Origin of the sequence: Deinococcus indicus, assembly GCF_002198095.1 — a bacterium.
Taxonomy (GTDB): domain Bacteria; phylum Deinococcota; class Deinococci; order Deinococcales; family Deinococcaceae; genus Deinococcus; species Deinococcus caeni.
In genome coordinates, this window is sequence record NZ_NHMK01000024.1 from 1 (window position 1) to 56,275 (window position 56,275).

Consider the following 56,275-nt stretch of genomic DNA (forward strand, 5'->3'; position numbering starts at 1 on the left):
TCAGAACGCCTGGGTGGGGACGTTCCGTAGCGCGGACACCGTGTTGTTCCGCGCGAACCTGCGGCATACGAACGTGGAAGTCCGGGAAGGCCTGGGGCACAACTTCGCCGGCGTGCTGATCAGTGACCGCTTCTCCTCGTACGACAGCCGCTTCCTGCAGGACGTCCGGCAGCAGAAGTGCCTGGCGCACCTGATCCGCAACGCGGATGAGGTCGCCGCTGTTCTCCAGCGGCAACCCGGGCGGGGAGAGCTGTACGGGCAACGGGTTGCGCAGGTGTTCCGGGACGGCATCCGACTGCACCGGGAGGTGACGACCGGGGTCTGTACGCGAGAGGAGTATGCGCAGCAGGGTGAGGAACTCACCCTGCGTCTGGACGCCCTGCTGAACCGGGCACCACTGAAGTCGAAGGCAAACGAGCGACTCCGACTGGGAATCCTGAAGCAGAGCGTGCTGGACCGGTTGTGGCGGTTCCTGAAGGACCCGGACATTCCACCGACGAACAACGCAGCGGAACGGAGCCTGCGGACGGTGGTGATGGCGAGGAAGGTCTCGCAGTGCAGCAAGAACGCGGTGGGTGCGCAGACGTACATGCGGATCAAGTCCACCGTGGAGACCGCGCGGTTGCGCGGTCAGGACCCCATCGCGGTCCTGACCAGCCTGATGCGCTGACTGGGCGCTTGACCTTTCGGCCGACCGCTAATCACAGACGGGCTTTCAACTGGAGGGAACACACATGACGCTCCACGTGATCGTGGAGCGCCTGCTGTGCCTGTTGACGCTGACCTACACGTGGTGTGTGCTGGTCGGGATCACATTGGACTGCCCGAAGAAGGCGCATGGTCGCCGGGCGTGGAGCGTGGTGAAGATGGGCTTGCGGGAACTGGTCCGGTCATTCAGCCGGGAGTCATCACGCCTGTGTGACTTGATCCACCTGTTGATGCCGTCCCAGAAGAATTCCCCGGAAAGTGTCGGGTACTGAGAGCAAGAATACGGTGGGTGCGCAGACGTACATGCGGATCAAGTCCATAGACGCCTGCCCATCACGGCTTGGAATTGGATCCTGTAAAGCGAGGCATGGTGACCTCCCCATGCGCACTAATGCCTTCACGTTGAAATACCTTCTGAAAGGTCATCGCCAGAATTTTCAGATCCGTAGCAAGCGAGTGATTGTCTACATACCATAGATCATGGTCGAATTTCTCCTCCCAAGACAGGGCATTACGTCCGTTTACTTGTGCCCATCCAGTAATACCCGGACGGACTTCATGTCGGCGATATTGCCGCTCGTTGTAGAGCGGGAGGTACGACATCAGCAGCGGTCTAGGCCCAACGAGACTCATGTCTCCTATAAGGACATTCCACAGTTCAGGTAGTTCGTCGAGACTTGTGGAACGCAGGAACCTACCGAATGCGGTTAGACGTACGGCATCTGGCCGCAACTCACCATCCGCGTCTCTTTCATCAGTCATGGTCCGGAACTTGTACATGGTAAATGGTTGTCCTGCCAGCCCGGGACGCACCTGCTTGAATAGCACTGGACTCCCCAGCTTGAAGCGCACCAGCAGAGCCAGCAGCAGCAGAGGACCACCCAGGACGACCAGACCCGCACCGGCCAGCACGGCATCCATCCAACGTTTGCCGCGGTGACGCTCACTCAGCTCCCGCCAATGCAGCAGTTCAGCGTAATAGTCGGCCCAGCGTTGCTGCACGCTTGTGGGGTCGAAGTTCTCGGTGACCCAGCGACGTCCCGCCTCACCGCGCCGCCGGGTGTCCGCAGGGCCAAGCAGCGCGCTCGTCAGGGCGTCCGCAAGCGCGTCCGCATCACCTACAGGTACACGCCAACCAGTCACCCCGTCCTGAACGGCGTCTCTGGCGCCCGTCGCGTCTGTGGTCACCAGTGGGAGACCGAAGGCGCTGGCTTCTAATGCCACAGTTGGAAAACCTTCTCGGTAGGTGGGCAGAGCGAGGAGGCTCATCAACGGATAGTAGGGATACACATCGGGCACAAAACCCGTCCGTAGAACCCCCGGTGTCTGCTCGATCAGGTCACGCACCTCAGGTGAAACTGGATCTCCCGGTTCATAGTCGCCGATCAGCAACAGACGGGCGGATGGCAGCTGCTCCTGCACCCGCCTGAAGGCCTCCATCAACTCCGCCATTCCCTTGTCCCGTGTGAAGCGGCCCACAAAACCGATGACCGGTGTATCCTCCCGCAGGCCCAGCGTTGTCCGGTGTGACGCGGTGACTGCCGGGTCGGTCACGCCAGGCTGCCGCACACCATTCGGGCTACCACTGCCCAGAACCACCGTCTTGTGTGCAGGAGCAAGGCCCAGCTCACTCACCCGTTCCTGCAGGCTGGGACTCACGCACACCACCCGGTGGGCGCAGGCCATCGCGAGACGCTCGGCAGAATGCAGCAGCCGTCCTTTCGGTCCTTTCACTGTTTCCAGGCGCAGCCCATGCAGCGTGTAGATCCGTACCGGCACGCGCGCTGCCACCGCAGCCAGACCACCGATCAGGCCCGCTTTCGGCGTTCCCACATTCGTGATGCTGGGCCGGAAGCCCCGGATGGTCCGGTACATCGACAGCAGGGCTCTGAGATCCGCTCTCACATTGATTTCCCGCTCCATGCTGTTGGGGAATACCGAGACTTGCTCCTGAACAGCAAACTGTTCTAGCTGATCAGCTTGGGCTGGAGCAGCGGTGACACCGGCACGCCACCCCTGCTGGCTTAACAGTCCTGTCTGCCCCCGCAGAAAAATAAGACTGACAGATGAGGTCACGGCGAATAGAATGGCCTTCTCATAGGTACGCATAGGTCAGTTGGCTCCTTTCGACTTGTGCGACCGTGCTCGCCAGATTTCTTCCCAGGTTAGTGAATCTGTAATCCCCTGTTGAAGGGAGAGATGTGGACTCCATCCCAGTACCAGTCGCGCGCGCGACGTATCAGCAAATGCCCCTGCTGAATCTCCTGGACGACGACGGCCCACTACGACATCAATCGGCGCCCCACTCACTTCGAGAAAGGTCTGTGCGAACTCTCTGACAGTGACGCCGGCACCAGACCCCACATTCATGACTTCGAATCTGGATTCACGCAGTCCTGCCATAAATATAAGAGCTGCAATATGCGCCTGTGCCAGATCCCAGACGTGGATGAAATCCCGCATAGGAGTTCCATCCCTGGTTGGGTAATCATCCCCAAATATGCTGAATAGTCCACCTCCACGCGTAGATAGCTTGGTCAGCCTTCCTAGCAGATGAGAGGGATCATCACGGTAAGCACCAGAACGCATCTTTGGGTCAGCGCCAATAGGATTGAAGTAGCGTAGGGCCATTCCAACCGCTCCATGTTCTTGACAGGTATCTGCCAATACCCTTTCAAACATGAGTTTTGATGCCGCATAGGCACTCAGGGGATCGACAGGGGAATTTTCTTGAAGGCCCTCTCCTGAGCCCCCGGCTTTGTAGACTGCAGCCGTCGAGCTGAATAGAAATCGATTTACTCCAGCGGCCATTGCTGAATTGAGCAGGATCTGTGCTTTAAAAAGATTTTCTGAATAATACAGAGACGGGAGGCGCATGGATTCTTCGACATCAATAAGGGCAGCAAAATGCATGACAGCTTCTAGGTCGGGATGGTCATAAAATATTTTGTCCAAGATTTGAGAGTCTCCAATGTCGCCTTTATAAAATATTAAACCCTCAATAAATTCTATGGGACCTATAGACAAAGAATCAAGTACAACTGGAGCGTGCCCAGCGTCGAGCAAAGCTGATACCACGGTTCTCCCAATATAGCCTGCACCACCCGTAACGAGTATTTTCATGACTCGATTCGTTCTCTGGGGTACGAAATGGCCTTCTGAAGGTCTATCTGGCCTTTTCGATGCTGAATATTTGTCAATCGCTGTGATCTGGCGGCAACAATTGTTTTTTCAAGACCCAGTCGATGGGCTATTCTTCTGACCCACAGTTTTACAATGACTTTTTGTTGCTGACGTCTCAACAGGGATTGATATTCTGGCCCGACAGTCATACTCATATTCTGAAGCATCTTTCTGTAACCTTTTATTGTTTTCTCAACTTTGCTCGACTGGTCGCCCTCCTCGCGATAAAATAATAGTGGATCTGAAATATGGCCAAATTTGGAATGATCAACAGTCCTTAGCCACAATTCTATATCTTCGCACCGATCCGCATTAATATTATATGGGTTCGACCTGAACCATAGGGTGCGGCCTAGGACGGTGGGATGCATAAATCCTCCTTGACTCAAGATGCTGGCAAATGTTTGGCTGGCAAAAGTGTTTCCTGATCTTAAGCCAGTAATCGAATTATTTCCATCAATAATATATGCAGCCGATCCTACTACATCACACTCTGGATTATCATTCATGTATTGCATCTGGTAACTTATTCTCTCTATGTCCATTATGTCGTCAGCATCCATTCGAGCGTAGAAATCTCCTCTGGCAATATGGATAGACTCATTAAGTCTATGGCTAATTCCTTTATTGAATCCGTCTTTAAAGATTTTAATTCTCGGATCATCAAAAGATTGACATATGTCTAAGCTCCTATCTTCTGAGCCGTCATCCATGATCAGCAATTCCCAATTAGTATATCTTTGGGATAATATTGATTTTATAGCGTCTGCAATGTGCTTCTCTCCGTTGAAAACTGGTATTGCTATAGTTACCCTAGGTTTTTCTTTCATTCCTACCCCTTATAATTCTAGATTTTAGGCTGCTTGAATAGAGATATGATATTTTAAAATCTAGAACAATACATTGATTAATATGACTGAAATGAAGATATATGAGCTGAAAAATATTTTATTGAACATTATTTTATAGGCATACATGCTTATATCCCTGATAAACAAGGCGGCTAATATTGGAATTAAGATCCAAGAACTTATGAGAAGTCGATCAGAAAAAGAGATAAAGTTTATCATTAAACCAAAACCATTCATAATTAGGTATGAATTATAAATCCAACGTGTATCCTCGCTCATTTTTTTAAAGGAAATCACTGCAGAAAGTAGAATTGGGATCATGCTGAATAGGGTAAAATCAATTCTGAATCCTTTCGCATAATTAAAGCTTCCTGACACATAATCTATGTAATCCTCCTTGATAAATCCAGAAAAAAACCCAGAGTAATATCCACTGAAGTAGCTTATTGAGGCCATACAGAGCCAAGCATACAACATATTGTATTTTCTTATTTTAATAAATAAGGGTATTATAAGACCTCCGGCAATACTATGGAAAAGAGTTGGAGGATATGCTAATATAAGTCTATAAAAGTATCCCTTTGTTCTATAAGCAATTGATATGCCTAAAAGAGCAATGGAGACAGAGATACCATGTCTGAGAATGTTGGTGTTAATGGATAGATAAAATGGAGATGTTAGAAGCATGAATATGTATAAGTAGAAAAAAATAGATCTTTTGAGAAATACTATTCCTACTATATAAAAACAAACCGCCTGGATCAATGATATAATTGTCAAAAAAAAGCTTGGGTTGTCTGTAATTAGTGCGGACAGTCTAATTAGAGCAATGAATCCAGTGTCGACGGTGGATAAGAGACTGTAATCACCCTTTACAAAATCTGAGAACATTCTAACATAATTCAGTGTATCTGAGCCTATTGTAAATGGCCTTTTTCCCCAATAAATTGCATAAGTCAGCATGGGGATGATACCTAGTGAGATCAAAATCCCATTTAGGTCTATGAAATTCTTCTTCTTAAAATTTAAAAAGCTTATTATTTGTGGCATTTTGACTATTGATCTCCTATATTGAATCTTCAATAGAAATTGTTTCATGATGTCCGCAACTGTTGCGGTAAAAAATTTTTAAATATTCAAAAAATATTTTCTCATTTTATCTATATTAACGGGGTCAGAGTAATAATCGTCAAATATGCGGCTATGGATTTCTCTCATTTTTTCCATATCCATATCTATGCTTGTCATCTTGTGATGTTCGACTATGCGCTCAGCTATCTCGGAAATTTTTAATTCCGGATGAAGCGGTATTCCAAAATCACCTAAATTGATATTGGCTTTGAAAGCATCTATAACATCACTATATATTGGAATTAGGCCAGATGATATGTAGTTGGCCATTTTCGTCGGAGTCGCTACGTGATTCACATCTATATCATCCCTGATCAGAAATGCATATTTAAAGCTTAGCATTATGGTGTGCAACTCAGACGGACTTACGTAGCTGACAGATGCATTGTGTATCGACCTACGCTCTATTTTGCTATTGGTCTCATTTATGTCCTTCGTCATTATCGATATTCTGGCCGAAGGTAAAATATCTTGTACGGCTTTAAAAATATCCAGAGTCAAATCTAACTTTTGCCACGCATATGAGCTTCCTACGTATATAAAGCTGGGAGTTTTGTATCTTTCGCTATTAGAATACCAATCGATAAATGCATTATAGCAGGGCACGGTTACATAATTAATATCTGCCATCTTATATTTTTTTTCATAGTGTAAAGCCATTGCCTCGGATACAAAAATCCTTTTGACTGCCCTATTTAAAATATATTTTTCTAAATATTCAAGGATTCTGACAATTATACCTGAGCGAATTGGATTTTTATCATCCTTATGTAAAATCATATATTCCTCTGGCCCGATTCCTTGAAACCAATGGATGACACGAGCTCTTTTCAGAAATATAGCTTTGAAAGCATCTGATGGCAAAATCGTCACAACTATGTCGTGCTTTCTAATTTGCCTTATATCTGAAATATCTTCGTAAAAAAAACCATTTTTTTTCAACGCACTGCGTATAATTTCTATATAGTGGAAAGTAACCTCATTTATTGCTCCTTGAGATAGAAAAATTTTGACTGTTTTCATTGCTGCTCCTGTTGAGATGCTGTGGTCTCTGGTTGAAAATTTTGGCTTCGTAAAAATGGATTTAGATCCAATTTTATTAAGTAGATCATCATCATTGCACAGATTAGTAATTCGACTGAACCGGTGATTATAACCATTCCTAGTGGGCCAAATCTTGGTATTATAAAAATCATGAGAGCAAGGCTTATAATTGCACCTGTCGCGATAATAGTATTATATTGTTTGTCGAAACCAAGTGGAACCATCCATTGCATGCTCAGAGTGTTGCCTAATACAAAGATTGGTGTTATCATTAGCAGATAACGCATTATTTCTATCGTGCTAGAAAATTCACTACCTAGGAAAATTTCTACAAGAAATGGCGCGAAGATCCAGCCTATAGTCATAGTTAAAAAGGATATTAGCATAAGTAGTGCCAGACTAAACAAAAACTCTCTTCTCGCTTTTAGTATATTATCTTTCCCATAGCGCGAAACTCTGGTAAAAAAGACTTGATTAAATGGCATTATAAAGAATCTTGATCCAGAGGCTAGCTTTTCTGCTCCGGAATAAACTGCTACTGTAGTGGTGCTCGAAAACGCACTAAGGATAAGAGAACTTGTATTGCCTATTGAGCTTGACAAGATTCTATAAATAGCCATATCTTTTTCATCTATCATCATCTTAATTGATTCGCTGAAATCTATCTTTATTTTGCCTATTTCTGATAAAATTTTAATGTTACCGAATAAAGCACTTGTAAAAGAGGCGGCAATGCTCAGCAGTAGGGCAATGTGGAGGTCACTCGATTCTTTTACTAAAACAAGAGTCAAAATTACTGAAAGGCTTTTAATAATAACATCGAAGGTTGCAAATTTTGCAAGATTGCCTTTTCCCTGAAAGTACCATATTGGATACCATCCTAAAGATAAAGCACCAATAGAAATGATAGTAATTTCGTAGAGACTAAATTTTTGCCACTGTAGAATAGCTAGAATAGCAGCCAAAAATACAACAAGTATTGAAAGTAATACTTTGGCTCCCACTATTTTTGAAACTATTTGTGTTTGAACGGCTCGATTATCGAAGTGCTTCGATATAAGTCGCGTCCCCGAAAAGTTAAATCCATATTCAATTACTAGGGATGCAATAATGATCAATGATTGTATGACTATATAGGACCCGTATGCTTTGGCGCCTAGAGATTTTCCTAAAATAGGTAGCATAATGAGAGGAATAATTATGTTTGCTATTTGTGTTCCGTGTAGTGAGATCAATTCAACTAAAAATTTGCCACCATTTAATTTCGAGAAGAGATTGCGCATTTTAGGACTCCGCATCAACTGGACATCTGAGGATGTAAGGTGTGAAATAGGTCAATAAATTAATAATAAATAGTAATTATGATTGCTGCCGTGGTGCATAGGAATAGCCATTGTAACCTTGCTGACTGGCCGCTACTTTATTGATGACGACACCCAGCATATTGAGATTATTCTGCCTAGCGCGGCTGATGGCGGCAGCTGCTGCTGGTAGTGGCGTCTTGTTCGCTTCGACGACCATGACAACGCCGTCGACGTATTTGCCGATGACAAGACCGTCCGCAAGTGCGAGCAGCGGTGCCGTATCAATCAGAACCACGTCGTAATGGTCCTTCCAGAGTGTCAGGGCAGCACTCAGGTTCGCGCGGTTCAGCAGTTGCAGTGAGCCCGTAATACCGGGGCCGGCTGGAAGCACGTCTACATTGTCCTCAGCACGGAGAACCTGCACGTTCTGAGGGTCCATCAGGGCGTCCTGGGTGTTGCGCCCACCACCTTCACCGATCAGCTGCACCCAGTTGGTAGCCTGGTCGTACTTCTTCCAGACTTCTCCCTGCGTGCCGCGGCGCAGGTCAAGGTCAACGATCAGGACGCGCTGGTCACTGCTGGCGAATCCATCGGCCAGTGTTGCCGTGAGGCTGCTTTTTCCCTCTTCGGGGGCGGTGCTGGTGATCATGATGACCGGGTGCCTGATGTGACTGACAGTGCCCAGCAGGTTGACGCGGAGAAAGCCGACGGATTCGTACAGGCCGGCGCTGCGGCCTGCACGGACGATGCCTGAGAGCAGGACGTCCCGTTTGCGAATCCTGGGGACAGAGGCCAGAACTGGAAGTCCAAGATTCAGAACGTCATCTTCTGAGCGGACTGTCCGGTCCAGAAGGGTCCGGAGTACCGAGTACAGGACGCCCAGCAGCAGCGCGAGGGCGGTGGTGATCAGGGCGTTCCTGAGAGGCCTTGGTGATACGGGTGCGCCTGGTTGAACGGCAGACGTGAGTGGACTGAGAACCCCGGTAATGGAATCCTGAAGAAGACTGATCTGGATGAGGTTGCTCTGGATACTGGCCTGCCGATTGCTCAGCACTTGACGTTCCTGCCCCGAGGAGCCTTGCAGCTGTTGCTCAACCTGGGTCAGCTGAGCCTCGAACCCGGCCTGTGCCCGACGGAGTCCTTCGCGTGCTCGACTTCTGTCCCAGTCAAGCAGTGCCTGACTGATGAGATCGGCCAGTACTTGGGCTGCCTGTGGCGTACGGGCGCGGGCCTTAAAGGTATAGGTGCCGTTGCCACCACTGTAGGCTTGCACGTTGGACGCCAGCGTGATTGTGCGCATGCTCTGTAGGCGCAGGTCTTCTTGAAGGGTAGCCACGAGGCGGGAACGTTCGGGTTCCTGCACGGCGCTTGAGGCCTGGAGCTGTTTGACCACCTCTCCGAGGACGAGTGGGCTGACCATGACCTGCTCAATCACGCCGTCTGGCAGTGGAGCTGCGCGGCCCAAGCCATTCAGGAGGTTCCCTGTTTCCTGCGATTGAGTGTTGGTGGAAAGCACGCTGGCGCTCGCCTCGAAAATGCTGGGTTGTGAGCGCGACCATAAGTAGGCTCCGGTGCCGAGCAAGAGGCTGCTCAGCACAATGACAGGCAGTCGGCGTTTTACGCCCTGCCACACCAAGCCCAAGTCAATCTCATCCTCTTCAGGGTTTTCGCGTTTCTGCGGCGCTTTGTAGCGCGATTCGTCGTAGGTATCAGGCATCACGTGTAGTCACTATAAAGGGATGTGGATGAGCAGTAGTGGCCTGCTTTTCCTGGGTGGAGCAGTCAGGTGATTCAAAATGTTGGTGGACTCGGTTTAGCTGCGAATAATGGGCCTGCGCGACCTGGGCCTGAGGCGACGATTATTTCCGGCAAGCATAACAATCAGAAACGCCCCTGCTTTCGCAGAGGCGTTTGCTGTGTGGTGACCCCAACGGGATTCGAACCCGTATCGCTACCTTGAAAGGGTAGTGTCCTAACCGTTAGACGATGGGGCCACACCACTTCAGTTGTCGTTGGCTTGCGCCTTCGCTTCCTGCCTTTCAAGGGGCGCCGTTTCCGGCACGCACAGAAAGATACAGGGTTGGCGTGAATTCGTCAAGGGGTGTGTGCGGTGCATGCGAAAGGCGGGGCGGACCTCGCTGGTCACGCCCCGCCCGGAGTGTGGTTTTTACATGTGCAGCGCGCGTTTATCGGTGGCCAGGGCGGCTTCCTTGACGACTTCGCTGAGGGTGGGGTGGGCGTGGACGGTACGGGCGAGGTCCTCGCTGCTGCCGCCGAACTCCATGATCGCGACGACCTCGCCGATCAGTTCGCTGACACCGCCGCCGATCATGTGCACGCCCAGCAGCTTGTCGGTCTGTGCGTCGGCGATGATCTTCACGAAGCCGCGCGTGTCGCCGTGACCGAGGGCGCGGCCGTTCGCGCTGAACGGGAACTGCCCGGTCTTGATGTTCAGGCCCCTGTCTTTTGCCTGTTTCTCGGTCAGGCCGGCCCAGGCGATCTCGGGGCTGGTGTAGATCACCCAGGGGATCACGTCGTAGTTCACGTGCCCGGCCTGCCCGGCCAGCATCTCGGCGAGGGCCACGCCCTCCTCCTCGGCCTTGTGGGCCAGCATGGCGCCGCCGATCACGTCGCCGATGGCGTACACATTCTGGAGGTTGGTGCGGTAGTGGTGGTCCACCTTCACGAAGCCGCGCTCGTCCAGCGCCAGACCCACCGCGTCGGCCCCGAGGCCCTGGGTGTGCGGCACGCGGCCGATGGACACGATCAGCTTGTCGAAGCGCGCCGTGACTTCCTTGTCCTGCTCGGTGTAGGTGACGCTCACGCCGCTGTCGTCCTGCTCGACGGCGGTGATGTTCACGCCGAAATGGAAGTCCAGACCCTGCTTCTTGAAGAGCTTCAGGCCCTCCTTGGCGATCGCGTCGTCGGCGGCCATCAGGAAGCCGGGCATGGCTTCCAGCACCGTCACGTCGGCCCCCAGGCGGCGCCAGACGCTGCCGAGTTCCAGGCCGATGACGCCCGCGCCGATCACGCCGAGTTTCTCCGGGACGGCCGTGAACTCCAGCGCGCCGCTGTTCTCCACGATGTGCCCACCGAAGGGTGCCAGGGGCAGCGCGCGCGGGCTGCTGCCGGTCGCGACGATCACGCGCGCGGCGCGGACCTCGGTGCCGGCGGCGTCCACGATCCAGCCGTCACCGTCCGCACGGACCAGTCGGCCCAGCCCGAAGAACGACGTGATCTTGTTCTTCTTGAACAGGTACGCCACGCCGCCCGTCAGTTTGTCCACCACGCCGTTCTTGCGGCCCAGCATCTTCGCGATGTCCAGGGACGCGCCCTGCACGTTGATGCCGTGCTCGGCGAAGTCATGCTGCATGACCTCGAACTTCTCGCTGCTGTCCAGCATCGCCTTGCTGGGAATGCAGCCCACGTTCAGGCAGGTGCCCCCCAGGCTGGCCTTGCCGTTCCGCTCGAAGGCGTCCACGCAGGCCGTCTTGAAGCCCAGCTGAGCCGCACGAATGGCCGCCACGTAACCCGCGGGGCCGCCACCAATCACCAGTACGTCGAAAGAATCCATAGCGCTTCGCAGCGTACCACCCGCCCGAAACGCCCAGCGTGACACGTTCCCCGCTCAGGGACAGAAGGGGGGAGATGGTGAACGGTTGATGGTTGATGGAAGCTCCGGCACGAGCCTGAGCGAAAGCTGGTCTATCAACGATCGACCATCACCCATCCTCACACCCGGCGGTAGCGTTTCGCGGGGCGGCCCCCGGTGCGGGCGTCGGTGCCCACACTGGCCTCGCCAGTCTCGACGAGGTGTTCGAGGTACCGCCACGCGGTCACGCGGCTGAGGCCGACGCGGGTGCCCAGCTCGGCGGCGCTCGCCTCGCCCAGGTCGCGCAGGGCCGAGCGCACGCGGCGCAGCGTGTCGCCGTCCAGCCCAGAGGCGTCCGGAGCCGGTGGCGGGGCGAACAGGGCGTCCAGGTGCCCCTGGCGCACGTCCCCCTGCGTCCACAGCGCCGCACGCTCGCGGGCGCGGTCCAGCGCCAGCGTGAAGCGTTCCGGGGTCACGGGCTTCACGAGGTAATCGGCGGCGCCGTGCAGCAGCGCGTCCTGCACGCTGGGCGCGTCGCTGGCGGCCGTGACGAGAACCGCGTCCACCCGCGCGCCACTCACGCGCGCCTCGCGCAGCAGGTCCAGGCCGCGCCCGTCGGGCAGGTGCACGTCCAGCAGCAGCAGGTCCGGGTGCAGGGTGCGCAGCATGGCCCGCGCCACCCGCAGCGACTCCGCCTGCCCCAGCACCGTGAATCCCCCGGCGCGTTCCAGCAGCCGCCAGTGCAGCGCCGCGATCTGCGGGTCGTCCTCGACGATCAGCACGCGCAGCGGTGGGGGAGAGGTCACGCCGCTCATTCTTCGGCCTCGGGGAGGGGCACGTCCAGTGTGAAGCGCGTCCAGTCCCGCCCGTCTGCCCGCACGCGGTCGTGGGTGAGGGCCGCGCCGAGTGCCTGCGCGCGGTCTGACACCAGCGCCAGCCCCACGCCGCGCCCCGCGCCCCTGCTGCTCACGCCGCGCGCGGTCAGGGTGTCCGCCAGCGCCGGGAGCACGCCGGGACCCGTGTCGCGCACCTCCAGCATCAGGCCTTCCGGGTCGGTGGCGATCAGCACGCGCACCTCGGCGTCCGGCGTGCCGCTCGCCGCCTCCAGGGCGTTCTCGATCAGGTTCCCCGCCGCAAGTTCCAGCCCGTCCAGCACGCCGGGTGGCAGCGTGCCCGGCAGGGCCGACAGCGGGTCGAGGGTGAGGGTCACGCCCCGTTCAGCCGCGCGGTCGAACTTGCCCAGCAGCAGCGCCGAGAGCCGCACGTGCCGCAGCGCCCCCACCGCCTGCAGGTGCGCCTCGTGCCGCGCCGACTGCGCGTGGATGAGGGCCAGGGCCTCGCGCGTCTCGCCCAGGTGCAGCAGGCCCGCCAGGGTGTGCAGGCGGTTCGTGAACTCGTGCGTCTGCGCCCGCAGCAGCTCGGCGTAACGCTGCGACTGGGTCAGCTCGTCCGCCAGGGCCCGCACCCGCGCCAGATCCCGCAGCGTGACCACCACGGCGCCCTCGCCGGCCTCCTGCGCGGCCAGCAGCACCGGTCGGCCCGCGACCTCCGCCGTGACCGGCCCCGCCCCCGGCACGGGCAGCGGGAGGCCCGGCGGCCACGGCAGCGGCAGCGCGGCGTCCGGGGTGCCCAGCAGCGCGCGGGCCTGGGGGTTCATGACGAACACCTGCCCCGCGCGGGCCACCAGTACCCCTTCCTCCAGGGTGTTCAGCACCGCCCGGTACTGCCGCAGGCCCCCGGCGATCTGCTCGGGTTCCAGGCCCAGCATCTCGGTCTTCACGCGCCGCGCCACACCCAGCGCCAGGGCGAGGGCCAGCCCCAGCGCCAGCAGGTACCAGGGCAGGCCCGCGCGCAGCACGTCCAGGAACACGTCCCGCAGCCGGGGCAGCAGGAAGCCCACGCTCGCCAGCCCCAGCACCCGCCCCGCGCCGTCCACGACCGGCACCTTCGACCGCACCGAGCGGCCCAGCGTGCCCTGCACCGTCTCCGTGACGCTCCGGCCCCGCAGGAACGCCGTGAAGTCCCCGCCCTGCATGCGCTGCCCCACCTGCGCCGGGTTCGGGTGCGTCAGGCGCCGCGCATTCCGGTCCGTGACCACCACGTAATCCGCGCCCAGCTGATCGCGGTAACGGTTCATCAGGGCGTTCAGGTTCGCCCGCTCGGCCGCGTTCCCCGACAGGGCTGACACCACCGGCGGGAGGGCCGCCACCAGCCGCGACTCGCGCAGCGACCGTTCCGCGAACGACCGGTGAATCCCGCCCGACACGCCCTGACTGACCAGACCCGCCACCGGCAGGCCCAGCAGCAGGAACGCGCCCAGAGTCGTCAGGAACAGCCTGGGGCCCACCCGCAGCAGGCGCGGCGTGTGCGGCAGCGCCACCTCACGCGCCAGCGGCGGCACGCGGGACGGAAGGGGCAGGCGGGGCGGCACGGTGGACGCAGTGTAGGGCCCCGCCCGCTCCCGGCCCTTGTGTTCACCGCATGTACGAATCCCCGGCCCGCCCGCCCCGGCCCTGCGCGTCCACTGGGACGGCGCGCAGCCCCGCCCGCCCCGGTGACCAGCCCGCCCCGCCGGGGACCGGCGTCCCCCTGCGCGGGCATGCTGGGCGGCACCACACTTCCGCCCCGACCTGCACCCGCGCAGGCCAACCCCACACCTCACGGCGCGCCCCGGCCCGCGCGCCCCCACCCGCGTCCCCGTGACGCACCGGAGGACCCCCCATGCCCAAGATGTTCCGCAGCCTCTACGTGCAGGTGCTGACCGCCATCGTCGTCGGCGTGCTCGTCGGCCACTTCTTCCCCACCGTCGGCGAAGCGCTCAAGCCCCTCGGGGACGGCTTCATCAAACTGATCAAGGTCGTCATCGGCCCGATCATCTTCTGCACGGTCGTCAGCGGCGTCGCCAGCATGCGCGACACGAAGAAGATCGGCCGGGTCGGCGGCAAGGCCCTGCTGTACTTCGAGGTCGTCACCACCGCCGCCCTGCTGATCGGGCTGGTCGTCGTGAACCTCGTCGGCCCCGGACGCGGCATGAACATCAACCCCGCCACCCTCGACACCAGCGCCATCACCAAGTACACCGACGCCGCCAGCGAGCAGACCGTCGCGGACTTCATCCTGCACGTCATTCCCACCACCTTCGTCAGCGCCTTCACCGAGGGTGACCTGCTGCAGGTGCTGCTCATCGCGCTGCTCAGCGGCTTCGCCCTGATCCGCATGGGCGACCTGGGCCAGCGCATCCTGAAAGGCATCGACGCCGTCAGCGTCATGGTGTTCCAGATCCTGGGCTTCATCATGAAACTCGCCCCGATCGGCGCGTTCGGCGCGATGGCCTTCACCATCGGCAAGTACGGCGTCGGCAGCCTCCAGCAGCTCGCGTACCTGATGGGTACCTTCTACGTCACCTGCGCCCTGTTCGTGTTCGTCCTGCTGAACGTCATCGCCAAACTGGCCGGATTCAGCCTCTGGAAGTTCCTGCGCTACATCCGGGAAGAACTGCTGCTCGTGCTCGGCACCAGCTCCAGCGAGAGCGCCCTGCCGCGCCTGATGGCCAAACTCGAACACGCCGGAGCGAACAAGAGCGTCGTCGGGCTCGTCGTCCCCACCGGGTACTCCTTCAACCTCGACGGCACCAGCATCTACCTGACCATGGCCGCCGTGTTCATCGCCCAGGCCACCAACACCAACCTGAGCTTCGCGCAGGAAGTCGCGCTGCTGGGCATCCTCCTGCTCACCAGCAAGGGCGCAGCCGGCGTCACCGGTAGCGGCTTCGTCGTCCTCGCGGGCACCCTCGCCGCCCTGGGCACCGTGCCCGTCGCGGGCCTCGCCCTGATCCTCGGCATCGACCGCTTCATGAGCGAAGGGCGCGCCATCACCAACATCATCGGCAACGGCGTCGCCACCCTCGTCGTCGCCCGCAGCGAGAAGGCACTCGACATGAACCGCCTCACCCGCGTCCTCAACGGCGAACAACTCCCCCCCGCCACCGCCGACGTGCAGGCCGAAGAACACGGCGAAGGGCGCAAGCTGGGGAGCGCACAACCGGCGTAGAGTTGATAGTGAAAAGTTGATGGTTGATGGAGTGGGGAACGCCCCGTCCATCAACCATCAACTTTCAACCATTAACCCAGCTGTGCGTACGCGACGGCCACCTGCGCGGCCACCATCGCGTTGTGGCGCACCAGGGCGATGTTCGCGGCGAGGCTGCGGCCGCCGGTGATCTCGACCATGCGGCCCAGCAGGTACGGGGTGGTGTCCTTGCCGGTCAGGCCCAGGGCGTCCATGTCGCGCAGCGCCTGCTCGATCTGCGGGGTGATCTGTTCGGCGGGAATCTCGGCGTCAGCGGGGATGGGGTTGGCGAGCATCACGCCGCCCGACACGCCCAGATCCCACTTCGCCTTCAGCACCCGCGCGGCCTCGTCGGGCGTGGCGACCGTCAGGGGCGCCCTGAAGCCACTCTGGCGGGAGTAGAACGCCGGGAACTCCTCGCTGCCCAGCGTCAGGGCCGGAATGCCGTGCGTTTCCAGGACCTCCAGCGTCAGGCCGATGTCCAGGATGCTTTTGACGCCCGCGCTGACCACGCACACGTCCGTCTGCGCCAGTTCCAGCAGGTCCGCGCTGACGTCCATGCTGCGCTCGGCGCCCCGGTGCACGCCGCCCGTGCCGCCCGTGGCGAACACACGGATGCCCGCCAGCGCCGCCACGCGCATGGTGCTCGCCACGGTCGTCGCGCCGTGCCTGCCCAGCGCCACCGTCACCGGCAGGTCGCGGGTGCTGATCTTCTCGACGCCCTTGTCGGTTGCCAGCAGGTGCAGTTCGTCGGGCGTGAGGCCCACCTTCAGGCGGCCGCCCAGCACCGCGATGGTCGCGGGCACCGCGCCGTGCGCGCGCACGACGTCCTCCACGCCGCGCGCCATCTCCACGTTCTGCGGGAACGGCATGCCGTGGCTGATGATCGTGCTCTCCAGCGCCACCACCGCGCGGCCCTCGGCCAGGGCGGCAGCGACTTCGGGGTGAATGTCCAGGTAGGCGGCAACGGTCGGGTTGATGTCGTGAGTCATGGGAAACCTCGAAAGGGCAGTCAGCCCGGAATGATGAGTGATGAGAGGGTGAAACGGAGTAGGGATGGTGCGGCTAACCGGTCGTGGCAGCCCCCGTCAGGCGCGCCTGGATGGCCGCCGGGGTGAGGGTGGGGGAGACCGCGTGGTCGCTCTCGACGGTGATCGCCGCCGCCGCGTGCCCGTGCCGCGCCGCCTCAGCGGGGGGCAGGCCCGATGCGAGCCCTGCGAGGAACGCCGCGAGCATCGCATCGCCCGCGCCGGTCACGTCCCGCACCTCGGCAGGCAGGGCGGGCAGTTCCGTCACGCCTTCCGGGCCACTCAGCAGGCTGCCCGCCGCGCCCCGGCGCACCCACACCAGCCTCACCCCCTGCGCGTGCAACTCGGCCGCCGCCGCCTGCAACGCCCCCGGCTCGTCCGGCACCGCGCGGCCCAGCAGGGCGGCCAGTTCCGGCACGTTCGGCGTCACCGCCTGCGGTACCAGCCCCGCCGCCAGGGCCGGGCGCAGCCGCGCCGCCTTCGGCACGCTCACCGGCTCGAACACCATCGCCGCACCCGCCTCGGCCGCCAGGGACAGCAGATGCGCCAGCGACGCCTCCGGCAGGTTCCCGTCCGCCACCACCCACGCCGCACCCCGCAGCACCCCACGCCGCTCCTGCAACGCCGCCGGAGTCAGGGCCTCCACCGCCGCCATCGCCGCCACCGCCACCAGCAGCTCCCCACTCGCATCCAGCACCGCCGTGTACGTACCCGTCGAGACCTCAGGCGCGCGCAGCACCGCCCGCACATCCACGCCCGCCGCCTCCGTCTCCCGCAGCAGCCAGTCGCCCAGCGCGTCCCGGCCCACCACACTCACCAGCGACGCCGGCACGCCCAGCCGCGCCAGATTCTCCGCGACATTCCGCGCCACGCCCCCCGGCGCCTGCGCCGACACGCCCGGATTGCTCGTCCCCGGCACCGCCGCCTGAATCGTGCGCGCCTTCACGTCCACGTTCGCGCCGCCCACCACCACCACACGGCCCGGCCCGCCCGCCTCGGGCAGCAGGTAACCCCGGCCCAGCAGCGCACCCTTCTTCACCAGATTGCTCACGTGCACATTCACGGACGCCCGCGTGGACCCCAGACGGCGCGCCAGTTCCTCCGGCGTGGCCAGGGGCGTCTCGCGGATCAGGGCGAGGAGGGCGGATTCGGTGTCGGTCAGGGGCATCTGCTTTCTATGATAAAGGCGTTTTCTGTGATTAATCAAGGTGGAGGCGGTTGGCGGTGGGTTTCTGGGTGCGGCCCCACCCCCCAGCCCCCTACCCCAGAGGGGCAGGGGGAGCGGTCGCTGGGCTCGGCAAGAGTTTCTACTCCTGCGGCGCGTTTGTGGTGGATGCTGACGTGTCCGGCTTCGACGCCATCCTGCCGCTCCCCTCGTAGGCCCGCGCGCTGCGCGCACGACGGCCGGTGGCAGTCTGCGGTCAGGAGATGGGTGGAACGCTACGCGCCGCTGATCGACTTTTAAAAGACCGCTTGGGCAACAGCTAAAAAGTAGAACCTGCCGAGTCACGGCAAGGTGTGGGGCCAGCCCATCGTCGTGGCAACCGAGCCCGTCGTGCGCGCAGCGCGCGGGGCGAACGGCGCGAAATCGGAGGATGGCGTGTGAGCCGTGGCCGTCCCCGCCCGATACCCACCGACCCCTGAGAGAAATACCTGCCCAGTGCAACGCTGCTCCCCCTGCCCCTCTGGGGTAGGGGGCTGGGGGGTGGGGAAGCCCGCCGCCAGGCGCCCACCTTCCACCTATCCCTCCGTCACGCCCCAGAGCGCCAGAACCTCCTGAGCCTCGTCCACGTGCATCTGCTCGACGAGTGCGCCCCGGTGCGTGGCGACGCTTTTGCCTTCGCGGCGGGCCTGTTCCCACGCGGCGATCAGTTCCTGCGCGGCCTGGGCTTCGGTGGCAGTGACGCCGAAGGCGGTGTTGGCGGCGTGGATCTGGTCGGGGTGGATGATGGTTTTGCCGGTGAAGCCGAGGGCGCGGCCCTGCTGGCATTCGCGTTGGAAGCCGTCGGGGTTGCGGATGTCGTTGTACACGGCGTCGAGGGGGGTTTTGCCGTGGGCGCGGGCGGCGAGGACGACGCTGCTGAGGGCGTGCAGGAGGGGCGTGCGGTCGGGGTGGGGTTGGGTGCGCAGGGCGCGGGCGAGGTCGTTCGCGCCGACGAGGAGGGCGGTCACGGCGGGCAGGGCGGCGATGCTGGGGGCGTTCAGGACGCCGTGGGGCGTTTCGATCATGGCCCAGATGGGCAGGGTGGGGCCGAGGGTCTGGATGGCGTGGGGGGTTTCGACTTTGGGGAGGACGATGCCGGCGGCGCTGGTGGTGTGGGCGAGGTGGTGGTCGTCCTGTGCCCAGGGGGTGCCGGCGCCGTTGACGCGGATGAGGACGGGGACGTGCCAGGGGGTGCGCAGGGCGTCGCGGACGTGTTCGCGGGCCTGGGCTTTGTGTTCGGGAGCGACGGCGTCTTCGAGGTCGAGGATGATGGCGTCGGGGTGTAGGGTGCGGGCTTTCTCGATGGCGCGGGGTTTGTCGGCGGGGACGTACAGCGCGGAGCGCAGGGGCTTCATGCGTTCACGGTAATACGCGGGGCCGGTCGGGGGACGTTCAGGGGAGCAGGAGGCGGGGTTCGGGGGCGGGGCCGAGGGCGCGGCGTTGCACGTCCCGCAGGACGGCCGGGCCGTCGGTGTGGATGCCGTGTTTGCGGAAGCTGGTGGCGAGGCTCTGGGCGTCGCGGGTCAGGAGGGTGTGAAAGTTGGGGTTTTGACGGGTCGAGAGTTGCGGAAAGTCGATGATGGTCACGGTGTCCTCCCACCAGAGAAGGTTGTAGGTGCTGTAGTCGCCGTGCGCGTACCCGAGCCGGAGCAGGTCGGCCATGCCCTGGAGACTCTGTTCCCAGGCGCGCTGGGCCTGTGCGGGGCTCAGGGCGGCGTCGCTGAGGCGCGGGGCGATGTGGTCTTCGGTGCCGATGAGGCGCATGACGACGGCAGGGACGGTTTCGGCGTACGCGGTCGGGTGCGGTCCGGCGAGGGGTTCCGGGACGTGCAGGCCGGCTTTCCAGAGGGTCCACAGGTGCGCGTACTCGCTCAGGACCCAGTCCTGCTGGAGCATGTGCAGGCCCAGGCGGGTGCGGTTCTGCATGGCTTTGGCGGCGCGGGCGTCGAGGATGACCTGCCCTTCGCGGTACACCTGGTCGTTCTGGAAGGAGCGGGCCTGCAGGTCTCGGTACAGCTTCACGAGGACGCTGCCGCGCGGGCCGCGCGCGACGTACGCGGTGGCTTCCTTGCCGCTCTTGAGTTCCGCGACGATCTCGGTGATGTACCCGCGGTCGGTCAGGCGGCGGATCACGTCGTCCTGCACGTCGTCGGGGTCGCTGGCGGTCAGGTGTGCCAGCTGGCGGCGGCCGGTCGGGCTGCGTTTCTGGCGGCGTCGGGGCGGTGGGGTGTCCCAGCGTTCGTCCCAGGCGTCGTCAGGTCCGGTGTCGTCGGTCCATCCGTGATCGGGCCAGTCGTCGTGAGCCCGGTCGGTGTGGGTGCGGGCGCTCATGGGCGCCCCGGTCGGTCAGTGCAGGGGGGCCAGCCCGAAGGCAGAGGTGGCCGGTGTTGGTGCGTCAAAATCACTCCAGGGGGCAGGAACGAAGACTCCGTGTGCGGCGGTCTGGACATCAGTGATGTTGGTCATAGCGGGCACCTCCTTTCGGTGATTGGGTGTAGCGTAGCAGGCAAAAGCGGCGTGTGTCACGAACAACGGGCGGGCTAGGCCATCACGCCTAGCACACCCGGCCGATGCGCCGGCCCAGCCCGAACACGACAAAAAAGAGAGGCGGGGCGCCCTGTGACCGCACCCCGCCTCCCGCTGCCCGCGACCTTACTTCAGCGTCTTGCTGATGAACGCGTTCGTGTAGTAATCGGTGGCTTTCGCGCCGGCCGGCAGTTTGCCCTGCTTCACGAGGGCCGCGACCGCTTTCGTCCACGCGGCGGGGTCCATGGCGCCGATGCCGTTGGCGCGGCTGTACGCGCCGGTCATCAGGGGCGTGCTGGCTTTCAGGACGTCCAGGCTGCCGCTCGCGCCGAACACGGGCTGCGCCACCTTGAACGCGCGGGCGGGGTCCGCGACCGTGAATTTCAGGCCGCGCTGACTGGCCCGCACGACCTTCTTCGCCAGGTCGCCGCTCAGGCTCTTGCCGGTGCCGATGAGTCCCACGCCGACCATCGGGTACGCGCCGCCGATGTCCAGCGTGTACACCCGCTTGCCGCTCGTGCGGGCCAGTTGCAGCACGTCGTTGTTCGAGTACCCCACGGCGGCGTCCACCCGTCCGGCGCGCACGGCGTCCACCTGCGTGAATCCGATGGAGTTCAGGCGCACGTCCCGGCCCTCGGTCAGGTCCGCGCTGTCCAGCAGCGCCTGAATGGCGTGGTACGAACTGCCGAACGGACCGGGAATGCCCACCGATTTGCCCTTCAGGCTGGCCGCGCCACTCAGGGGCGAGAGGCTGAACACCGTCACCGGGTTCTTCTGGTACATGGTCATCACGTACCGCACGTCCGCGCCCTGGTTCCGGGCGAAGATGGCGTCCTCGGGGTCACCCACCACGAAATCCAGTTTGCCCTGGAGCAGCAGTGGCAGCAGTTGCGACACGTACCCGTGCTGGTAGTTGACCTTCAGGCCCTCCGCTCCGAAGTACCCGAGCTTGTCGGCCACGTAGAACGGCGTGAACTGCACGTCCGGGTTGTACCCCAGCCCGATGTTCACGGTGCGCTGCGCGGACGCGGAGGTCGCCAGCAGGCCCAGCAGCAGAAGGAAGGCGCGTTTCATGAGAGCGAGTATAGGCGCCCTGCCCGGCGCGTCTGTGACCTGCTCCCCCGACCGTCGCCGCAGCGTGGGGCGGGGCATCTGCGCCCGCCACGCCGTGTCATGCTGCCCGCATGGACCTGGAATCCTGGACACCCGTGGACAACGCCCGCCGCCTCGCCACCCTGATCGCGGTGGGCGCCGCCATGTTCGGCCTGCTGGCCCTGTGGCTGGGCGCCGCGTGGCACCCGCTGCTGGCCCTGCTGGTCGCCGTGCTGGCCGGCGTGGCCGTGTGGGCCGCCGCATTCCAGGTGCTGCGCCGACTGCTGCGCCGCTGAAGCCCCCCCCACCGCGCCCACAGCGTGAACGCCCGCAGAACGGTCCCGGCCCGCGCGGGTGCTACACTCGGGGGCACGCCCGCACACGGTGACCCCCACCGGCGTCCGGAGCAGCGCCCGCACGAGGCGGGCCAGATGCAGGAAAAAGGAGCAAACCAGATGACGGACAACAACGAGCTGCGCCCCGGTGAGCAGACGCCAGAAGAACTGCGCGACATTATCCCCCAGCTGGAAGGCGAACCCGACGAGGACGCCGTGCTGGACGCCCAGGAAGCCGAAACTGAAACCGAAGGCGGCGTCAGCGCCGACGGGGCCGAAGGCGAGGAAGAAGAGTACATCGACGCCGACGAACTGCTGGGCGTCCTGGCCGAACTGAAAGAAATGCTCGAAGCCCAGGGCAAGGAAATCCGTGGCCTGCGCCGCGAGATGCGCGAAATGCGCGAAGCCCAGGGCCAGGGTGGCCTGCGCAGCGGCGAGCAGCGCCCCGCCCCCCGCGAGGACCGCGGCGGCTTCCGCGGCGACCGTGACGGCGGCTTCCGTCCCCGCGAAGACCGCGGCGGCTACCAGGGCGGCGGCGACCGCGGCGGCTTCCGTCCCCGCGAAGACCGCGGCGGCTACCAGGGTGGCGGCGACCGCGGCGGCTTCCGTCCCCGCGAAGACCGTGGCGGCTTCCAGGGTGGCGGCGACCGTGGTGGCTTCCGTCCCCGCGAAGACCGCGGCGGCTTCCAGGGTGGCGGCGACCGTGGCGGCTTCCGTCCCCGTGACGACCGCGGCGGCTTCCGTGGCGACCGTGACGGCGGCTTCCGTCCCCGCGAGGACCGTGGCGGCGACCGCCCCACCTTCCGTCCCCGTGACGACCGCAGCGGCCCCAGCGAAGGCGGCTTCCGCCCCCGCGACAACGACGCGGCCCCCGAGCGCCCCCGCGCCCGCGCCGACCGCGGCTGGAACAACCGCCGCGACGACGAGTAACCCATACACCTGAAAGAGGGCCGGACCACAGCGTCCGGCCTCTTTTCATTTCCCCGACATTCCATCGGTCACGGTGCGGTCACTGACCATTTCGGACACTCCAGTCACCTTCAGCGCGCGGGCGGGCACCATTCCCTCCGCCCGGCCGCCCTGGGGGCATGGAGGGAAGACCATGACCGCACCGAAGCACACGCCCGCCCTGATCCTGCTGACCCTCACCCTCGCCGCCTGCGGGGGAGGTGGCACGCCCACCCCCATCGGCACGCCCGTGACCAACCTCGCGGACAGCGGCGCCGGCAGCCTGCGGGACACGCTGGCCGCCGCGAAGAGTGGCGACACGCTGCGCCTGACGGGTACAGGAACGCTGACCCTCGCCAGCCCGCTGAAAATCGACAGGAACGTGACGATCATCGCCACGGGCGTGACCATCGACGCCGCCGGAAAGGGACGGGCGCTGGACGTCGCCAAGGGCGCCACCGTCACCATGCAGGGCGGGACGCTGAAAGGCGGAACCGGGGCGGTGCTGCCCGCTAGCCTACGTAGCGCTGTTCAACGTGAACTGACCGGACGGCCTGGTCTGGACGGATTGTCCCGCCTGAAAACAGTCAATCTGAATCCCCAGGCCGTCACCGTGACGTACGGCGGCGTCCTGAGCAATGCTGGGAACCTGACGCTGGACGGCGTGACCGTCACTGGTGGGAAGGCGAGCATAGGTGGCGGCATCTACAACATGGAAGGTGCGACTCTCACCCTGAAAGGAAGCACGAACGTCACCGGGAACGAGGCGACCCTCGCCGACCCGGCTGACTATGTGCTGGTACAGGGCATTGGGGGGGGCATTTTCAGTAAGGGCACCCTCACGGTTGCTGGGGGTAGCGTCAGTGCCAATACCGCTGTCTGGGATGGCGGGGGCATCTACGCCGGGCAGGGGAGTACCACGACCCTCAGCTCCGGGAAGGTGGACGGTAACCGGGCCACCCATCCGGTACAGTTCCTGAATAACGTGTACTACGGAAGCTCGGGCGGCGGCATCTTCACGCAGGGAGCATTGAACGTGACCGGAGGCAGCGTCAGCGATAACACGGCGACTTTCTTCGGAGCTGGAATCGTGTCGTACCTGACCTGCCTGAATGCCGACTGCACGTCGGTGGAACGCCCGACCTTCACCATGACGGGCGGCAGCGTGAACAACAACGTGCAGAGCAACCCAGATAAGAGGGGCAGCGGCGGTGGTGTCTCTACCTACGGCACGGCGTCCATCACGGGCGGCACGCTTAGCGGCAACCGGAGTGAAGCTGGAGGTGGAATCGCTGCTTTCCACAAACTCACGCTTGAAGGTGTCACCCTGACGAACAATTCCTCCACTCAGGTGGGCGGGGCCGTCTACGTCGGTGGTGACGTGCTGGTAAACGGCGCGACCATCAGCGAAAACAGCGCTCCCTATGGCGGAGGCATGTACGTCGGGAATGACGGTAAGTTGACTTTCCAGGACGGTCTGTTCACGAAGAACACCGCGAGCAAGTACGGCGGGGCCATTCACAGCATTCACAACGTCAAGGGCTTCACCATGACCGGCGGGACTATCCGGGGCAACAGCGCCACGCTGGCGGGTGGCGGCATCAACAGTGACGCGACGATGTCCCTGACGGGGGGCGTGATCGAGGACAACACCACGCCGGGTGTCGGGGGTGGCATCGCCACGTACGCGCAGCCCGGCACGCAGTCCACGGTCACGCTGGGCGGCACGCTGGTCATCCGGAACAACCGCGCGGACCGTGGTGGGGGTGTGTCGATCGGCTCGGCGGATCAGGGTGTCGGCACGCATGTCATTCAGGGAGCGACCATTCAGGGGAACACGGCGCAGACAGCTGGCGGTGGAATCAGTGTCGGTGGCGTATTGAAGTTTTCGAGCGGTCTGATCTCAGCGAATACGGCTGTCAAGGGAGGCGGAGGCCTCGTGGTGGGGGACAGAGGCCGGGTCGAGATGACCGGCGGGAGCATCACGGGCAACACGGTGACGAATACTGGTGACACTCAGGAGGGTGGCGGCGGCGGTGTCCGGCTGTATTCCGGCAGTGTTATGACGGCCAGTGGTGGAACGATCAGCAACAACACGGCGTGGACCGGGGGCGGGGTTCACACTGACGGTGTGTATGGAACGTCGTCCGCCTCGGCGTTTACGCTGGCTGGGGCGACCGTCAGTGGGAATAGAGCGCAGGATGGCGGCGGATTCTGGAATGACGGCACGTTGACCGTTCAGAGTGGCAGCGTATCGAGCAACGTAGCGGCGCGGCACGGTGGGGGCGTATTCAAGCTGAAACGGGGTGTGTACGCCCAGCCGGGCGGCAGTGTGTCGGGGAACAACCCGGACAACGTGTTCAACTCGCAGTGAATGCATGAAGCGGGGCGGAGGTTCACGGCGAACCTCCGCCCCGCTCTGCTGCCGGGGTCAGGCGGTGACGGTTTCGGCGGGTGCGGTGCTGGGCGCGAGGTGCCGGTCGAGCCAGTTCAGGTATTCGGTCAGGCGGGTGAGGCGGCGGTCCGGGCGGCCGGAGCGGCTCAGTTCGTGGTCCTCGCCGGGGAAGCGCACGAAGCGCACCGGCACGCCGTGGAGGGTGAGGGCGGCGTACCACTGTTCGGCCTGTTCGATGGGGCAGCGGTGGTCGAGGACCGAGTGGACGATCAGGGTGGGTGTCCGGACGTTCTCGACGTACTGGAGGGGGCTCATGTCCCAGAGTTTCAGGGTGTCTGCGCGGCGGTGGAAGTTCAGGCCGAGTTCGTCGTCCCAGAAGCGCAGGCCGATGTCGCTGGTCCCGCCGAACGACAGCAGGTTGCAGATGCTGCGGTCGGTGATGGCGGCGTGGAAGCGGGTGGTGTGCGCGGTGAGCCAGTTGGTCATGAAGCCGCCGTAGCTGCCGCCCATGACGGCGGTGCGCGTGCGGTCCAGGCGGGGGTGGGTGTCCAGGCAGGCGTCGAAGAAGGCCAGGAGGTCGTCGGCGTCGACGCTGCCCCAGCGGCCGTGGATGGCGTCCACCCAGGCCTGTCCGTAGCCGAGGCTGCCGCGCGGGTTGCTGTAGCACACGGCCTGTCCGCGTGCGGCGTACAGCTGGAATTCGTGCGTGAAGGTGTGCCCGTAGTCGGTGTGCGGGCCGCCGTGGATGCTGAGGATCGCGGGGACGGGGTCGGTGCCGTCGGGCAGCAGCACCCAGCCTTCGCCCTCGCCGAGTTCGGTGGGGAAGGCCACGCGGACGGGGGTGCGGGCCGGGAAGGGGAGGTTCGCGTGCAGGTCCGTGACCGGCTGGCCGTTCAGGATCACCTCGGGGAACTGGTCGGCCCGTTCGCGGATCAGCGCGAGGCCGCCGCCGCGCGCCGTGAAGGCCGGGATGACGCCCTGCGGGTCGTGCGTGTGGGCCTGCACGGAGCCGGACTGCCCGTCGGCGGCCAGGGTGGCGGTGAACAGACCGCAGCTGCCGCGCACGGTGCTGCTGAACAGCAGGGTGCGGTCGTCCAGCCATGCGGGCTTGTCGGGCATGGCGCCCACGTGGCAGTCGCCGCCCACGCCGTTCCCGACCGGGTGGTCATGCCCGGCGTCCAGGCGCACCGGGGCGGCGTCGCCGGTCAGGGGCAGCAGGTACAGGTGGGTGTGTTCGGTGTTGCCCTGCCCGGCGGGGCGGCCCACCAGCACGAACCGCTGACCGTCGGGGTGAGGAATGACGGCGCTGATGGCGGACTTCCACTGCGTGACCTGCCGGGGCGTGCCGTCCAGCGGCAGGTGCCAGACCTCCTGCTGCCAGTGCGCGCCGCTCAGTTCGTCGGTCGCGGCGATGAACAGCACGCCGCTGCTGTCGGGCAGCCAGGTCACGCCGCCCAGCTCGACCTCCGGCGCGTGCCACTCGGTCAGCTCGCCGCTCGGGACGTGCAGGCGGTACAGGCGCGCGGCGCGCTCGGGCAGCCAGTCCCGGCCGTTGAAGCGGTAGCGGGGTTTCGTGATGACGCGGGCCTCGCCGCGCTCGTCACGCTTGTCCTCGTCGTCGGCGGTGGTCATGAACGCCACGTACTGCCCGTCCGGGCTCCACTGGAGGTCCGAGACGCCGTTCCGGAAGCGGGTCACGACCTGCGCCTCGCCGCCCGAGAGGGGCAGCAGGTGCAGCTGCGCGCCCTCGCCGACCCGGCGGGTGAAGGCCAGGGTCTGCCCGTCCGGGGACCAGCGGGGGCTGCCGTCACGGCCCTCGCCGCGCGTCAGGACGCGCGTGCCCTGCGCGTCCGCCAGCCAGATCTGCGACTTGTACCGCGGTTTGGCGTGGGCCGCGTCGGGCTTGCGGGGGTCCTCCTCCTCGATGCGGGTCAGGACGAACGCGGCGCGCGTGCCGTCCGGGCTGACCTGCGGGTCCGACGGAAACACCAGGGGCAGCAGACTCTCCGGGCCGGGGATGGTTGAGTTCATGACACTCAGTCAAGCACACGCACGCCCGTCACGCCGGGGCAGGGGCCGGGAGCCTGTCCACCTGTCACGAACGACGGATTCATGATGACTTCCTCAACAGAGATAGGGTCTTTCCTTGCCATTTCTATACAGGTGCCAGCTAGTCTGAATGTACCGGCCCAACAGGCCTGGGCAGCAGTCGAGTGTGGGTGGACCGCCGGGTTCGCCAGACTGCTTCCCGCACGGCCAATCCTGACCAACCGACCCGTTTCTTGATCGAGCCGGACCTGCTTCTTTTTCTCTCTGGCGGCGCCCCAGCGGTGTCCGCCGCGCTCTACCCGTCCTACTGGAGGTCTGTCATGCAAGAACTGTCCTGCACCTGGGTTCCCGGAACCTTCGATGTCGTTCGTCTGAAATTCGCTGGTCGCACTGTCGAGATGACCGCCACCCGCCTCGCCCGGCTGTTCGGGAAGCAGGCGCTGCACGACCTGTACCTCAAGGGCAGCGCCCGCCTGAAAGTGGACGCCCGCGAGATCGCCCTGCTCGGCTGATACGGACACCGATTGAAGGGGCCGCCAGAAGGAGCCACCCAGACCCTTCAATCCGGGCGGACCCGTATGATACGGCCTCCGATTGAATGGGCTGCAAAGCCCGTTCAATCCGAGCGAAGCGAGTGGGAGAGAAACGGGTTCCGGACGTGGAGCCGGCAATCCGGTGACGTTCCGGATTGTCGGCGAAACAAACGGAATCCGTACGACTCGCGCCTCTTGGACCGGACCGCCGCAGGATGCCCTGCCGGCGGTTCTGTCATGCCTGACGGACCCCACACGGGGCGGGGCGTGGTATGGGGGCAGGGCGTAGCATGAACGCCATGCCTGAATTCGACACCCCGGACCTGCGCGCCATGCAGGCCGACCTGCACACCCTGGCCAGCATCGAGAGTCCGTCCGGCGATCCGGTCGCCGTGCAGCGCGTCATGGACGTCATCGAGGACTGGGCGCGCGACCTGGGCGCCGAGACGCACGCCCTGGGCGGCGGAACCCGGATCTTCCGCTTCGGCGTGCAGCCCGACGCGGCCGAACCCGCCGACAGGCCCGTGCTGGTCCTCACGCACGCCGACACCGTCTGGCCGCACGGCACGCTGGACCACATGCCGCTGCGCGTGGACGGCGACCGCCTGTACGGCCCCGGCACGTACGACATGAAAGCCGGGATCGTGGGCCTGTTCCACGCCCTGCGCGCCCTGCGGGGCGAGTGGCCGCGCGGAGGCGTGACCGTCCTGCTGTCCCCCGACGAGGAGATCGGCAGTCCGGGCAGCCGCGCCCACATCGAACGCGCCGCGCGGGAGGCGCGGGTCGCGCTGGTCGTCGAGCCGCCCGTCGCGGACACGCACGCCCTGAAGACCGGCCGGAAAGGCACCGGTGACTTCCGCCTCACCCTGACCGGCGTTGCCAGCCACGCCGGGAACCGCCCGGAGGACGGCGCGAGTGCTGTCACGGCCGCCGCGCACGCCGTGCTGGACCTTCAGGCGCTCGCCCGGCCGGAGGTCGGCACGACCGTCAGTGTCGGCATGATCGGCGGCGGCAGCGCCGTGAACGTCATTCCCGCCCACTGCACCCTGCACCTGGACCTGCGGGTCGCTACCCTCGCGGAAGCCGAGCGGGTGGACGCCGCCGTGCGCGCCTGGACGCCCCGCGACCCGCGCGTGACCGTGCAGGTCAGCGGCGGCCTGAACCGCCCCCCCTTCGAGCAGGGTGACGCCACCCTGGCCCTGTTCGAACAGGCCCGCGCCGCCGCGCAGGACCTGGGCTTCGACCTGACGCACGCCGTCGTCGGCGGCGGCAGCGACGGGAACTTCACCGCGCCCATCATCCCCACCCTGGACGGCCTGGGCGCCCCCGGCGACGGCGCGCACGCCGAGCACGAGCACGTCCGCCTGGACCGCTGGCCCGACCACGTGCGGCTGCTGACCCGCCTGCTGCGCGAAGTCTGATCGGAGTCCGTCGCGGGTCCGGCTGGCGGTCAGTGAACCAGACGGCCGGGCTGCGGCGGCTCCGTGGGCTGCGCCGGCTGCTGCTGCAGGCGCTCGGTCAGCGCGGCGGCGCCCAGGGGCAGGGCCAGACCGTACCCCTGGCCCAGCTGGCAGCGCAGCGCCCGGACGGCGTTCAGGTGCGCGGGCGTCTCGATGCCCTCGGCCGTCACGTCCGCGCCCAGGTTCCGGGCGATGCCCGTCACGGCCTGCGTGAGCGCCTGCGCGAACTGCGCGGCGGCCGGGTCGGTCAGGTCGGCCGTGATGGACCGGTCGAGTTTCACGCCCGTGATCGGCAGGGTCCGCAGCCGCATCAGGTTCGAGTAGCCGGACCCGAAATCGTCGATGCTGATCTGCACGCCCATCTCGCGCAGTTCGTGCAGGGCGCGGGCGGTGCGGGCATCCTCGTACAGCACGGCCGTTTCCGTCAGTTCCAGTTCCAGGCGGGCCGGCGGCAGGCCGCTGCGGGTCAGGGCGGCCTGCACGGTCGCGCGGAACTCGAACTGCAGCAGCTGCACGGCGCTGACGTTCACGCTGATGGTCAGGTCCGGCCAGGCCAGCGCCGCCCGGCACGCCTCGTTCAGGACCCAGGTGCCGATGGGGGTGATCAGGCCGCTGCGCTCGGCCACCGGAATGAACTCGGCGGGCGACACGCGGCCCAGGGTGGGGTGCGTCCAGCGCAGTAGCGCCTCGGCCTTCACGATCCGGTGGTCGGCCAGACGGTACACCGGCTGGAACACCAGCGTCAGTTCCTGGCGGTGCAGCGCCCCCCCCAGTTCGCCCGCCAGCAGCTGCGAACGTTCGGTCAGCGCGTCCTGTTCCGGGTGGTAGCGGCGCAGGCGGCGGCGGCCGGCGCGTTTCACGGCGAACAGTGCGCTGTCCGCGTGCCGCAGCAGTTCGTCCGGGTCGCTGGAATCGTGCGGGTACAGGGTCAGGCCGATACTCAGGGTGGTTTCCACGCCCACCCGCGCGCTCGGTTCGATGGCCGCCTCGTGCAGGATGACCTGCCCCGCCCAGTCCGCCTGTTCGGGCGTCACGCCGGGCAGCAGGACCACGAACTCGTCACCGCTCAGGCGGTACACCTGCGCGTCCGGCCCGCTGAGCCGTTCGAGTTCGCCCGCCAGGACGCGCAGCAGCGTGTCGCCCGCCGGGTGTCCCAGCGTGGCGTTCACGATCTTGAAGCCGTCCACGTCCACGTGCAGCAGCGCGAACGCCGCCGAGCCGGGCTGCGTCATGCGGCCCAGGTCTTCTCGCAGCCGCGTCCGGCCGGGCAGGCCGGTCAGCAGGTCGGTGCTGCTGAGGACCCGCAGGGCGTTCTGCTCGCCGCGCCGCTGCCCCAGGTCCTCGTGGCGCCGCATGAACAGGGACGTCAGGTGCAGCGTCACGGCCGCCGAGAGGTTCAGGTGCAGCAGCGCCCGCATCACGTCCGGTTGTAGCGCCTCGCCGCGCAGCAGCGGCGCGAGCAGGATCACGCCGCTCAGGACTGCCACGCTGCCCAGCAGGGCGTTCAGGACGTTGATCATGGACCGGGGCGTGTCGGCCACCAGCCGCCACAGGAACAGCGTGGGCAGCCACACCATCGTCTCGATCAGCTCCGCGACCAGCACCGCCGGCTCGTGCACCACGGCCGCCAGCAACGCCAGTTTCACGGTCAGGAACGCGGCGCAGCTCAGCAGGAGCGTCAGGGCCAGCGTGGTCTGGTCCTTCCAGCGCTGCGCGGTGGCGACCCAGATGCTGCTCAGCAGGAACAGCAGCACCCCGTTCAGCGGCAGGTCGTACGTCCGGTCCCAGGTGTCCTGCCGCGAGAACACCTGCAACGCCCCGATGAACAGCACGAGGACCGGCAGGACCACCAGCATGGACAGCCGCCATGTTTCCGGCAGCGGCGCGGCAGGTGAGGGATCGGTGCGGCCCATATACGCCCAGTGTATGAATCGCTTCCACACAGTTTTCATACTGACCGGTCACGTGAGCGCCCGCCGGAGCGCCCGCCCCGGCAACCGATATGCTGCGGGCACGATGTTCAACCTGTTCCGCAAGAAGCCGCCCGCCAACCCGCACGTCAAGCAGGACGACCCGCAGACGTACCGCGTGCGCGTCCGCACCCGCCCGCACGCGGAAGTCGTCGAGTTCCGCTTCACCAAGGGCGCCCACATCGGCATCGACGACGACGGCACGTACCTGTTCCGCAAACCCGTCGTCAGCCCCCAGCACTTCGACCGGGGCGAACTCCTCGTGCGCTTCGACCGCAGTTACCGCGTCACCGCCACCGAGGGCGAGAACGTGGACTTCATTCCCGTCAGCGACTGGGAATAAGTAGGGGAGGCGGGAAGCACTCCCCTCACCTCACCTCGTGGAAGGTCTCCTCGGTCACGCGGTCGGGGTACTTGCGGATGAAGTCCACGGTGCTCAGCGCCTGCGTGCGGTGACACGCGATGGCTTGCAACTTGCGCACGATGAAGCGCGTCACGTCGTGGCGCACGTTCGGCGGGAGCCACTCGGCCCGCAGCGCCTCGTTCTCCGGCGGCACGTCGCTGGCGTAGTACCACAGGCGGGGCCGCTCGCCGTCCGGCAGGGTGTCCCACGCGGCCTTCACGGCGCGGTGCGTGGTCACGTGGTCCGGGTGCCCGTTGCTGCCGTTCGGCGGGAAGGTCAGCACGACCTCGGGCCGCAGGCGCACCATTGCCTCGCGCGCCACCTCGGTCAGCGCCGAGAGCGGCTCGTCCTTCAGGTACTTGTCCGGGAAGCGGTGATGCTCGAAGACACTCCCGCCCGCCACCGCCTCCGGCGTGGTCAGGCCGATCACGCCCAGGCACGCGGCGAGCTCCACCTCACGCATCCGCGCCAGTTCCTCCGGCGAGTCGCACAGGCCCAGCGTGCGGCCCGCCTCGCCGCGCGTCAGCGTCACCAGCCCACAGGCCTCCCCGGCCTCCAGGTGACCCATCAGCGTTCCCGACGCGCCGTACACCTCGTCATCCGGGTGCGGCACGATCAGCAGCAGTTTCATGCGGACTCCGTCTGCTGCGTGGTCAGATCGGAAAGACGCCGCTCTGCCCACTCCGCGCCCGGAGCCCGCTCTTCTCCCACTCGCATCCGCTCGGATGGAATGGCCTTGACCAGCCATTCCACTGGAGTCCTGTTCAGTCCTTTGCTCATCCGCCCAGCATAGGCCCGCCCGCCCGTCACCGCGTGGGGCACGCCGCACACGCGCCGGGTAGCCGTAGGCGTGCTGGCGGATGCGCCTCCGGCCGGGCGGCCCGCATGATGGGCGCATGACCCACCTGCTCCCCTTCACGCTGCGCGAGCCGCGCAAGCCCGACGATTTCGCCCGGATCGCGGCGCTGCTGAGTGCCGCCGATCCCGACTGGCCGGTCACGCCAGAGCTGCTGGCTACCTGGGACGAGGCGCACGACCCGGCGCTGTACCGCTTCGAGCTGGTGGCCGAACAGGACGGGCGGATCGTGGGCGTCGGGAACGTCGGGCACGACGATTTCGCATTCGAGGAGTGGCGGTACTTCGGTGGGTTGACCGTTCACCCGGACGCGCGGGGGCAGGGAATCGGGACGGCGCTGTACGACGCACTGACAGCGCGGCTGCGGGAGCGGGGCGCGCAGGACATCCGCACGATGCTCAGCGATCAGGACCACGACGCGCCGGGCCGGGCGTTCCTGTCTGCGCGGGGCTACGTGCGCACCTGGGACCGCTATGAGTCGCGCCTGCACACGGCCGACGCCGACCTGGGCGCCTTCGACGACCTGATGGCGGCCGTGGCGGCGGACGGCGTGCAGCTGCGCCCGGTGGCGGACCTCGCCGGGGACCCGGAGCGGAACCGCAGGTTGTGGGAACTCGACTGGCGCCTCTTCCAGGACGTGCCGATGGGGCAGACCCTCACCCGGCGGCCCTTCGAGGCGTGGGTGAAGCAGGAACTGGACGACCCGACCTTCAGCCACGAGCTGTCCTTCGTGGCCCTGCGCCCCGACGTGAACGACCCGGAAACCGGCCCGTACGTGGGCTACAGCACCCTGATGAGCAACCCGGCGGGCTTCTTTGTCATCGGCATGACCGGCGTGCGCCGCGAGGACCGGGGGCGCGGCGTCGCCAAGGCCCTGAAGGTCGCCGCGATGCGTGCCCTGGCCGCCGCCGGGGGAGGCGAGATCCGCACCTTCAACGACCCGCCCAACAAGGCCATGCTGGGCATGAACCGCGCGCTGGGCTTCCGGCGCGGCCCGACCCGCAGCCGCTACGAACTGCACCTGGACCCCGTGACCGGCGAACGCCGCCCCGTCCCCGTACCCCCGGAGCTGGCGTGATCGCCCTGCGACCCTTCGCGCTGCGGCCCGCCACGGACGCCGACCTGGGCGCCCTGGCGGACCTGCTGAGCGCCGTGAATCCCCGCCACCCGCAGACCGCCGAGTCGCTGGCCCACGACCTGCACTCGCTGCGGTCGCACCCGCTGGGCCTGCACGTCGCGCAGTGGGTGGCGCACACCCCGGACGGAACGCTGCTGGGCGCGGCATCGGCGTTGCAGTTCGGCGGGATGTACCACCCGGACCGCTACCACGCCGAGGTCGGCGTTCACCCCGGCGCGCGCGGCCAGGGGGTCGGCGCGGCGCTCGCGGCGCACGTCACCGGGTACCTGGAGGCGCGGGGCGCGCGCGAGGTCCTGGCCGGCGCGTACGAGGACGAACCGCTCAGCCTGCACTTCCTGACGGCGCGGGGGTTCCGGGAGGTCATGCGGTTCTTCGACAACGTGCTCGACATGGCCGACTTCGACGCGGACGCCTGGGCGGACCGGGCGCCCCTGCCTGATGGACTGCGGGCCGTGACCCTGGCCGACTTGAGCGCTGAACTGGGCGAGGACGCCGCCCACCGCGCGTTCTACGCGGGCTGGCTGGCCGCGCGCGAGGACGTGCCCCGCACCGCCCCCGCGACCCCGGTCGCCTATGAGGACTTCCTGACCCGCATCGACCGCCCGGAACACCTGCCGCACGGCACGCTGCTGGCCGTCACCCCGGCGGGCGAGGTCGCGGCCCTGTCCGAACTGCACCGGGACCTGAACGACCCGCAGCGCCTGAACACCGGCCTGACCGGCACGCACCGCGACTGGCGCCGCCAGGGGCTGGCACTGGCCCTGAAGGTCGCCGCGCTGCGCGTCGCGCGGGACCTGGGTGCCCGCGAGGTCTGGACCGGGAACGCCACCACCAACGCGCCCATGCTGGCCCTGAACGACCGCCTGGGCTTCCGCCCGCGCGTCGCCTGGGTCGAGATGCAGCGCGGTCAGGTGGACGCATGATCACCGTCACGCCCATCGCCGAGCACGAGTGGGACGCCGCTGCCGCCATCCTGACCGGCGCGAACCCGCACGAACCCCTGACCGGCGAGGAGTACCGCCACCAGATGCGCGAACAGCAGGACTGGGGGTACGGCTGGGCCGTGTTCGTCGCCCACGCTGGCGGCGAGGTGGCGGGCGTCGCCGGGTACCACCAGAACCCCGGCGCGTTCCACCCGCACCGCTACGACCTGGACCTCGCCGTCGCGCCGCACGCGCAGCGACGCGGGATCGGCGCGGCCCTCTGGAACACCCTGGCCGCCGACCTGCGCGCCCGGAACGCCGAATCCGCCCGCATCCTGGCCCGCGAGGACCACCCGGTCGCGCCTGGCTTCCTGACCCGCCGGGGCTTCACGGGCGGCAAACGGTACTTCATGTCCACCCTGCACGTCCCGGACTTCGACCCCACTCCGTATGCCGTACTGGAGGAACGCGTGCAGGCGCGCGGCGTCCGCCTCCGCAGCCTGACCGACCTGCGCGCCGCCGACACCCCGGACCTCGTGGGCCGCCTGCACGCCCTCATGAGCGACGTGCGCCAGGACGTGCCCCGCGCCGAACCCGCCACGCCCCTGACCCGGCAGGTGTTCGAGGACGCCATCCTGGGCGACCCCGGCCTCCTGCCGGACGCGTACCTGATCGCCGAGGTCGGCGGGGACTGGGTGGGCCAGACCACCCTGTTCCGCAGCGACGCCAGCCCTGACCTCCTGACCGGCCTGACCGGCGTCACCCGCTCCTGGCGCGGCCAGGGCGTCGCCACCGCCCTGAAGCTCGCCGCGATCCGCGCCGCCCGCACCCTGAACGCCACGACCATCCGCACCGACAACGCCAGCGACAACGCCCCCATGCTCGCCATCAACGACCGCCTCGGCTTCGTCCGCGACCCCGCCAGCGTGTCGTACGTGACCCGCTTCGGGTGAAGGAGGGGAGTGGGGTGTGGGCAGTGGGGAGTGGGTCGGCTTGACCTAGGCGGGCACCCCGCGCACACGCTGTTGACCATCAACCATCAACCATCAACCATCAACCATCAACCATCCACCGCGTAAGCTGTGTCTGTGCTGCTGAGTATCGACTGGGACGCCTTCTCGGGCACGCGGGAACTGGTGTTCGACGCGCCGATCTGGGGGACGCGGGACCTCGACCATGACCGGTCCGGCGCGTGGGTGGACCGCGCGCGCCAGCGTGGAGGTCGTGACTGGGACGCGCTGGAGACGGATTTCCCGCTGTACTCCGGCTGGGAGGCCCTCCGCGCGTACGTGGGCATTCCGGCGTTCGTGACGCTCAGTCACGCGGACGCCTGGGCGTGGCTGGAACGGTATCCGGGCCTGGATGTGCTGAACCTCGACTCGCACCACGATCTGGGGAGCCGCAGTGGCGACCCGGCGCGCGTGCGGCCCGGCAACTGGGCGGGCCTGGGACTGGCGCGCGGCCTGATCCGCACGGTCACGACGCTGTACCCGGACTGGCACGCGGACCTGCCCGTCGCGGAGGGTTTCGATCTGGACCGCACGCGCGGCGAGATCCGCGACCTGCTGCCCGCCGCGCTGCTGGACCGCGTGACCCTGACCCGGCAGGCTCGGCCCGGCGCGGACCTGCCCGACCCGGCGCGGGTCACGTCGCTGCTGCTGGTGCAGTCCCCGGCGTGGACGAACCCGGCGCACGACCCGGCGTTCCTGGCGCTGGCGGCCGAACTGCGCGCCACGCCCATCGTGCCGCCGCTGGCCCGTCCCTGACCCGGTATTCCCCCGACAGGTTGGACGGCATCCTTGTGAGCGGCGCGCCGCAGCAACGCCTACAATGACGGGGCAGAGGAACCCGCAGCAGTCCCCCACCTGCGATCCCGCGCGATCAGGAGCCGACGTGACCAGTATTCACACCGATGAACAGACCCTTCCCGCCACCTATCAGGTCGGCGTGTTCGCCCTGATCCGCAACCGGGACGCCTACCTGATCGTCCAGCCGCGCCAGCCACTGCTGCCCGGCGGACGCCAGGGCCTTCCGGGCCTGCTGCTGGGCGGCAGCAGCGGCCTGAACCTCGTCGAGATGAACCTGCGCCGCGTGGTCCGCGAGCAGGTGAAACTGGTCGTCAGCGACCTGAAACTCGTCGGATCGCACGCCTCGCGCAGCCCGCAGGACAGCGGCGCCGACGCCCGCCTGAACCTGATCTTCGGCACCGAGTACAGCGCCGGGATTCTCGACCCGAACCCCGAACAGGTCGCCGCCGCCGACTGGATTCCCCGCACCGAGCTGCTGGAGCCCGGCGCGTACCCCGAATGGCTGGCCGCCGCCGTCCGCGACTTCGAGACGACCCAGGCCGCCGCCGCGCCCGCCGAACCCGCCCCGTCCCGCCTGCGCTTCGGCCGCCGCCGCTGACCGCCCCCCCCGGCGGCCCCCGCCCCACCCGAAAGCTGCCGTGAGGTAAGCTCGTGGGCGGCCCGTGACCTGTGCTGTCGCTGCGGCCGGAGGTCACCCCTATGAAACCCACCCCCGCGCGGAGCCTGCTCGCCCCGCTGCCCCTGCTGCTGATCGCGCTGTACGCCCTGAGCATCCTGCTCGCCAACCTGACGCTGAACACCTTCGTGCCGCTTCCGCTGTACGGCCTGCTCAGCGTGGGCACCATCTTCTTCGCGGCCGTGTTCACGCTCCGCGACCGCATCCACCGGGCGGGCGGCCTGAACGCCGTGTACGTCGCCATTGCCGCCGCGCTGATCGTGAACACCGTCGTGGCCCTGCTGACCGGCACGCCCTGGCGCTTCATCGGCGCGAGCTTCCTGGCGATCCTCGCCGGCGAACTGGCCGACACCGCCGTGTACCAGCGCCTGATCCAGCGCAGCTGGTGGACGCGGGTCCTGGCCAGCAACGCCGTGAGCGTCCCGCTGGACAGCGTGCTGTTCAACCTGCTGGCCTTCTGGGGCGACATGCCCGCCTCGCAGATCGCGCAGATCATCTTCGCGGACATCGTCATCAAGTACCTGATCGCCGCGCTGTTCGCCTTCCGCATCCGCCGGGCCGCGCGCGCCGCCACCTGATCCCGACTCCGACTGAAGGGGCGGCCAAGCCCGCCGGGTCCGAGATGGGAAAGCAACGGCTTTCGGATTGTCAGCGAACCAGACGGAGTCTGTATGACCCGAACACGACCACCAGAGCAGCGCCCCGCCAACTGAACTGGCGGGGCGCTGCTCTGGTGAACCTTGCGGTCAGTCGATGGGCAGGGCGTCGGTCGGCACGGTGTCGTCGTCTTCCTCGTCGAGGTTCAGCGTCACGGTCTGCCAGCGGGCGGGGAGGGTCAGGCGCAGCACGCCGTCCTCGTAGGCGAAACTGGCCGCGCCCTGCACCTCGCGCACGTGCGACAGGCCCAGGATGTGCAGGGCCTCGCGCTGCTCGAAGGCCGGCGCGTCGCCCTCGGCCTCGCGGCGGATGACGAGGCGCGTGCCCTGCCGCTCGCCGACCAGCCGGGTCAGGCGACCCGCGGCCGGGCCGTCCCCGGCGTCCTCGAACAGCTGCCCGATGAAGCCCGCCGGTCCCGCGTGGACCAGCCACGACAGCCGTTCCCAGCGGGCCGAGGTGGTGTGCGGCGCGGGTTCCGTGACCGGGATGGCCTCGCCGGCCCGCAGGTACATGGGCAGCGTGTGCAGCGGCGCGTTCGCCACGACGTGCTGCCCGCCCGTATGCACGGCCCCGAACTCCGAGAGGTTGAACACTTCCGCCCAGCGGCCCGCCGGGAGGTACACCAGCCGGCGGCGGTGCCCGGCGCGCAGGACCGGCGCGACCATCAGGCCCTCGCCCAGCAGGTACTGCGTGTCCTCGCGCACGGCGTCCTCGTCGGCGGGCCAGTGGAGCGCCAGCGGGCGCATGACCGGCAGGGCCGTGCGGGTCGCCGCCTGCGCCAGCGTGTACAGGTGCGGCAGCAGCCGGTAGCGCAGGTTCAGTGCCGCGCGGATCACGTCCGTGAAGGTGTCCCCGAAGCGCCAGGGTTCCTGATCGGCCGTGCCCAGTGCCGAGTGGTTGCGCAGGAACGCGTACCCGACCGCCGCCTGGTACCAGCGGGCCAGCAGTTCCCCGGTCGTGTCGCCGCCAAAGCCCCCCACGTCCGCCCCGGCGAACGGAATGCCGCTCAGGCCCAGGCCCTGGATCATGGGGAGGCTCAGGGACAGGTGCGACCACGTGGCCGTGTTGTCCCCGGTCCAGACGGTCGCGTGCCGCTGAATCCCGGCGTACCCGGCCCGCGTGAGAATCCACGGGCGCACCTGCGGACTGAACTTCGCGTACCCGGCGCGGCTGGCCTCGCTCATGCCGTTCGCGTACGCGTTATGCACCTCCAGGTGCGGGCGGTTGCCGTGCCTCGCGTCGTACGGCAGGGTCTTGCCCTCGGTCTCACGCGGCTCGCGCAGGCTGAAGCACGCGGGTTCGTTCATGTCGTTCCACTGGCCCTGAATCCCGGCGTCCGCGAAGAACCTGTGCCGACCTGCCCACCAGTTCACCACCTCGGGCCGCGTGAAATCCGGGAACACCGCCGGGTCCGGCCAGACCTCGCCGACCAGCACGTCCCCGCGCGCCGTGCGGACCAGATGATCCCCACGCACGGCCTCCTCGTACACGTCGTACCCGGCCTCCACCTTCACGCCCGGATCGATGATTGGCACCAGCTTCACGCCCTGCGCGCCCGCCTCCCGCACGAACGCCCGCAGGTCCGGGAAGTTCGCGCGCTGCACCGTCCACACCTTGTACGCATCCATGTAATCGATGTCCACGTACACGCTGTCCAGCGGAAGATTCCGGTCCCGGTACCCCTGAATCACGTCCCGCAGGTCCTGCGCCGTCCGGTACCCCCAGCGGCTCTGACCGGCCCCCAGCGCCCACAGCGGTGGCATCGGCGCGTACCCCGTCAGGTCCGCGTAGCGCCGCAGCACGTCCGCCGGACGCGGCCCGGACAGCACGTACACGTCCAGCTCCGGACCCGCCGACGCCCACCGCAACTCGTGCGGATGCGCGCGCGCCACGTCCGCCTCCATCCGCCACGGCTCGTCCACGAACACCCCGTGCGCCCGGCCCTCGTGCAGCACCGTCGTGAACGGCACCGACACGTACAGCGGGTCCGTCTCCGTGTGATGCGGGAAGCAGTCCGTGTTCCAGAACGTCAGGTGCATGCCGCGCTTGTCGATCGGCCCGACCCGCTCGCCGAACCCCAGGAACGCCGCGCCCTCCGGAGCGTCCAGGTTCAGGCGCGAGCGGCGCAGGTTGAAGCGCTCGGCATCCAGCGCCGGCCGCTGCGTGGGCGCCTCACCACCCCACACGGGAGCCGACACCAGCACCCGCGCCGAGGCCCCACTGCCCGTCAGGACCTGCCACGCCCCCGACACGCGGTCCAGCCGGAACGACAACCCGGCCCCGATCACCAGCAGCTCGTCGTCCAGATCCGCCGCGTTCAGGGTCAGCCCGGCCGGCAGGTCCGGCCGCACCGCGAAACTCCGCTTGACCGGCGCACGCGGAAAGCCCAGCGAGTTCGCCCGCGCCTCCGGCAGCAACCGCACCCGCAGCACCCCCGGCAACGGCGCCGACACCACCAGCACGTCCGACTCGCCCCACACGCGCACCTCGGACCCCTGCCCGCCGGCCGCCGCCACCCCACCACTTTCCACCGCGAACGAAGAGAACCTCATGATGGACCCAGCGTAGCGCGCCGGGAGTCAATGGTTGAAAGTTGATGGTTGAAAGAAGCGCGGCTCCATCGACTATCAACCATCACCGTTCTCCTCAGCCGACGTCCAGGAATTCGACCTGCACGCCGTTCTCGTCGGCGGCGCGGCGCGCGAGTTGCAGCGTCGCCTGCGCGCCCGCCCGCAGCGCCCGCTCGGGCCGGTGCCACAGCGCCTGCGCGACCCGGCTGGCCCGCCGCACGACGAGTACCTCGCCCGGCAGGGCCAGCCCCACGGCGGCCAGCAGTGCCTGCGCGCTCGGCGGGACCTCCGACATCACGTCCAGCGGCACGTGCGCCGTCACGCGCTCGCCGGGTCGGCGCAGGCTCACGCGGGCCTCGTCCCCGGCGGCGCGCTGCTCGATCAGCACGTCCGACCGGGCGGCCGTCAGGCCCGGCGTGCCCAGGCCCCGCCGCGCGTCGTTCGCCAGCTCGTGCGCCGTGAGCATGTGCCGCCGCGTGCGCGGCGCGTACCGCACGCGCAGGTCCACGCCCCGCGCCGCGACCTCTTCCAGCACCTCGCGGGCCGCGACCGTCAGGACCTCCGGCCCGCGCCCGCGCCCGACCGACGCGATCACCGCCTCGTTATCCGTGTGAACCGTCAGCGCCTCGCCGACCGGCGCGGCCCGCACCGCCTCCAGCACCGCGCGCACCTCGGCCGCGTTGTTGTCCGGGGCGCGCAGCTGCCCCTGAAACCGCGCCGGCAGTTGCCCCGGCACGATCAGCACCAGTCCCCAGCCACCCACGCCCACCAGCCGCCCCTCGGCGTCCGGTCCCTCATTCCAGCTGGCATCCACGAACGCCTGATTCACGCCGCACCACCCCCACACGCACCGCGCGCTGACCGTCATTCTCCACGCAGAAAGCCCAGCCTGCGCCCGGCGCTTCCTTCACGTATTTCCTTCACGTATTCAACCGCGCCGCGCCAGCCCCGCGCATCGGCCAGCACGCCTACGCCCACCCCGCCAGTCACTCCAGCGTGATGTCCAGCCGCCGCGCCAGCACCCGCCGCGCCGCCACATGCAGGCTCCGCGGATCGTACTCACCCGCCTCCAGCCGCCGCAGCACCTCCGGCGCTACCCCCGCCTCCCGCGCCAGGGCCACCAGCGAAATCCCCAGCAGACGCCGCCGCGCTCCCACCGCCACCGCTCCCGGAAAAGTCACCGAATCCATGCACCATCATGCCCCCACCCCACCCCCACGCAATGGAACCCAGCCCCCCAACCGGCACGGCCGCCCAGGATGAAATACTGACCCCCATGAACGTCCTGGATCTCTACCAGCAGGCCGGCGCGTACCACGAAGGCCACTTCCTCCTCGCCTCCGGCCGCCACAGCCCCAAATTCCTCCAGAGCACCACCCTCCTCCAGCACCCTCACCTGACCGAACAGATCGGACAGGCCCTCGCCCAGCGCCTCAAAGACACAGGCGTCCACGCCGACCTGCTCATCGGCCCCGCCATGGGCGGCGTCGTCCTCGCCTACGAAACCGCCCGCCACTACGGCACCCGCGCCATCTTCGCCGAGAAAGACGGCCACGGCGGCATGAAAATCCGCGAAGCCTTCACCATCAAGCCCGGCGAGACCTTCATCGCCGTCGAAGACGTCCTCACCACCGGCGGCAGCGTCCTCAAAGCCGTCCGCGCCGCCGAAGCCGCCGGAGGCCACTGCGCCGCCATCGCCTGCATCGTCGACCGCCGCCCCGTCGAGGGTGATCTGGAGGGCTACCCGCTCGTGTCCCTCACGCGGCTCGTGTTCGACACGTACGCCCCGGACGAGGTTCCGGCGTGGCTGGCGGCCATTCCCTTGCAGGAGATCTGAGGGTTCCTGGGGGTTGCCGCCTGCGTGTTTCCCCACCCCCCAGCCCCCATCCCCAGGGGGGACGGGGGGCTTTCGTTGGCACTGGGCAGGTATTTCTCGGGCGTTCGTGGCGGGTGTTGGGCGGGGACGGCCACGCCTCACACGCCATCCTTCGCCACCGTCGCGTCCGCCCCGCGCGCTGCGCGCACGACGGGCCGGGTGGCGACGACGCTCGCCTTTCAAGGCTCCCCTTGAGGGGAGCTGTCAGCGAAGCTGACTGAGGGGTCCTGCGAAGCAGATGGGTCCTGCGAAGCAGCTGTGTGCCGCTGCGAAGCAGCCTCCCTTCCCACTCCTTACTCGCCGTCTGCTGCGTCGTCGTGCCAGAGGGCGCGCATTTCTTCGTTGCGTTCCAGGAGTTCGGGGAGGGTGCCGTGGTCGGTGAGGGTGCCGTTCTGGAGGAGGAGGATGCGGTCGGCGCGCAGGAGGGCGGCGCGGCGGTGGCTGACGACGAGGCAGGTGGCGTCGGTGCTGGCGAGGCCCTGCCAGAGTTGCGCTTCGGTGCGGGCGTCGAGGGCGCTGCTGACGTCGTCGAAGACGAGGAGGTCGGCGTCGCGGGCGAGCATGCGGGCGACGGCGGCGCGCTGGATCTGTCCGCCGCTGAGTTTCACGCCGCGCGCGCCGACAGGGGTGGTGAGGCCGCTGCCGAGGCTGTCGAGGTCGGGTTCGAGGACGGCGAGTTTCACGGCGCGGCTCAGGTTGGTGTCGGGGCTGCCGCTGGTGATGTTTTCCTGCAGGGTGTCGCTGAACAGGTTGGGGATCTGGGCGGTGTACGCGCTGCGGGGCGGCACGAGGAAGGTGGCGGGGTCGTCGATAGGCTGGTCGTTCCAGTAGGTGTGGCCGCTCTGGGTGGGGATCAGGCCGAGCAGGGCGCGCAGCAGGGTGCTCTTGCCGCTGCCGATGCGGCCGGTGATGACGATGAACTCGCCGCGCCGGACGGTGAAGCTGATGTCGTGAACGCCGAGGCCGCTGGGGTGCGTGGCGCTGAGGTTCTGCACGCGCAGTTCCTGCAGGGGGATGTGGGTGGGGGCGGGGTCGGGGGCGGGCGGGTCGGCGGTCAGGTGGACGTCGTGGTGGGCGACGATGGTGGTGTCGGGGGCGTCCTGAAGGAGGCGGGTCATGCGGTCGTAGCTGACGCCGGTGCGGCGGTGGCGGGCGATGGCGTCGCCGAAGAAGCCCATGCTGCCGGTCAGGCGGGGCAGCAGGCCGATGAACAGTACGAAGTCGGCCACGTCAAGCGCGCCGCCCCGGACCTTGTTCGCGCCGAGCAGCAGCACGAGGCCGACGGCGAGGTTGACCATGTTGGTGTTCACGCCGCGGATCAGTTCGGTCAGCAGCACGTCGCGCAGGGCAGCGTGGCGGCGCGTTTCTCCCAGGGCGCGCAGGTGGCCGACCATGCGGTCTTCCTGCGCGGCGAGTTTCACGGCGCTGACCGCTCCGAACGTCTCGCCGATGAAGTCCGTGACGCGGGCGGTCGCCTCGCGCATGCGGCGGCGGTACGTGCGGATGGTCGGCGAGAGGCGCTGCACGAACGCGATCATCAGCAGCAGCGGCGCGCATACCAGCAGCGTGATCAGGGGGTCCACGCGGGCCATCAGGGTGATGGCGATCAGGGAGTACGCGACGAAGCCCGCGCCGTCCACCCAGACTTCCGTGTACCCGGCGACGTCGTCCACGTCGTCCCGGAAGCGGCTGACGGCCTCGGCGGGCGTGTCGGGCAGGCGGCGGCTGCGGCGGGCGGTCAGCAGGTACCCCAGCAGGTTGCGGCGCACCAGGGCGTCCAGCGTGTACCACAGCTCGATCCACGCGCGGAACGCGCCGTAGAAGATCCCGAAACGGCTGAGGCGCACGAACGCGAACCACCCGAGCGCCACCCACGCGGCGGCGATGGCGGGGTTCAGGGGTTGCCCGCCGGTTCGCAGGGCGTCGGCTTCCTCCAGGTGGCGGAACACGCCGCTGACGGCCAGGGTCAGCAGGGCGGGGCTGGCGTGCACCATGCCCCACATGAGCAGGTTGAACGCGAACAGGCCGGGTTTGTAGCGGAACAGTTCCTTCGACAGCGCGAAGGTGCGTTCCTTCGCGGGCGCGGGCGGCAGGGGAGAGGTGGTCATGCGGGACTCCAGGGGGTGCGTGGCGCGCGGGGGGCGGGCAGTGGGCAGGCCGTGCGGCCCGTCATGCCAGCACTCCTTCCGGCGCGTTCTCGCTCAGCGTTCCGGCGCGCAGCAGGGCGGCGTAGTGGCTGTGCGGGTCGCGGGCCAGGTCGGCGCGCGGGCCGTCTTCCAGCACCTCGCCGCCGCCCAGGACCAGGATGCGGTCGGCGCGGGCGACCGTGTCCAGGCGGTGCGCGATGATGATGGCGGTGCGGCCGCTCAGCAGGCGGGTCATGGCGGCGGTCAGCAGGGCCTCGGTGGCGGGGTCGAGGCGGCTGCTGGGTTCGTCGAGGATGATCACGCTCGGGTCGCGCAGCAGGACGCGCGCGAAGGCCAGCAGCTGCGCCTCGCCGGCCGAGAGGCTGCCGGTGGGCAGCGGGGTGCGCACACCCTGTTCCAGCCGCGAGAGCCACAGGCCCAGGCCGACCTCGTGCAGGGCCGCCTCGACCTGCTCGTCCGTGACGGTCGGGTCGAAGAAACTCAGGTTGTCGCGCACGCTCGCCTGGAACAGCTGCACGTCCTGCGTGACGACCGCCACGCGGCGGCGCAGGTCCTTCAGGGGCGCGTGGGTGATGTTCACGCCGCCCAGCGTGATCTCGCCGGCGGTCGCGTCGTACAGGCGCGAGATCAGGCGGGTCAGGGTGGTCTTGCCGCTGCCGGTGCGGCCCAGCAGGCCGACGGTCTGCCCGGCGGGCAGGTGGAAGGTCACGCCGCTCAGCACGCCGCGCGCCTCGGGGTCCTCGGGCGCGTACGTGAACGACACGTCCCGGAAGTCCAGCGCCAGCGGGCCGTCGCTCAGGGGCACGCTGCCGCCCGTGACGGCGGTCCGCAGCGCCAGCAGTTCCGACACGCGCCCGATGCTCGCCCCGGCCTTCTGGAGGTCCTGAAGCTGCTGCGTGAGCTGGTCAATGGGTTCCTCCACCAGCGTCATGTACTGGTACAGCAGGAACGCCGTGCCGAGCGTGATGCTCCCGGCGGCGTACAGGCCGATGGCGGTACTCAGCACCCCGACGTACCCGACGGCGAACAGCAGCATGCTCAGCTGCCACACCACGCTGCGCCGCCGCCAGGAATTGATGGACCGCGTGAAGAACTCGCGCTGCACGCGCAGGAAGCGGTTCAGGTGGTGGCCGCCGGCACCCAGGCTGCGGATGTCCTCCAGGCCGGTCAGGCGTTCCTCCACGAACCCGAACAGGCGGGCGCTGCTCTCGCGTTCCAGGCGGGTGGGTTCCACGCCCAGTTTCCGCACGCGGTTCATGGCGTACAGGGTCAGCAGCGTGAAGGTCGTGACGCCCAGGCCCACGCGCCAGTCCTCGCGGAAGAACATGACGAGCGCGCCGGTCAGCAGCAGCGCCGCCCCGAACACCCGCACCGCGAACTGCGAGAAGAAGTTGCTGAGGGCCGTCACGTCCCCGTCGATGCGTTCGATCATCTCGCCCGGCGTGCGTTCCTTGTGTTCGCGCATGTCCAGCGACAGCAGGTGGTCCATCAGGTCGGCGCGCAGGCGGTTCGTGGCGGTCCAGCCGACCCGCGCGCCCACGTACGTCGCGCCGGCCGTCATGAACTGCACGCCGACCGCCAGCGCGATGTACACGCCGGCCAGCTGCGCCAGCAGGGCCGGGTCGGCCCCGGCGCCCAGCCGGGCGTTGTCCACGAACTGCGCCAGCAGCTGCGGCAGGGTCAGGTTCAGGGCGGTGCCGGTCAGCAGCAGCGCCGCCAGCGCCAGCACCTGCCATTTCAGGGGCCCCAGGTACGTGGCGAGCACCCCCAGCGCCGTCGAGGGCCGGCCCGGTGAGGGCGCGTCCGGCGGGTAGGAGGAAGAAGTGGAAGCAGACGCCGTCATCCTGACAGGCTAGGTCGGATGCCCGCAGCGGCGCATCCGCCGAGTGGCGCATGTCCGTCCTGACCGGACCCCGGAAGGTGGCGGGCTGGCTCCCCCGGCCGGCTCCCCCTGCCGGGCTACCCCTGCGCCCGCAGCCGGTCGCGCAGCCAGCGGTAACTGTCCCTGGGCGTGCGCTCCAGCGTCCCGAAATCCACGTGGACCAGCCCGGTGCGCAGGCGGTACCCGGCGTCCCACTCGAAGCCGTCCAGCAGGCTGTGCACGAACACGCCCCGCACCGGTGCGCCCTGCGTCAGCGCGTCGGCCACGGCCTCCAGGTGCCGGTCCAGGAAGCGGATGCGGGCGTCGTCGCGCACCCGGCCCCCGTCGTCCGGCGTGTCGGTGTCGGCGGCCCCGGCGAAGCCGACGGTCACGATCAGCGGCGGGCAGGTGTCGCCGTAGCGGGCTTTCAGGCCGGTCAGCGTCTGCGTCAGGCCCTCCGGCACGACCGACGCGCCGGACGCCGTGCGCTCGCGGTCCGGGACGGTCCCGACCTCCAGGCCCAGCAGGCCCCGCCCGGCCCGCACCCAGTCCGGCTGGGTGTAGTGAACGCCCAGGAAATCCAGCGGCGCCGCCATGACCGCGTGATCACCGGCCCGCACGGCCTCCAGCACCTGCGGCGCCCGCTCGGACAGCAGGTTCAGCAGGGCGGCCGGGTACCCGCCGCGCAGCAGCGGGTCCGTGAACAGGTCGCCGCGCAGGGCGCCCATCAGGGTCGCGGCGCGCTCGTCGCGGTCCGTGGCGGGCCACGCCGGGGCGTACCCGTTCGCGACTCCCACCTGCCGCGCGCCCGCCTCGCGCAGCGCCCGCACCGCCAGCCCGTGCGCCAGCAGCGCGTGGTGCGCGGCCGCGAAGGCCTCCAGGCCCAGCCGCAGCCCCGGCGCGTGCCGGCCCCGCACGTACCCCTGCGCCACCGCCGTGAACGGGTCCGTGAGCGTCACGAACGCCGACACGCGGTCCGCGAGGCGCTCGGCGACCCGCGAGGCGTACTCCTCGAACCGGTACGCCGTGTCGCGCGCCAGCCACCCGCCCCCGTCCTGAAGGGCCTGCGGCAGGTCCCAGTGGTGCAGCGCCGCCCACGGCTGCACGCCCCGGCCCAGCAGCTCGTCGGTCAGGCGGTCGTAGAAGGCCAGGCCCGGCACGCTGAACCGCCCGCGTCCGCCCGGCTGCACCCGCGACCACGACACGCTGAACCGGTACGCGCCCACGCCCAGGTCGCGCAGCAGGTCCAGATCCTGCGGCCAGCGCCGCGCGTGCCCGCCCGCCGCCTCGCCGCCCGGCACGCCCCGCGCCCAGCTGAACAGGTCCCACACGCTGCCCCGGCCCTCGCGGCCCTCCGGCCCTCCGGTGGCGCCACCACCACCACCTCCCCCCTCAATCTGATACGCCGCCGTGGACGCGCCCCACACGAACCCTGCCGGGAAAGTCATGCCTGCATTCTGCACGCTGGGAACGGCCCGCCGGTCAGGCCGGACGCCGCCGCAGGGCGGGAGCGCGCCGCATCCGGGACGCCCCTCACCCCGCAACCCGTATAATGTGCGGGTTATGCGGATGGTGACGGTAGGAACGCGCGGCAGTACTCTCGCGCTCGCACAGACCCAGTGGGTGGTTGGCCGCCTGAAGGAAGAATGGCCGGACACAGACTTCCGCATTCAGACCATCAGCACGAAAGGCGACCGCAACCGCGGCAGTCTGGAGGCCATGGCTCAGAAGGGCGACAAGGGCTTCTGGGTCAAGGAAATCGAGGACGCGCTGCTGTCGAAACGCATCGACATCGCCGTCCACTCCCTCAAGGACCTGCCCACCGAGCAGCCCGAAGGCCTGGAAGTCAGCTCGATTCCGCGCCGCGTGGACGCCCGTGACGTCCTGATCGGCAAGGAAGGCATGAAACGCCTCGCGGACCTCCCGCAGGGCGCCCGGATCGGCACGAGCAGCGTGCGCCGCAAGGCGTTCCTGCGTGCCTACCGCCCGGACCTGCAGGTCATCGACCTGCGCGGCAACATCGACACGCGCCTCGCCGCGCTGGCCGGTGACGAGTACGACGCGATCATCCTCGCGGCCGCCGGCCTGATCCGCACCGAGATGCGCCACCGCATCGACGAGTTCGTGGAACCCGACATCATGCTGCCCGCTCCCGGCCAGGGCGCCCTGGCCCTGGAGACCCGCTCGGACGACGACCTGACCATCGAGGTCGCGTACGCCATCCACGACCACACCACCGACGACCGCATCACCGCCGAACGCGAGTTCCTGGCGGGCCTGGGCGCCGGCTGCATGGCCCCGGTCGGCGCGCACGCCAGCGTCAAGGGCGGCATCCTGACCCTGGAAGGCTGGGTCGCGGCCCTGGACGGCTCGCAGGTCATCCGCGCCACCACGCAGGGCGACCCCGGCGAGTGCGCCGACATGGGCGCCGAACTGGCCGGCGACATGCTCGCCCAGGGCGCCCAGGCCCTGATCGATGCCGCGCGCAGCTGAGGCGCATGAACCGCCTGCCCCCGCTGGCCATCGCCCTGGCCGCCGCGCTGCTGTGGCTGGCCATCGGCCTGTGGCAGCGCACGTCCGCCGGCACGCCCCTGAACTCCGCCCTGATCGCCGAACTGCCCCTGACGCTGGTCGTGTTCGGGCTGTCGTTCGTGTGGGCCAGACTGCGCCGCCGCTGACCCGGCCCCCGGAACCTGCCCCCGCAGGCCGCGCCCCGCCGCTCCCGTCCGGACAGACCGGGAAGCGGCGGGGCGCGGTTGCTCTAGCATCACGGACATGTCCACCCCACCCAGACTCGCGGTCATTCACACGGGCGGCACCATCGCCAGCCGCCCCAGCCCCGACGGGCGCGGCCTGACACCCCAGCAGGCGCCCAGCGTGCCCGGCCTGGACGGCGTGCAGGTCCATGACGTGCAGCCCTTCAGTCTGCCCAGCCCCCACATGACCCCGGCGCACATGGGGCAACTGGCCGCGCTGATCGAGACGCTCGCCCCCGACCACGACGGGATGGTCGTCACGCACGGCACCGACACCCTGGAGGAGACGGCGTTCGCGCTGCACCTGACCCTGAACGTGCCCGTCCCGGTCGTCCTGACCGGCAGCATGCGCCACGCCGAGGAAGTCAGCTGGGACGGCCCCGCCAACCTGCTGGACGCCGCGCACGTCGCCCTGCACCCCAGCAGCCGCGAGCGCGGGCCGCTCGTGGTGATCGGCGGGGACATCTTCGACGCGCGGACCGTCACCAAGATCCACACGACCGCCGTGGACGCCTTCGGCGGCTACCCCGGCCCCATCGGCCGCATCGACCGCGAGGGCCGCACGCCCCGCCTGCACTACTTCGCGCGGCCCGAACCGCGCGCCACGTACCGCCCCGCGCACCTGAACGCCCGCGTGGAGATCCTGTACGCCTACGCCGGCTGGACCGGCGAGGGCTACGCCGAGGCCGAGGCGCGCGCCGACGGGCTGGTCATCGCCGCGCTGGGCACCGGGAACCTCCCGGCGGAACTGCTCCCCCTGATCCGCGCGACCGATAAGCCCGTGATCATCGCCACCCGCACGCACGCCGGGCCGGTCCTGCCCGTGTACGGCTACGCGGGCGGCGGCGCCACCCTGGTCGAGGCCGGCGCGATTCCCGCCAGTTTCCTGAACGCCCACAAGGCCCGCCTGCTGCTGCTGATCCTGCTCGGCCAGGGCCTGACGCGCGAGCAGATCCGCGCGGTGTTCGAACGCGACGAGTTCTGAAGGTGGTGCGCTGGGCCCTGCGTGCCGGGCCACAGCGAGGAGTCAAAGCAGACCCCCACCCGGCCACGCGGCGGGGTGGGGGTGCTGTCCGGTCTGCTTACGCCAGATCGAGGCGGATCAGGAAGCGGCCGCAGCTGGGGCACTTCACGGGCGGCAGTTTGCCCAGCGCGGCTTTCTGCTGCACGTTGACGGGCAGGTTCACGTTGCAGCCGCTGCAGCGTCCGGCCTTGATCTCCACGACGCCCAGGCCCTTCTTGGCGCGGCGGATCATGTCGTACTCGCGCACGGTGCGGGTGTCGAGTTCGCCCACCAGACGGGCGCGTTCCTGACGGTCCGCCTCGCCCTGGGCGCGCAGGTCCTGCACGCGGGCGTCGTCCTGTTCTTCCAGGGTGTTCAGGGTGGGGCGCAGGGCGCGGTGCTGGGCGCGCAGGTCGGCGGCGCGTTCGTTCAGTTCGCGCTGCCGCTCGCGCAGCGGCACGAGGTCCTCTTCCATCTCGTCGGCGCGTTCGCTGAGCATCTGGATGCGGCTGCCGTACTGCGACTGCGCGCGGGCGTCGAAGGCGTTCTTCTCCTGTTCCTCCTCGGCGCGGGCGATCTGCTCGCGGGTGCCGGCCAGGTCGAGTTCCTGCTGGCGCACGCGCTTGTCGATGCCCTCGAGGGTGATCTCGGTGTCCTCGAGTTCGTTGTTCAGGCGTTCCTGCTCGGCGCGGGCGGCGCGCAGCTCGTCAGGAATGTTGCTTTCCTCGTCGCGCAGGCGATCAAGGTTCAGATCCAGTTCCTGAACGTGGTGCAGGCGGCGAAGGGGGGAGGAGTCACTCATCACTGGTCAGTCTACCCCCCCGGCCGGGTGAAGGGGTCACGCGGCCGGAGGAGCGGCGGGCGCCGGCGCGTTCCGCCGCGCGTGACGGTACAGGCCCAGGTAGATGGCCAGCACGCTCCCGGCGTACATCAGCAGCGTCCACGCGAACAGCAGCTCAAAGGCCAGCGTGAACGGCAGCGCGCCGCGCACCACGCCCGACAGGGCGCTGCTGGCCGCCCACCCGAAGTTCCAGGCGATCACGTTCACGGCCGAGTACATGGGACGGTCCCGTTCCGGCAGGGCGCTCATGGCGTACGCGCTGTACACCGGCCCGGCGGCGTTCATCAGGGCGCCGCGCGTGAACAGCGCCGCCGTGACCAGCCACAGGCTCGGCGCGAAGCCCAGCACCGCCAGGAACGGCAGTGAACTGGCCTGCACGACCAGCACTGCCTGCAGCGGCCCCATGCGCCGCACCAGCAGCGGTTGCAGCAGCGCCGTGGCGGCCGTGGCGAGACTCGTCCAGGCGAACAGCGTGCCCAGGCCCGCGTAACTGATCTGGAACTTGCCCTCGATGAACACGTTCAGGAACGGAATGGTCGCCCCGGCCCCCAGGCCCACCAGGATGTTCGGCGCGACCAGCCGCGCCATGGTGCCCTTGTCCTGAATGCTGAAACTGCGGCCCTCGCGGGTGGTCTTGCCGCTCGGTTTCAGGGCCAGTACCGGAAGCAGCCCGGCCAGTTGCAGCGCCGCCGCGACGAGCAGCGCCGTGCGCAGCGCCCCCAGCCCGTCGGCGGGCGTGCCGGTCCAGGCGGCGTACAGGCCCGGCACCTGCCCGCCCAGCAGGTTTCCCAGGAAGCCCGCGCCGGTCATCAGGGCGTTCTGCACGCTGAACAGCGTCACGCGGTTGCTCTCGTCGCTGTTGTTCGCCATGAACGGCGAGGACGCCACGACCGTCAGCGCCGCTCCCGCCCCCTGCACCAGCGCCCCGGCGATCACCATCACCGGCCCGCCCGCTGCGGCCAGCAGCACGGTCCCCACGACGCTCAGGACCGCCCCGACCTTCAGGGTGTGGGCGTTGCTGATCCGCCGCGCCAGCGCCACCGCCGGCAGGCTCAGGGCGGCCAGCGTCACGGCCGGCAGGGCGTTCATCAGGCCCTGCCACTCGGGACCCAGGCCCAGCGCCCGCAGGTAGAAGTTCAGGAACAGTCCCGTGAACGCCTGCGACAGCCCGAACGAGAACACCGCCGCCAGGAACAGCCACACCTGCCGCGAGAACCGCCACGACTGCCCCCGCCCCGGCGCGCTCATTCCACGCCCACTTTCGGGCAGAACGTGGCCATCACGCACGCCCCGCACGCCGGTTTGCGAGCTGCGCAGACCCGCCGCCCGTGCAGGATCAGCGCGTGGTGCAGGAACACCCACCTCCCCCGCGCAAAGAGCTTCTGAAGGTCCGCCTCCACCCTGTCCGGGTTGGTCTGCACGCTCAGGCCCAGCCGCCGCGCCAGTCGCCCCACGTGCGTATCCACCGCGATGGCCGGGTACCCGAACGCGTTACTGAGGACCACGTTCGCGGTCTTGCGGCCCGCGCCGGGCAGCGCCACGACCGCCGCGAAATCGTTCGGGACCTCGCCCCCGTGCCGCTCGACCAGCAGCCGCGCCAGCGCCGCGAGGTTGCGCGCCTTGCTCCGGAACAGCCCGATCCGGCGGATGAACGGCTCGATGTCCTCCGGCTGCGCCGCGCTCATGGCCTGCGCGTCCGGGTACGCCGCGAACAGGGCGGGCGTCGCGGCGTTCACGCTCACGTCCGTGGCCTGCGCGCTCAGGACCGTCGCCACCAGCAGCTCAAAGGGCGTGCGGAACTCCAGTTCCGTGCGGGCGTCCGGGTACAGCGCCTCCAGCGCGCCCAGCACCTGCGGCGCCCGCGCCCGCGTGCCTGCCGGCAACCGCGCCGGAGTGGATCTGGAAGGAGTGACGGTCATCGCAGCCCAAGCTACACCCCACCCCCCACGCCCGTCCGCGCGGAACAGACACGCAACCCCCGCCGGTCAGGGCGCGTATGCACAGGTATGAGACTCGCCTCCCTGATTCTGGGCATCCTGGCCGCCATCGGCCTGGTGCTGGGCTTCCTTCCGCTGCTCGGCTGGCTGAACTGGCTGCTGGTGCTGCCGCCCGCCGTGCTGGGCCTGATCCTCGGTTCCCTCGCCCGCGACCGGGGCGCGATCACCCTGAACGCCGTCGTCGCCCTGCTCGGCGCGCTGCGCCTGCTGCTGGGCGGCGGCCTGATCTGACCCACGCCCCGCGCACTTGCGCACCCCGTACGGCTCTGCTACTCTGCATGCGCCCGTGCCCCACGCACGACCGCAAGGGTCCTTAGCTCAGTTGGTAGAGCATCGGTCTCCAAAACCGAGGGTCGTAGGTTCAAGTCCTGCAGGGCCCGCCACACAACACCCCCGCCACGCGCGGGGGGTTTTCTTGATGCCGCCCTGACAGGACTCTTTCAGGCGGCGGGCCGTCACGTCATGAAGGGCGGCTGTGAAAAGCTCCTCAGCCGCGCGGCGCAGGGCTCCCTAGACTGCCCTCGCTGCCGGACAGCCCACGCGCTCCGGCCTGCGCTCACGCGCCGCTTCTCCGTCCCCCGCCCGGTCCTGCCTCACAAGGAGTCCCATGAAACGCACCCTGCCCCTGATCGCCGCCCTGACCCTCGCCACCACCCTCGCCAGCTGCGGGAAGATCGTCGGGAGCCTCGTGCCCCCGCAGACGGTCGAGAATCCGGCCGGACTGGACGGCAAGGTCCTGGCCCCCAGCTCCCCGCTGACCATCGAGTCCGTGCGCGGCGACGTGAGCTACAGCACCAACGGCAGCACCTTCGACGACGTGAAATTCCCCGACAACATCCCCTTCGGGATCCGCCCGCACGGCGTGGAATTCCAGGCCGGGTTCAGCGAAGCCGTCGTGATGGGCCCTTGCACCGTCGCCGCGCCCGCCACGGTCGCCGTGACCCTCAAGTCCCTGAAGCTGGAAGTCAGGGACGCCGCCGGGAAGGCCAGCTTCTCCAGCCAGCCGAACGTGACCTTCACCCTGACCCGCAGCGCAGTGGCGGCAGGCAGCGCCACCTACGCCGTGTCGGACACCCAGGCGAGCCTGAAGGCCACCTCGGCCGAGAGTGACGCCTTCATCAAGACCCTGACGGAGGGCGGCGCGAACGAGGCCAGCCTGAACGCCACCATCAGCGCCGACCAGAACAGCCTCGCGGGCTGCACCATGTCCTTCAAGCTGCGCGGCGTGAAGGTCATCCTGTCGAACTTCAGCTGAACCCCGCCTGAGACGGACTCCGACGGAACCCGTATGATCAATGGTGCGGATCCTGTTCAAGCGCCAGAGGGGATAGGCACGGAAAACGTCTTCTGTGACGCCGTTCCTGCTCACCCCCTCCCAGCCTCCCCCCTCAAGGGGGAGGGGTCAACAGAGCGTGCTCATCGCTGGTCTGCCCTGAAGTGATGAGCCTGTCCGCACCATTGATGACTCGCTCTATCCGAAGACAGCGCCGCCCCTGCATGTGGGCGGCGCTGCCGGTTTGTCCGTCCGGACGGGCGCCGGGCTGTCAGCGGCGCGCCCGGAGGGGCGGTTGTCTCCTAGCCACCCTGTTCGGGTGGAGTTCAGGTCAGCTTCTGGGTGGGGTGCTCAGGGCGTCGCGCAGCCAGCTCTGGAATTCCGGGAGGGCGCGGTCGTACTGCAACGCGATGATTTCCGGCACCTCGTAGGGGTGCAGGGCCTTGATGCGGGCTTCCAGGTCCGGGTACTTCTCGCCGCTGGTCTTGATCAGCAGCAGGCTCTCGGGGTCCTCGGCGACCTCGCCGTGCCAGCGGTACACGCTGTGCAGGCCCGGCACGACGTTCACGCAGCCGGCGAGGTGTTCGGCGACGAGGGTGCGGGCCAGGTCATGCGCCCGCTCGGGGGGAAGTGTGACCAGAACGACGAGTGACATACCTGCGCAGCATACGCCGCTGCGCCCGGCCCGCACCAGCCGGCGCGGTGGGGGCAGCGGCGGGTGGGGGGGGCCGGAGCGTGAACGTTCCCGCAACTGCCCGCCTGGACCTTCATGAGAGGCGCGGTGTTACGCTGGCGGGTATGCGGACCATTGTCCTGATCATCGCGCTGGTACTCCTGGCGATCTTCGCCGTGCTGAACACCAACGCCCTGATGTTCCCCCACACGCTGAGCCTGGGTTTCGTGACCTACCGGGGCGTGCCGATGGGCCTGATCCTGCTGATCGTGGCGACCCTGTTGACCCTGGTGTTCTACTTCTGGGCGGGCATCACGGGCCTGCGCGCCCAGGCGGACAGCGCCAAGCTGCTGCGTGACATGGAGGCGCTGCGCGTCAGTCTGGACCAGCAGGAAGGCAGCCGTTTCGCGCAGTTGCAGACCCACCTCGACGAGCGGTTCCGGGTGCTGGAGGCGGCGCGTGGCGGGGCCGGTGCGGACGTGTCGGCCCTGACCGGGCGGGTGGACGCCCTGCAGAAGGACGTGAACCTTCAGCTGGCGCAGATGGACGATTACCTGAAAAGCAAACTGGGTTGAGGCGGGCGGGCGCGTGCCGGGCAGCATTGGACCCGGTGCAGACTGCGGTGCGGGGGGCCACTAGAATGCGCGGGTAAGGATGCATATCCGGGAGGACTCACCACATGGCGCTTGACCGATTTTTCCGCCGCCGCCGCCCACAGCAGCAGGGTGGCGCGGACATGCCCGATCTCTGGACCCAGTGCCCCAAGTGCAAGGAGGGGCTGTACAACCGCGACCTCGAAACGAACGCGTTCGTCTGCCACAAGTGCGGGCATCACCTGCGGCTGGACGCCGCCCAGCGCGTGACGGTGCTGCTCGACGAGGGCAGTTTCACGCAGCTGTCCGGTGCGGTGCAGCCCACCGACGCCCTGGCCTTCCAGGACACCGAGAGTTACCCCGAGCGCCTGAAACGCGCTCAGAAGAAGACAGGCCGCCCGGACGCCATCCTGACCGGGACCGGCGCCATCCTGGGCGTGCCGGTCACGCTGGCCGTCATGGACTTCGCCTTTTCCGGCGGCAGCATGGGCAGCGTGGTCGGTGAGGAGATCGCCCGCGCCGCCGAGCACGCCGCCCGGCACGGCACGCCGCTGGTCATCGTGACCGCCAGCGGCGGGGCGCGCATGCAGGAAAGCGCGCTGTCGCTGATGCAGATGGCCAAGACCACCGTCGCCCTGGAAACGCTGGCCGAGCAGGGCCTGCCGTACGTGAGCCTGCTGACCGACCCCACCACCGGCGGCGTGACCGCCAGTTTCGCGACCATCGCGGACGTGATCGTCGCCGAGCCCGGCGCGCTGATCGGTTTCGCGGGGCCGCGCGTGATCCAGCAGACCATCCGCCAG

The 56,275-nt window shown here is 66.8% G+C and carries 51 protein-coding genes and 2 tRNA genes (1 of these 53 cut by a window edge); 23 read left to right on the forward strand and 30 right to left on the reverse strand.

The features are described from left to right. Together CBQ26_RS15175 and CBQ26_RS15180 are read left to right on the forward strand one after the other, a co-directional pair. Positions 1 to 670, forward strand: a 670-nt coding sequence (locus tag CBQ26_RS15175) for an IS66 family transposase (RefSeq protein ID WP_143342093.1), incomplete at its 5' end; no start/stop codon positions are given. 64 nt (positions 671 to 734) lie between these two features. Then, a complete protein-coding gene (locus tag CBQ26_RS15180) occupies positions 735 to 980 on the forward strand; it encodes a hypothetical protein (protein WP_229844099.1) in 246 nt (81 codons plus the stop codon). Positions 981 to 1,041: 61 nt separating this feature from the next. Here the strand turns inward: CBQ26_RS15180 and CBQ26_RS22900 are convergent, their stop codons facing one another. The 11 genes from CBQ26_RS22900 to CBQ26_RS15230 all read right to left on the reverse strand — a co-directional run bounded on the left by CBQ26_RS22900 (position 1,042) and on the right by CBQ26_RS15230 (position 14,244). Next, the gene (locus tag CBQ26_RS22900) at positions 1,042 to 2,784 is read right to left on the reverse strand and encodes a sugar transferase (protein ID WP_172418122.1); all 1,743 of its coding nucleotides are present in this window, start codon (positions 2,782 to 2,784) and stop codon (positions 1,042 to 1,044) included. A 36-nt stretch (positions 2,785 to 2,820) separates the two neighbouring features. Continuing rightward, on the reverse strand, positions 2,821 to 3,831 hold the full coding sequence (gene galE / locus CBQ26_RS15190) for a UDP-glucose 4-epimerase GalE (protein WP_088249485.1): 1,011 nt from the start codon (positions 3,829 to 3,831) through the stop codon (positions 2,821 to 2,823). After that, complete coding sequence (locus CBQ26_RS15195; protein WP_088249486.1) at positions 3,828 to 4,721, reverse strand: glycosyltransferase family 2 protein; 894 nt, start codon at positions 4,719 to 4,721, stop codon at positions 3,828 to 3,830. The genes galE and CBQ26_RS15195 overlap by 4 nt, the downstream gene beginning before the upstream one ends. Before the next feature lie 60 nt (positions 4,722 to 4,781). Next, positions 4,782 to 5,840: an EpsG family protein gene (locus CBQ26_RS23185; protein ID WP_088249487.1), complete on the reverse strand. Its 1,059-nt coding sequence runs from the start codon at positions 5,838 to 5,840 to the stop codon at positions 4,782 to 4,784. A 30-nt stretch (positions 5,841 to 5,870) separates the two neighbouring features. Then, entirely contained in the window at positions 5,871 to 6,896 is a 1,026-nt protein-coding gene (locus CBQ26_RS21480) for a glycosyltransferase family protein (protein ID WP_143342169.1), read from the reverse strand. Beyond that, complete coding sequence (locus CBQ26_RS15205) at positions 6,893 to 8,200, reverse strand: oligosaccharide flippase family protein (RefSeq protein ID WP_172418123.1); 1,308 nt, start codon at positions 8,198 to 8,200, stop codon at positions 6,893 to 6,895. The genes CBQ26_RS21480 and CBQ26_RS15205 overlap by 4 nt, the downstream gene beginning before the upstream one ends. A gap of 76 nt (positions 8,201 to 8,276) precedes the next feature. After that, complete coding sequence (locus tag CBQ26_RS15210; RefSeq protein ID WP_088249561.1) at positions 8,277 to 9,938, reverse strand: polysaccharide biosynthesis tyrosine autokinase; 1,662 nt, start codon at positions 9,936 to 9,938, stop codon at positions 8,277 to 8,279. Between the two features lie 202 nt (positions 9,939 to 10,140). After that, positions 10,141 to 10,215, reverse strand: a tRNA-Glu gene (locus CBQ26_RS15215). 173 nt (positions 10,216 to 10,388) lie between these two features. Beyond that, complete coding sequence (lpdA, locus tag CBQ26_RS15220) at positions 10,389 to 11,795, reverse strand: dihydrolipoyl dehydrogenase (protein WP_088249488.1); 1,407 nt, start codon at positions 11,793 to 11,795, stop codon at positions 10,389 to 10,391. 158 nt (positions 11,796 to 11,953) lie between these two features. Beyond that, on the reverse strand, positions 11,954 to 12,619 hold the full coding sequence (locus CBQ26_RS15225) for a response regulator (protein WP_229844100.1): 666 nt from the start codon (positions 12,617 to 12,619) through the stop codon (positions 11,954 to 11,956). A 5-nt stretch (positions 12,620 to 12,624) separates the two neighbouring features. Continuing rightward, complete coding sequence (locus tag CBQ26_RS15230; RefSeq protein WP_229844101.1) at positions 12,625 to 14,244, reverse strand: ATP-binding protein; 1,620 nt, start codon at positions 14,242 to 14,244, stop codon at positions 12,625 to 12,627. A gap of 290 nt (positions 14,245 to 14,534) precedes the next feature. Here CBQ26_RS15230 and CBQ26_RS15235 point away from each other — a divergent pair, with 290 nt between their 5' ends. Then, positions 14,535 to 15,863: a dicarboxylate/amino acid:cation symporter gene (locus CBQ26_RS15235; RefSeq protein ID WP_088249490.1), complete on the forward strand. Its 1,329-nt coding sequence runs from the start codon at positions 14,535 to 14,537 to the stop codon at positions 15,861 to 15,863. Positions 15,864 to 15,934: 71 nt separating this feature from the next. Here CBQ26_RS15235 and CBQ26_RS15240 read toward each other — a convergent pair whose 3' ends face one another. The 5 genes from CBQ26_RS15240 to CBQ26_RS15260 form a co-directional block, all read right to left on the reverse strand. After that, positions 15,935 to 16,873, reverse strand: coding sequence for a pseudouridine-5'-phosphate glycosidase (locus CBQ26_RS15240; protein WP_088249491.1), 939 nt, complete (start codon positions 16,871 to 16,873; stop codon positions 15,935 to 15,937). A 73-nt stretch (positions 16,874 to 16,946) separates the two neighbouring features. After that, positions 16,947 to 18,077 (reverse strand): carbohydrate kinase, encoded by a 1,131-nt coding sequence (locus tag CBQ26_RS15245; protein WP_088249492.1) that lies wholly within the window; start codon positions 18,075 to 18,077, stop codon positions 16,947 to 16,949. A 572-nt stretch (positions 18,078 to 18,649) separates the two neighbouring features. Then, a complete protein-coding gene (locus CBQ26_RS15250) occupies positions 18,650 to 19,468 on the reverse strand; it encodes an HpcH/HpaI aldolase/citrate lyase family protein (protein ID WP_088249493.1) in 819 nt (272 codons plus the stop codon). Between the two features lie 37 nt (positions 19,469 to 19,505). Further along, positions 19,506 to 20,444 (reverse strand): RIO1 family regulatory kinase/ATPase domain-containing protein, encoded by a 939-nt coding sequence (locus tag CBQ26_RS15255; RefSeq protein ID WP_088249494.1) that lies wholly within the window; start codon positions 20,442 to 20,444, stop codon positions 19,506 to 19,508. Between the two features lie 321 nt (positions 20,445 to 20,765). Beyond that, complete coding sequence (locus tag CBQ26_RS15260; RefSeq protein ID WP_088249495.1) at positions 20,766 to 21,713, reverse strand: ABC transporter substrate-binding protein; 948 nt, start codon at positions 21,711 to 21,713, stop codon at positions 20,766 to 20,768. A gap of 110 nt (positions 21,714 to 21,823) precedes the next feature. On the opposite strand from CBQ26_RS15260, the gene CBQ26_RS15265 reads away from it, so the two are divergent. The 3 genes from CBQ26_RS15265 (at position 21,824) to CBQ26_RS15275 (ending at position 25,388) form a co-directional block, all read left to right on the forward strand. Further along, complete coding sequence (locus tag CBQ26_RS15265; protein ID WP_088249496.1) at positions 21,824 to 22,027, forward strand: hypothetical protein; 204 nt, start codon at positions 21,824 to 21,826, stop codon at positions 22,025 to 22,027. Between the two features lie 159 nt (positions 22,028 to 22,186). Continuing rightward, the gene (locus CBQ26_RS15270) at positions 22,187 to 22,996 is read left to right on the forward strand and encodes a hypothetical protein (protein ID WP_088249497.1); all 810 of its coding nucleotides are present in this window, start codon (positions 22,187 to 22,189) and stop codon (positions 22,994 to 22,996) included. A 172-nt stretch (positions 22,997 to 23,168) separates the two neighbouring features. After that, positions 23,169 to 25,388 (forward strand): beta strand repeat-containing protein, encoded by a 2,220-nt coding sequence (locus CBQ26_RS15275; RefSeq protein ID WP_143342170.1) that lies wholly within the window; start codon positions 23,169 to 23,171, stop codon positions 25,386 to 25,388. Positions 25,389 to 25,445: 57 nt separating this feature from the next. Here CBQ26_RS15275 and CBQ26_RS15280 read toward each other — a convergent pair whose 3' ends face one another. Then, complete coding sequence (locus CBQ26_RS15280) at positions 25,446 to 27,440, reverse strand: S9 family peptidase (RefSeq protein ID WP_088249499.1); 1,995 nt, start codon at positions 27,438 to 27,440, stop codon at positions 25,446 to 25,448. 841 nt (positions 27,441 to 28,281) lie between these two features. On the opposite strand from CBQ26_RS15280, the gene CBQ26_RS15290 reads away from it, so the two are divergent. Then, the gene (locus CBQ26_RS15290; RefSeq protein WP_088249501.1) at positions 28,282 to 29,412 is read left to right on the forward strand and encodes a M20 family metallopeptidase; all 1,131 of its coding nucleotides are present in this window, start codon (positions 28,282 to 28,284) and stop codon (positions 29,410 to 29,412) included. 29 nt (positions 29,413 to 29,441) lie between these two features. Here the strand turns inward: CBQ26_RS15290 and CBQ26_RS15295 are convergent, their stop codons facing one another. Next, positions 29,442 to 31,364: a putative bifunctional diguanylate cyclase/phosphodiesterase gene (locus tag CBQ26_RS15295; RefSeq protein WP_172418124.1), complete on the reverse strand. Its 1,923-nt coding sequence runs from the start codon at positions 31,362 to 31,364 to the stop codon at positions 29,442 to 29,444. 103 nt (positions 31,365 to 31,467) lie between these two features. Here CBQ26_RS15295 and CBQ26_RS15300 point away from each other — a divergent pair, with 103 nt between their 5' ends. Beyond that, positions 31,468 to 31,764 (forward strand): hypothetical protein, encoded by a 297-nt coding sequence (locus tag CBQ26_RS15300; protein WP_088249503.1) that lies wholly within the window; start codon positions 31,468 to 31,470, stop codon positions 31,762 to 31,764. Positions 31,765 to 31,789: 25 nt separating this feature from the next. Here the strand turns inward: CBQ26_RS15300 and CBQ26_RS15305 are convergent, their stop codons facing one another. Together CBQ26_RS15305 and CBQ26_RS22010 are read right to left on the reverse strand one after the other, a co-directional pair. After that, positions 31,790 to 32,455 carry a PIG-L deacetylase family protein gene (locus CBQ26_RS15305; RefSeq protein WP_088249504.1) on the reverse strand — a complete coding sequence of 222 codons (666 nt, stop codon included), beginning with the start codon at positions 32,453 to 32,455 and terminating at the stop codon, positions 31,790 to 31,792. After that, positions 32,452 to 32,604: a hypothetical protein gene (locus CBQ26_RS22010; RefSeq protein ID WP_172418125.1), complete on the reverse strand. Its 153-nt coding sequence runs from the start codon at positions 32,602 to 32,604 to the stop codon at positions 32,452 to 32,454. The genes CBQ26_RS15305 and CBQ26_RS22010 overlap by 4 nt, the downstream gene beginning before the upstream one ends. 116 nt (positions 32,605 to 32,720) lie before the next feature. On the opposite strand from CBQ26_RS22010, the gene CBQ26_RS15310 reads away from it, so the two are divergent. The 6 genes from CBQ26_RS15310 (at position 32,721) to CBQ26_RS15335 (ending at position 37,803) form a co-directional block, all read left to right on the forward strand. Continuing rightward, positions 32,721 to 33,758 carry a GNAT family N-acetyltransferase gene (locus tag CBQ26_RS15310; RefSeq protein WP_088249505.1) on the forward strand — a complete coding sequence of 346 codons (1,038 nt, stop codon included), beginning with the start codon at positions 32,721 to 32,723 and terminating at the stop codon, positions 33,756 to 33,758. After that, a complete protein-coding gene (locus tag CBQ26_RS15315; RefSeq protein ID WP_229844102.1) occupies positions 33,755 to 34,741 on the forward strand; it encodes a GNAT family N-acetyltransferase in 987 nt (328 codons plus the stop codon). The genes CBQ26_RS15310 and CBQ26_RS15315 overlap by 4 nt, the downstream gene beginning before the upstream one ends. Next, a complete protein-coding gene (locus CBQ26_RS15320; RefSeq protein WP_088249506.1) occupies positions 34,738 to 35,694 on the forward strand; it encodes a GNAT family N-acetyltransferase in 957 nt (318 codons plus the stop codon). Before CBQ26_RS15315 ends, CBQ26_RS15320 begins: the two co-directional genes overlap by 4 nt. Before the next feature lie 135 nt (positions 35,695 to 35,829). Further along, positions 35,830 to 36,507 (forward strand): arginase, encoded by a 678-nt coding sequence (locus CBQ26_RS15325; RefSeq protein ID WP_088249507.1) that lies wholly within the window; start codon positions 35,830 to 35,832, stop codon positions 36,505 to 36,507. A 127-nt stretch (positions 36,508 to 36,634) separates the two neighbouring features. Next, positions 36,635 to 37,147 carry a hypothetical protein gene (locus CBQ26_RS15330; protein ID WP_088249508.1) on the forward strand — a complete coding sequence of 171 codons (513 nt, stop codon included), beginning with the start codon at positions 36,635 to 36,637 and terminating at the stop codon, positions 37,145 to 37,147. Positions 37,148 to 37,248: 101 nt separating this feature from the next. Next, entirely contained in the window at positions 37,249 to 37,803 is a 555-nt protein-coding gene (locus CBQ26_RS15335) for a VUT family protein (protein ID WP_172418126.1), read from the forward strand. 168 nt (positions 37,804 to 37,971) lie between these two features. Here the strand turns inward: CBQ26_RS15335 and CBQ26_RS15340 are convergent, their stop codons facing one another. The 3 genes from CBQ26_RS15340 to CBQ26_RS15350 form a co-directional block, all read right to left on the reverse strand. Continuing rightward, entirely contained in the window at positions 37,972 to 40,434 is a 2,463-nt protein-coding gene (locus CBQ26_RS15340; protein WP_088249509.1) for a glycoside hydrolase family 31 protein, read from the reverse strand. A gap of 94 nt (positions 40,435 to 40,528) precedes the next feature. Then, the gene (locus CBQ26_RS15345) at positions 40,529 to 41,281 is read right to left on the reverse strand and encodes a ribonuclease H family protein (protein WP_088249565.1); all 753 of its coding nucleotides are present in this window, start codon (positions 41,279 to 41,281) and stop codon (positions 40,529 to 40,531) included. Between the two features lie 157 nt (positions 41,282 to 41,438). Then, positions 41,439 to 41,642 carry a helix-turn-helix domain-containing protein gene (locus tag CBQ26_RS15350; protein ID WP_088249510.1) on the reverse strand — a complete coding sequence of 68 codons (204 nt, stop codon included), beginning with the start codon at positions 41,640 to 41,642 and terminating at the stop codon, positions 41,439 to 41,441. Positions 41,643 to 41,728: 86 nt separating this feature from the next. Between CBQ26_RS15350 and pyrE the strand changes: the two genes are divergently transcribed. Further along, positions 41,729 to 42,289 carry an orotate phosphoribosyltransferase gene (gene pyrE / locus CBQ26_RS15355; RefSeq protein ID WP_088249511.1) on the forward strand — a complete coding sequence of 187 codons (561 nt, stop codon included), beginning with the start codon at positions 41,729 to 41,731 and terminating at the stop codon, positions 42,287 to 42,289. Between the two features lie 332 nt (positions 42,290 to 42,621). On the opposite strand, the gene CBQ26_RS15360 is transcribed toward pyrE, so the two are convergent. The 3 genes from CBQ26_RS15360 to CBQ26_RS15370 all read right to left on the reverse strand — a co-directional run bounded on the left by CBQ26_RS15360 (position 42,622) and on the right by CBQ26_RS15370 (position 47,784). Continuing rightward, entirely contained in the window at positions 42,622 to 44,436 is a 1,815-nt protein-coding gene (locus CBQ26_RS15360) for an ATP-binding cassette domain-containing protein (protein ID WP_088249512.1), read from the reverse strand. A 61-nt stretch (positions 44,437 to 44,497) separates the two neighbouring features. After that, the gene (locus CBQ26_RS15365) at positions 44,498 to 46,318 is read right to left on the reverse strand and encodes an ABC transporter ATP-binding protein (RefSeq protein WP_088249513.1); all 1,821 of its coding nucleotides are present in this window, start codon (positions 46,316 to 46,318) and stop codon (positions 44,498 to 44,500) included. Positions 46,319 to 46,434: 116 nt separating this feature from the next. Beyond that, a complete protein-coding gene (locus CBQ26_RS15370) occupies positions 46,435 to 47,784 on the reverse strand; it encodes a family 1 glycosylhydrolase (RefSeq protein WP_088249514.1) in 1,350 nt (449 codons plus the stop codon). A gap of 115 nt (positions 47,785 to 47,899) precedes the next feature. On the opposite strand from CBQ26_RS15370, the gene hemC reads away from it, so the two are divergent. The 3 genes from hemC (at position 47,900) to CBQ26_RS15385 (ending at position 50,077) form a co-directional block, all read left to right on the forward strand. Then, the gene (gene hemC / locus CBQ26_RS15375; RefSeq protein ID WP_078301870.1) at positions 47,900 to 48,829 is read left to right on the forward strand and encodes a hydroxymethylbilane synthase; all 930 of its coding nucleotides are present in this window, start codon (positions 47,900 to 47,902) and stop codon (positions 48,827 to 48,829) included. A 5-nt stretch (positions 48,830 to 48,834) separates the two neighbouring features. Next, positions 48,835 to 49,014: a hypothetical protein gene (locus CBQ26_RS15380; protein WP_088249515.1), complete on the forward strand. Its 180-nt coding sequence runs from the start codon at positions 48,835 to 48,837 to the stop codon at positions 49,012 to 49,014. A gap of 97 nt (positions 49,015 to 49,111) precedes the next feature. Continuing rightward, the gene (locus tag CBQ26_RS15385) at positions 49,112 to 50,077 is read left to right on the forward strand and encodes an asparaginase (RefSeq protein WP_088249516.1); all 966 of its coding nucleotides are present in this window, start codon (positions 49,112 to 49,114) and stop codon (positions 50,075 to 50,077) included. Between the two features lie 97 nt (positions 50,078 to 50,174). Here the strand turns inward: CBQ26_RS15385 and CBQ26_RS15390 are convergent, their stop codons facing one another. The 3 genes from CBQ26_RS15390 to nth are packed head-to-tail and all read right to left on the reverse strand — an operon-like array spanning position 50,175 to position 52,855. Further along, complete coding sequence (locus CBQ26_RS15390) at positions 50,175 to 50,897, reverse strand: zinc ribbon domain-containing protein (protein ID WP_088249517.1); 723 nt, start codon at positions 50,895 to 50,897, stop codon at positions 50,175 to 50,177. A gap of 36 nt (positions 50,898 to 50,933) precedes the next feature. Continuing rightward, entirely contained in the window at positions 50,934 to 52,184 is a 1,251-nt protein-coding gene (locus CBQ26_RS15395) for an MFS transporter (RefSeq protein WP_088249518.1), read from the reverse strand. Then, complete coding sequence (gene nth / locus CBQ26_RS15400; RefSeq protein ID WP_088249519.1) at positions 52,181 to 52,855, reverse strand: endonuclease III; 675 nt, start codon at positions 52,853 to 52,855, stop codon at positions 52,181 to 52,183. Before nth ends, CBQ26_RS15395 begins: the two co-directional genes overlap by 4 nt. Positions 52,856 to 52,942: 87 nt before the next feature. On the opposite strand from nth, the gene CBQ26_RS15405 reads away from it, so the two are divergent. From CBQ26_RS15405 to CBQ26_RS15415, 3 genes are all read left to right on the forward strand, one after another. Beyond that, complete coding sequence (locus tag CBQ26_RS15405; protein WP_088249520.1) at positions 52,943 to 53,164, forward strand: hypothetical protein; 222 nt, start codon at positions 52,943 to 52,945, stop codon at positions 53,162 to 53,164. A 76-nt stretch (positions 53,165 to 53,240) separates the two neighbouring features. Then, positions 53,241 to 53,316: transfer RNA gene (locus tag CBQ26_RS15410), tRNA-Trp, on the forward strand. Positions 53,317 to 53,540: 224 nt separating this feature from the next. Further along, complete coding sequence (locus tag CBQ26_RS15415) at positions 53,541 to 54,188, forward strand: hypothetical protein (RefSeq protein ID WP_088249521.1); 648 nt, start codon at positions 53,541 to 53,543, stop codon at positions 54,186 to 54,188. Positions 54,189 to 54,537: 349 nt separating this feature from the next. Here the strand turns inward: CBQ26_RS15415 and cutA are convergent, their stop codons facing one another. Further along, positions 54,538 to 54,861, reverse strand: a complete 324-nt coding sequence (gene cutA, locus CBQ26_RS15420) for a divalent-cation tolerance protein CutA (RefSeq protein ID WP_088249522.1) — start codon at positions 54,859 to 54,861, stop codon at positions 54,538 to 54,540. A 143-nt stretch (positions 54,862 to 55,004) separates the two neighbouring features. On the opposite strand from cutA, the gene CBQ26_RS15425 reads away from it, so the two are divergent. Then, positions 55,005 to 55,454 (forward strand): hypothetical protein, encoded by a 450-nt coding sequence (locus CBQ26_RS15425; RefSeq protein ID WP_088249523.1) that lies wholly within the window; start codon positions 55,005 to 55,007, stop codon positions 55,452 to 55,454. 104 nt (positions 55,455 to 55,558) lie between these two features. Next, a protein-coding gene (accD, locus tag CBQ26_RS15430) for an acetyl-CoA carboxylase, carboxyltransferase subunit beta (RefSeq protein ID WP_088249524.1) crosses the window boundary here: on the forward strand, positions 55,559 to 56,275 show its 5' portion. Its footprint extends 138 nt past the window's final position; only the first 717 of its 855 coding nucleotides appear in the window; its start codon is at positions 55,559 to 55,561; the stop codon falls past the right edge of the window.

Coding starts and splice junctions, on each gene's coding strand:
- CBQ26_RS15425 (WP_088249523.1), top strand. CDS start 55,005: ATGCGGACCATTGTCCTGATCATCGCGCTGGTACTCCTGGCGATCTTC.
- CBQ26_RS15365 (WP_088249513.1), bottom strand. CDS start 46,318: ATGACGGCGTCTGCTTCCACTTCTTCCTCCTACCCGCCGGACGCGCCC.
- CBQ26_RS15350 (WP_088249510.1), bottom strand. CDS start 41,642: ATGGATTCGGTGACTTTTCCGGGAGCGGTGGCGGTGGGAGCGCGGCGG.
- CBQ26_RS15340 (WP_088249509.1), bottom strand. CDS start 40,434: ATGAGGTTCTCTTCGTTCGCGGTGGAAAGTGGTGGGGTGGCGGCGGCC.
- CBQ26_RS15210 (WP_088249561.1), bottom strand. CDS start 9,938: ATGCCTGATACCTACGACGAATCGCGCTACAAAGCGCCGCAGAAACGC.
- CBQ26_RS15360 (WP_088249512.1), bottom strand. CDS start 44,436: ATGACCACCTCTCCCCTGCCGCCCGCGCCCGCGAAGGAACGCACCTTC.
- CBQ26_RS15295 (WP_172418124.1), bottom strand. CDS start 31,364: ATGGGCCGCACCGATCCCTCACCTGCCGCGCCGCTGCCGGAAACATGG.
- CBQ26_RS15275 (WP_143342170.1), top strand. CDS start 23,169: ATGACCGCACCGAAGCACACGCCCGCCCTGATCCTGCTGACCCTCACC.
- CBQ26_RS15310 (WP_088249505.1), top strand. CDS start 32,721: ATGACCCACCTGCTCCCCTTCACGCTGCGCGAGCCGCGCAAGCCCGAC.
- CBQ26_RS15265 (WP_088249496.1), top strand. CDS start 21,824: ATGGACCTGGAATCCTGGACACCCGTGGACAACGCCCGCCGCCTCGCC.
- CBQ26_RS15255 (WP_088249494.1), bottom strand. CDS start 20,444: ATGAGCGCCCGCACCCACACCGACCGGGCTCACGACGACTGGCCCGAT.
- CBQ26_RS15270 (WP_088249497.1), top strand. CDS start 22,187: ATGACGGACAACAACGAGCTGCGCCCCGGTGAGCAGACGCCAGAAGAA.
- CBQ26_RS22010 (WP_172418125.1), bottom strand. CDS start 32,604: ATGAGCAAAGGACTGAACAGGACTCCAGTGGAATGGCTGGTCAAGGCC.
- CBQ26_RS15290 (WP_088249501.1), top strand. CDS start 28,282: ATGAACGCCATGCCTGAATTCGACACCCCGGACCTGCGCGCCATGCAG.
- CBQ26_RS15370 (WP_088249514.1), bottom strand. CDS start 47,784: ATGACTTTCCCGGCAGGGTTCGTGTGGGGCGCGTCCACGGCGGCGTAT.
- pyrE (WP_088249511.1), top strand. CDS start 41,729: ATGAACGTCCTGGATCTCTACCAGCAGGCCGGCGCGTACCACGAAGGC.
- CBQ26_RS15335 (WP_172418126.1), top strand. CDS start 37,249: ATGAAACCCACCCCCGCGCGGAGCCTGCTCGCCCCGCTGCCCCTGCTG.
- CBQ26_RS15305 (WP_088249504.1), bottom strand. CDS start 32,455: ATGAAACTGCTGCTGATCGTGCCGCACCCGGATGACGAGGTGTACGGC.
- CBQ26_RS15195 (WP_088249486.1), bottom strand. CDS start 4,721: ATGAAAGAAAAACCTAGGGTAACTATAGCAATACCAGTTTTCAACGGA.
- CBQ26_RS23185 (WP_088249487.1), bottom strand. CDS start 5,840: ATGAAACAATTTCTATTGAAGATTCAATATAGGAGATCAATAGTCAAA.
- CBQ26_RS15280 (WP_088249499.1), bottom strand. CDS start 27,440: ATGAACTCAACCATCCCCGGCCCGGAGAGTCTGCTGCCCCTGGTGTTT.
- hemC (WP_078301870.1), top strand. CDS start 47,900: ATGCGGATGGTGACGGTAGGAACGCGCGGCAGTACTCTCGCGCTCGCA.
- CBQ26_RS15380 (WP_088249515.1), top strand. CDS start 48,835: ATGAACCGCCTGCCCCCGCTGGCCATCGCCCTGGCCGCCGCGCTGCTG.
- galE (WP_088249485.1), bottom strand. CDS start 3,831: ATGAAAATACTCGTTACGGGTGGTGCAGGCTATATTGGGAGAACCGTG.
- nth (WP_088249519.1), bottom strand. CDS start 52,855: ATGACCGTCACTCCTTCCAGATCCACTCCGGCGCGGTTGCCGGCAGGC.
- CBQ26_RS15320 (WP_088249506.1), top strand. CDS start 34,738: ATGATCACCGTCACGCCCATCGCCGAGCACGAGTGGGACGCCGCTGCC.
- lpdA (WP_088249488.1), bottom strand. CDS start 11,795: ATGGATTCTTTCGACGTACTGGTGATTGGTGGCGGCCCCGCGGGTTAC.
- CBQ26_RS15385 (WP_088249516.1), top strand. CDS start 49,112: ATGTCCACCCCACCCAGACTCGCGGTCATTCACACGGGCGGCACCATC.
- CBQ26_RS15240 (WP_088249491.1), bottom strand. CDS start 16,873: ATGACTCACGACATCAACCCGACCGTTGCCGCCTACCTGGACATTCAC.
- CBQ26_RS15405 (WP_088249520.1), top strand. CDS start 52,943: ATGAGACTCGCCTCCCTGATTCTGGGCATCCTGGCCGCCATCGGCCTG.
- CBQ26_RS15395 (WP_088249518.1), bottom strand. CDS start 52,184: ATGAGCGCGCCGGGGCGGGGGCAGTCGTGGCGGTTCTCGCGGCAGGTG.
- CBQ26_RS15180 (WP_229844099.1), top strand. CDS start 735: ATGACGCTCCACGTGATCGTGGAGCGCCTGCTGTGCCTGTTGACGCTG.
- CBQ26_RS15390 (WP_088249517.1), bottom strand. CDS start 50,897: ATGAGTGACTCCTCCCCCCTTCGCCGCCTGCACCACGTTCAGGAACTG.
- CBQ26_RS15205 (WP_172418123.1), bottom strand. CDS start 8,200: ATGCGCAATCTCTTCTCGAAATTAAATGGTGGCAAATTTTTAGTTGAA.
- CBQ26_RS15300 (WP_088249503.1), top strand. CDS start 31,468: ATGTTCAACCTGTTCCGCAAGAAGCCGCCCGCCAACCCGCACGTCAAG.
- CBQ26_RS15415 (WP_088249521.1), top strand. CDS start 53,541: ATGAAACGCACCCTGCCCCTGATCGCCGCCCTGACCCTCGCCACCACC.
- CBQ26_RS15250 (WP_088249493.1), bottom strand. CDS start 19,468: ATGAAGCCCCTGCGCTCCGCGCTGTACGTCCCCGCCGACAAACCCCGC.
- CBQ26_RS21480 (WP_143342169.1), bottom strand. CDS start 6,896: ATGAAAACAGTCAAAATTTTTCTATCTCAAGGAGCAATAAATGAGGTT.
- CBQ26_RS15245 (WP_088249492.1), bottom strand. CDS start 18,077: ATGCCCCTGACCGACACCGAATCCGCCCTCCTCGCCCTGATCCGCGAG.
- cutA (WP_088249522.1), bottom strand. CDS start 54,861: ATGTCACTCGTCGTTCTGGTCACACTTCCCCCCGAGCGGGCGCATGAC.
- CBQ26_RS15235 (WP_088249490.1), top strand. CDS start 14,535: ATGCCCAAGATGTTCCGCAGCCTCTACGTGCAGGTGCTGACCGCCATC.
- CBQ26_RS15260 (WP_088249495.1), bottom strand. CDS start 21,713: ATGAAACGCGCCTTCCTTCTGCTGCTGGGCCTGCTGGCGACCTCCGCG.